Below are 50,637 nucleotides of genomic sequence, written 5' to 3'. Positions count from 1 at the left end.
TACCAGATGTTTTCCGCTCCGTTTCCGGCGCTTCGTTCATCCAACTCGCTGGTGTCTTCTGCGGCTTGATGCCCCGTCCGACGTTTCAAACTCTATCCGATCCCTGCTCCGAAAAGCGAATCGGCCGCAATCCAATAAAACGAACACACCGATATACACACCGAGTCTTGCCCGCACATGGCAAGCCGACCCGGCCCGAACCGGGACGTGGTGTTTCGAAAGGATTGGCCGCCCCGGGACCGTCCGCGCCGATGCGTGTCCGGTGCTCCCTGCCGAGCGACTGGCTGACAGTACCCCTCCTCGGCGCCCGAAACAAATGCCCGGCCCGGGGCGCGTGCCCGCCGAGGTCTCGCACGGAACAACGGAACAGACGTGCTCGACCTCGGCGGACGCAACCCCTACGAACGCGACGCGCAGGCTCAGCCGACGGCGCCGAGGATCGGCGCCCATGCGGCACCGGTGAGTGCGGCCACCGCCTGCGGCTCGGAGAGCGGAGGAGCGGGACGGGTCGGCTTCGGCGTCTCGGCGCCGGTGCCGCCGCCGGTGCTGTTCCACTGCACCATCTGAAGCTGCGCGCCGGTCGACTTCAGGGTCACCGTCACCGTCCAGCGGCGGGCGGTGTCGGGACGGACCGGGTGCGCGGCCGCGTTCTGCTGGAACATCACCAGGGCCCCGCCGGGAATCTCGGCGCTGCTCGGCAGCTCGCTCATCTTGCAGGTGTCACCGTCCTTCTTGGGCTGCCACTCGCAGCTCAGCCCGTCGCCGTCCTTGAGCGGCAGCTGGAGCCGCACGGCCGAGACACCGACGAAGGCGGCGCCGTGCCCGTCGTCGAGGACCAGTCCGCCGTTGGCGACGCGCCCGTTGGACGGGTCCGAGGGGTTGTTGCTCTGCCCGCTCTCCGCGCTGAACCGGCCCCCGGGGAACGTCGCCTCCAGGGCCTGGATCATCTGGGTGTCGGTGATCGCGGAACGCGGCATCGCCATCGCCACGATCCCGATGTCGGATCCTTCGGAGTGCATCCCGGTGAGCACGTCGGGGATCACCACGCCGGCTGCCGCGATCACGGCGCAGGCGCCGACCCCGGCGATGACGCCCGCCGTACGCCGACGCCGGCGGCTCCGCCCGCGCTGGACGGTTCCGCTCAGGAGCGCGGTGAGGTCTGGTTCGAGGGAGTCGGTCGTGCGGTCCAGGGCGTGTGCGAGGTCTGCTTCGAACGGCATGCTGGCGTCACCTTTTCTGTCGCTGATGCTGATGGGGGCTTTGCGGCGGTGGACCTGGTCGCGCACCGGTGCTCAGTGCGCGACCAGGTCGGACAGGCTGTCGCCGAGCAACGCACGCAGCTTGCCGAGTGCCCGGGTGCCCTGGGAGCGGACCGCGCTGCTGCTCAGCCTGAGCATCCGGGCGGTCTCCTCGATGCTGCGGTCCTCCCAGTAGCGCAGCAGCAGCACCGCCCGGTCGCGGGGCGGCAGTTGGCCGAGCGCGTCCAGCAGGGTGAGCCGCAGCGCGGTGTCCGGGCCCGCCGCCGCGCTGTCGGGCATGGTCCCGATGGGGCGCTCGCCGCTGCTCCGCCGACGCCGCAGGCTGAGGAAGGTGCGGACCAGGACCGTCTGGGCGTAGGCGGCCGGGTTGTCCGCCTTGGCCACCCGCTTCCAGTGCACGTACACCCGGCTGAGGGCTTCCTGGACCAGGTCCTCCGCCAGATACGTGTCGCCTGCGGCGAGGACGTACGCGGATCGGTACAGCGCCTTCGCCCTCGCGGCCGCGAACTCCAGGTACTCATCCTCCTGTGCTGACTTCACTCGGTTCCCGCCTGTTCCCTTGTCCTGTGATCCCCGTGCATACCCCTCATGACTACGTAAGGCGTCAGCATGTCGCGCGGGCGAGGCACCTTCTTTTTTTCACCGGCCTTTTTTCACCGGTGCCGCGTCGACAGCCCTCCACGGACACCCGCGTCTCCCCGTGGCCGACCCGTGGCCGACCCCTGGACGGCCCCCGAACGGCCCCGGCCAGGGGTGATGCGGTCGGTATCATGCGCCCGGGGGTTCATTGCAGGCAGAGGGGAACGGTCGGTGGGTGGGTTGCGGTTCACGGTGCTGGGACCGATACGGGGGTGGCGGGACGGCGGCGAGCTCGCGCTCGGGTCGCCGCAGCAGCGGAACCTGCTGCTCTCGCTGCTGCTGAGGGCCAACCACCCCGTGTCGACCGGCCAGCTCGTCGACGACCTGTGGGGCGAGGAGCCGCCCGCCAAGCCCATGGCCGTGATCCGGACGTACGTCCACCGGCTGCGCCGCATCCTCGGGCCTGCCCCGCTGACCTCGCTCAGCGGGGGCTACCTGCTCACCGTGGATCCGGGGGAGCTGGACATCCACCGCTGCGAGGAGCTCGTCGCCACGGCGAAGGAGCTCAGCGGCGCCGGGGAGCACGCCCGCGCCGCCGCCGCGCTGCGCCTGGCGCTGGCCCTCTGGCAGGGCGAGCCGATGTCCGGGCTCTCCGGCCCCTACGCCGAGCGGCAGCGCGGCGAGTGGACCGAACGCCGGGTGACCGTCCTGGAGTCGTGTCTGGAGGCCGAGGTCGAGGCCGGACCGTCCGGCGAGGCCGTCGCCGAACTGACCGCAGTGGCGGCCGAGCACCCGCTCAGGGAGCGGTTCTCCGAGCTGCTGATGCTCTCCCTCTACCGGTCCGGGCGGCAGGCCGAGGCCCTGAGCGTGTACCGCGAGACGGACCGGCGGCTGCGGGCGCAGCTCGGCGTCGCCGCCGGGCCCGGTCTGCGCGAGTTGCAGCGCCGGATCCTGGTGGCCGACACCGCCCTCGTGGCGCCCGCGCCGCCCCGGCCCGACATCACCACCACCACGGCCCGCCCGCCGTACCACGCGCCGATCCGGCCGACCCAGGTACCGGCCGACCTCGCCGACTTCACCGGCCGCGAGGCGCAGACCGAGGCGGTGCGGGCCGTCCTGCTCGCCCCCCGCACCGTGCCCGTGGCGACCGTGTCGGGCCTGGGCGGCATGGGCAAGACGGCCCTGGCCGTCCATGTCGCGCACGGGCTGGCCGCCGACTTCCCCGACGGCCAGCTCTACGTCGACCTGCACGGGGCCGACGGCCGCCCGACCCCGCCCGAGGAGGTGCTGGGCGCCTTCCTCCGCGCCCTCGGCGTGCCGGCGGAGGCGCTGCCCGCCGGGCTCGCCGAACGCTCCGCCCAGTTCCGCTCGCTGCTCTCCGGCCGACGCGTGCTGATGGTCCTCGACAACGCCCGGGACGCCGAGCAGATCAGGCCGCTGCTGCCCGGCCGGCCCGGTTGCGCCGTGCTCGTCACCAGCCGGGCCAGGCTCGGTTCACTTCCCAACGCGCACGTCGTCGAGCTGCCGGCCTTCGCCCCGGAGGAGGCCCTCGACCTGCTCGGCCAGGTGGTCGGCGGGCAGCGGCTGCGGGCCGAGGCGGACACGGCCAGGGAGCTCGTGCGGCTCTGCGGCCACCTCCCGTTGGCCGTACGCATCCTCGCCGCGCGCCTCTCCTGCCGGCCGGGCTGGACCATGGCCCGGCTGCTCGACAAGCTGTCCGAGAATCGTCGCCGGCTGGACGTGCTGCGCACCGAGGACCTCGCCGTCGAGTCGGCGTTCCGCTTCGGCTACGACCAGCTGACGCCCGACCAGGCCCGTGCGTTCTGTCTGTTGGCGGTGCCGGACGTGCCCGACCTGTCGCCGGGCGCGGTCGCGGCGGTGCTCGACCTGCCCGAGCACGAGGCCGAGGAGCTGGCCGAGTCGCTGGTCGACTGCTCGATGCTGGAGACCGCGCCGCCGGACCGCTACCGGTACCACGACCTGCTGCGCGCCTTCGCCCAGCGGCTCACCCCGGACACAGCTGATACACCGGATACAGCTGATACAGCAGCCGACGTCGAGGCCGGCGCGGGCTCGGCTCCGGAGGCGGACCGCCCGGCCGCCGTCCTCACCCGTCTGGTGATCCGCCAGCACACCGAGACCGTCGCGGCCCTCGGCCCGGCCGCCACCCGCGCGGCCCTGGCCGGCGCCGGGGCACCGTACGCTCCCGACTGCCGCGCGGTGGCCCGCGGTCGCGGCGAGTACCAGGGCATCGGCGCTCTGGTCGGCCAGTACGCCGGGCTCCCCCGGCCGCCCCGGCTCGATCTGGTGGCCGAACTGCTGCTCGGGGGCAGCCTGTTGTGCGAAACCGGCCAGGCCGCCCGGCCGCTGGGGCACGCGGCCAAGGTCCTGCTCCAGGCCGCCGTCCGGCAGGGCGACCGGACGGCCGAGGTCAGGGCCCGGCTGGTGCTCGGCCGGCTGCTGACCGAGGTCGGCTCCGAGCCCGCGGCCCTCGGCGAGCTGCTCAGGTCCCGCGACCTGTGCATCGCCCACAACCTGCCGGGGCCGCTGCTCGCCCTGGCCCACGCCTCGCTGGCCGCCCTGTTCGTCCAGGTCGGCCGGGCGGGCGACGCGGTCGACGGCTTCGCGGCGGCGATCGCGGTCTGGGAGCGGCTCGGCGACCGGCGCTCGGTGGCGGGCGAACTGCTCAACCTCGCCGGTGCGTTCACCGAGCTCGGCCGGCCCGAGGCGGCGGTCCGCGTCGTCGACCAGTCCCTGCTGATCTGCCACCAGCTCGCCGACCACGAGCTCCAGGCGCTCGCCCTCGACTCGTTGGGGACGATCGCCCACGATCGCGGCGAGTTCGAGCAGGCCCTGCGCCACCACCGCGGCGCCCTCGCCCTGCTGCGGCCGGACGACCGGCGCCGGACGGGCCGTACGCTCCTGCGGCTCACCGAGTCGCTGCGAGCCGTCGGCCGCGGCGACGAGGCGGTGGAGGCGGCCGACCGGGCGGTCGAGGTGCTGACGCTCGACGGCGACCGCCGGGGGCGGGGGCTGGCCCTGGCGGCGCTCGGTGACGCGCTCGCCGACCGCGGCGGCGCCGAGGACGCGGCCCGGACGTGCCGGTCGGAGGCCTACGACATCCTGGCCTCCATCGGCTCCCCCGAAGCCGACCGGCTGCGCGCCCTGATCGGCCTCGGCGGGGCCGCCGACCGTCCCCGCCGGCAGTGGCCGTCCTGGCTGCCGGCGTGATCCTCCCCTCACCCCGGGGGTGTTCGGCTGCCGGTCGGACGGCTCAGGACAGCGCCCACACCTGGTTCTCCGCGTTCGAGCAGGCCGCCACCCTGACGTAGTAAGCGACTCCGTCGGACGTCAGGCAGCCCTTGGTGGTGCCGTTGACGATCTGGTAGCCGCCCCGAACCGGCACGAAGGACCAGAGCTGGTTGTCGTTGTACGGCGGGCTCGTCCAGATCTGCACGCGCCCGTCGCCCGTGTCCAGGTCCAGCACCTTGGTGTAGTTGCTGGAGGCGTTGCGCAGGAAGTACTTCCCCTCGGAGACCTTTTCCAGCCGCCACACCTGGGCCGGCGTGCCGTTGACGTTGAAGGTGCCGACCTGGTTGCCGTCCCGATCCATGGAGTAGGAGTTGTCCAGCGCGCCGTTGACGCCGGTGATCTTTGTCTGGGAGGGCAGCTGCGGCTGCGGTTTCGGCTCCGGTGTGGGCGGCGTGGGCGGCGTCGACGTCGCGGACGGCGTGGGCGTGGGCGGTTCGTGGGAGGCGGGCTGAGACGGGACGGCGGAGGTCGGCGCGGGCGAGGCGGGGTTCTGGCTGGCGGTGGGCGCGGCGGAGGCCGAAGGGGACGCGGCGGGGGCCGGGTTGGGCGTACCGGGCCGGACGGGCGCGGTGGGGGTCTGGCCGCCGGTGGCCGTGGCGGAGGTGGGAGGGGACGCGACGGTGCCCCGGGTGGGCGTACCGGGCCGGACGGGCACAGCGAGGTCCTGGCCGGCGACCGGCGCGGGTCCGGCGCCGGGCGTGGGGCTCCCGCCCGCTTCCGGTCCGGCCGACGGCACCGGGGTCGTCGGCTGGGCGGGTTGCTGTCCGGCGGGTTGGAGGTCGGCTGCCACCGCCGCGGGAACGGCCGGGCCCGAGAGGCCGGCCACCGGGCCCGCGACGGCGGCGGCGTCCGGAGCGTCGTCCTCGTCGGACCGGATCACCGTCGCTCCGGAGGCCCCGACCACGCAGAGCAGCGACAGCGCCGTCACCCCGATCAGCCCGCGCAGGCGGAACCTGGCCCACGGTGTGCGTCCGGCGACCGGCCGGGGCCCGACCGGAGCCGGCGGCGCCGTCTCCTCGGCCGGTGCGAGGGCGTCCCGTACCGCCGCGGCCATCGCCGCCGCGTCGGGCCAGCGCTCGCCGGGCTCCTTGGCCATCGCCCGCTCGACCAGCGCCCACACCGGCGCGGGCACGTCCTCGGGAAGCGGCGGCACGGGCTCCGTCAGGTGCTTGAGGATCAGTTCGAGGGCGGTCTCCCCGTCGAAGGGGAGCTTGCCGGCGAGGCATTCGTAGAGGACGACGCCGAGTGCGTAGAGGTCCGCCGAGGCGGTGACCGTCCCGGTGGAGGCCTGTTCCGGCGCCTGGTAGGCGGCGGTGCCGAGCACCATGCCCGGTACGGTCAGCCGGGCGTCGCAGCCGGGCCGGGCGATGCCGAAGTCCGCGATCACCGTCCGGTCGCCGCGGACCATCAGGTTGGCCGGTTTGATGTCCCGGTGGACCACCCCGGACTCGTGCGCGGCCTCCAACCCCTCCAGCACCTGGAGCGCCATCCGGAGGGTCTCCTCCACCGGCAGCGCGCCTCGGCGTTCCAGCACGGCGCTCAGCGGTTCCCCGTCGATCAGCTCCATGACGAGGTAACCGACCGAGGGCCGTCCGTCCACGGCGCTGTGCCCGTAGTCGTACACGCCGACGATGCCCGGGTGGCGCAGCTGCGCCATGACGCGGGCCTCGGCGTGGAAGCGTTCGGCGAAGCCGGATTCGTCCAGCAGGGCCGGCTTCACCACCTTGACCGCGACCCGGCGGCCCAGGACCTCGTCCTCGGCGAGCCACACGTCGCCCATCGACCCGCCGCCCAGCAGGTCTACCAGCCGGTAGCGGTCGGCGAGCACGGTGCCGCGCATGATACTCCCTGAATCAAGCCCGAGGACCGGAGCGAATCCGGAGACCGGCCCGGTTCCATGGGCGCACCTTGGTCCGGGGCGCCCTCCGAGGATCATGACACCGGCAAAACAACTACTGGCTTTCCATCATATGAAGCACGGTCGACTCAAGCCATTCCCGCCCCATACCCCGCCCCACGCCCCCGCGTCTCGACGCCCGTCTCGACGCCCGCGTTGACGGCCGGGTGGGTCGCCGCAGCCGGCCGGGTGGGGTGGCAGGCGCCCTCCCCCAGCCGCGACCGGCCACCGGTCACCGGTCCACTCGAACGAACGCCGCCGTCGAGCCTCGCGGAGGCCGTCGGCGGGGAGGCGGCTCATCCTCGCCCCCGGACAGCCGCGGAGCAGGCCGTCCAGGGCACCCGAAGCGCCGGGCCGACTTCTCGCGCTTCTCGCGTCAAAGGTTCGTAGCAAAATTACCTGTCACTGGAATGCAGGTCACCGGGCCTTTTCGCATCGCGCCCCCGCACCGGCCGACCTAGCGTGGTTCGCGGCGCTCCTCCCCGACATTCCTCGCCGCACGCGAGCCATGGGACCGAGCCGCGGATCCGCCCGAGCACAGCTTCAGCGGCACACGAACAGATGAATTCAGAAAGGCTCAACCATGGGCTTCAACCATGTCGACGCGGTGATGGCCGTACCCGACAAGCCGAACCAGTTCTGGGTGTTCTCCAACACCGACTACCGGCGCGTCGAAATCACCGTGACGAGCAGCCACCCGTACCCGGACAAGCTCATCCTCAAGGGCACCATCCGCGAGGACTGGCCCAGCCTGTCGGACTTCGCGAAGATCGACGCCGTCATGAAGGTCCCGGACGGCAGCAACGAGTACTGGGTCTTCTCCGGCGACCGGTTCGTGCGGATCAACGTCGCCAACGGGGAGCCGCACAAGGACACGAAGACCTACGGTCCGGCGCCGCTGAGCGAGTGGGAAGGCCTCACCAAGGGCTGACGGCCGCCTCGGGTGCCCGGACCGCACCTGGCCCGCCGCACCCAGCACTGGACGCCCGGCCGGGCCGACCCCGGCCGGGCGTCTCACGTACCCGTACGTGCCCCGAGCCGTCGATCCCTTCGTCGGCCCCATCTCCCCGCTCATGTACACCTGCTCCGATCGGAGACCTGCCCATGGGTCAGTTCGTCACAGACGTCAACGTCCTGGTCGCCTACGACGACCCGGTGCGAAGTCCGTTCCACACGCCCACCGGGTGGGAGTGGATCGACGTCGATCTGAACAAAGGCGCACGCGGCGCCTATCTGTACCTCGTCTTCGAACGGTCCGCCGAGGGCCGGCCCGTCACCGGCATCCGCGTCCTCCAGGACGACGAGAAGCCGCCCGCCGGCTACCAGAAGCTGCCGGTCGACCTCAACAGGGGAACCCCCGTGCACGACAAGGCCCTGTTCCTGGCCGCCACCCGCCAGGAAGGGGCAGGCCGGCCCATCGTCGACCTCACCGTCGCGCACTGGAAGGTCGGATCGCAGGAGACCCCTCCCAAGACGGGCTACACCCGCGTCGACACGGATCTCAACAAGGGCGCCAAGGGCGACTTCATCTACCTCGACTACCTCCGGGCCACCGAGAACGCACCCTCCGGTTCGCCCGCCACGCCGGACCAGGAGAACGCGTGAACACTCCCCACTCCCCGCAGAGCGCTCCGTCGCTGCCGAAATCGCTGCTGGAGGCCCTCAAGCGCAAACCCCGCCCCGGCGGTCTGAAGGCTGTCCGACACGTGGTCTTCCTGATGCAGGAGAACCGTTCCTTCGACCACTACTTCGGCAGCAACTTCCGAGGAGTGCGCGGGTACGAGGACCGCAACCTCGTCACGTTCCCCGGGTCCGGCGGCCGCACCGTCCTCGACCAGCCCGACCCGGACCACCCCTCCAAGCCCCAGAGGCCCTACCAGCTCGGACCGGACCAGGCTACGACCGAACCTGCGTCCCACAACTGGCCCACCGGCCACCAGGCGTGGAACAACGGCCGCTACGACCAGTGGATCAAGGCCAAGGGAACCGTCACGATGGGCTACTTCGACCAGCCGGAGGTCGTCGGAACCTACCGGGCACTGGCCGAGAAGTTCACCGTGTGCGACGCCTACCACTGCTCGGTGATGAGCGAGACCACCTCGAACCGCAACTACCTCTTCAGCGGATTCGGCGGCTGGGAGCCCGACGGGTCGCGGGTCACCGGGTCGGCCGCGCACGACCGCGAGAATCCCGATGCGACCTACGCGGGGGACCGGGCGCTCGGGTACAACTGGTCCAGCTACCCCGAGATCCTGGAGGTCAACAACGACCCCTTCGGATCCGACAGGATCAGCTGGCGCGTCTACCAGGGCTGGGACAACTACTACGACAACAACCTGGACTTCCACGCCGAGTTCAAGCGGGTCTTCCAGACCGTGCTGAAGAGCGCCGAGCTCGACTACCTGAGCCTGTACGACTTCTACAAGGATCCGAAGCGCGTGCGCCCGGAGGACGTGGAGGCACTCGCCAAAGCCGTCGCCGACCTGCCGCCGGCCGACCGGAGCCTCTACGACCGCGGGCTCTTCCGCTGCCCGCCCCCGCCGGACTCGAAGCAGAACCCGAAGAACTACCGTGACTTCGTCTACGCGTTCGCCCAGGACGTGGCGGCGAAGAGGGTCCCCCGGGTCTCGTACCTGGTGCCCTCGGACGCGGACTCGGAGCACCCGGGCGACGGCGGTTCGGCCCCCATGACCGGCGAGGAGGTCGTCTGCCAGGTCCTGGACGTCATCGCCTCCGACGAGGACCTGTGGAACTCCACCGTGCTGTTCATCAGCTACGACGAGAACGACGGCTTCTTCGACCACGTGCCGCCGCCGGTGCCCCCGCAGGGCGTCGACGACGAGTACGTCGGCGACCAGCCCATCGGTCTGGGCATGCGCGTGCCGATGATCGTGGTCTCCCCGTGGACCGTGGGCGGCTACGTCAACTCCCAGGTCTTCGACCACACCTCACAGGTCCGGTTCCTGGAGGAGTGGTTGGGCGTACGGCAGCCCGCCATCAGCCGCTGGCGACGCACCGTGGCCGGCAACCTCACCTCGGTCTTCGACTTCGACCGCACCGGCGACCCGCCACCGCAACCCACCGACCCCACCCGGCGCCTGGCCCGCCCGCTGCCGTACCAGCCGGACGCCCACGGCGCCCTGGACCAGCAGCAGGGCGCGTTCGTCCTCCAGCCGATCAACACCGGCGCCGCCTCCGTACACCTGACCCTGTACGACAACGTCGGCGCGTCCGGCGCCTACGACGCACCTCGGCACTTCGACGTGCTCGGCACCACCGCGCCCGCCACCAAGGTGCCGGTGCGCGAGGGAAGTTACGACTTCTACCTCACCGGCCCCAACGGATTCCGCCGCGAGTTCGCGGGGACGGCCGCCGGGGCCGCAGCCGATACCTCCGTGGCCACCGCCATCGCCGCCACCCCGAAGCGCACCCTCACCCTGACGATCACGTCGCCGAGCGCCACGCCGCAGGCCGTCACCCTGGCACCCCGGCACTACAGCACCGCGAAGGCGCTGACCGGGACCGTCGTCACGGGCAAACCCCTCGTCCTCGTCTGGGACACCGAGGACGCCGACGGCTGGTACGACCTGGACCTCGCGATCGCCGAGGACACGTCCTTCCGCCGCCGTCTCATGGGCCACGTCGAGAACGGCCACCCGAGCATCAGCGGCTGAGCGCCGACGAGGCCGGCGCCTGGGTGCGGCGCCGGCCTCCTCGGGTGTGGGGTGTCCTACCGGCGGCCGCGGGCCGGTGCGGGGTTGAGCTTGGCGCTGAGCACCGACAGGAAGGTCGGGAGCCTGTCCACCGCGGTCTTGGGGACGGGGGTGACCTGGACGGTGTCCCGGACCACGTCCTGCACGACGAGCTTGTAGGTGCCGCCCTCCTCGACGAGTTCGGCGGCGTAGAGCAGCGTTTCTTCCACCAGGGGTCCCTCCGGTTGTCTGTCGTACGGCGGGTCAGGAGCCGTTGAGCCAGGCGTTCCACGCCTTGGTCGCCTGCTCCTCGTCCGCTCCCTCGGCGAACAGGTGGTGGCCCAGCCAGATCGGCCAGTTCCAGGAGCTGCCGTTGTAGAACCGGTACAGCGCGTCCGGGCCGCGCAGGCCGATGAAGTCGGCGCTCAGGTAGTCCACGACCACCTCGTCCGGGCCGCCGTCCGCGCCCGGGCGGTCGAGGGACAGCCGATCGCCGACGGCCGCGTCGTCGGCCAGGCCGAGACGCCGGCGCAGCGTGGCGAAGTCGGCGGGGTCGGCGGTCGGTCCGGGCCGGGCGGCCTTGACGTAGACGGCGGTGCGGTCGGCGAAGTGCGTCAGGTACTGGGCGAGGCTGTGCTGGTAGAGGTCGACGTGCTTCTCGGCCGCGTCCGCCCTGGTGTCCCAGCCGTCGTCGACGACGCCCTCGTGCACCCAGTGGATCCCCATCCGCAGGTGGCTCGACGTGCCGTCGGCCGCCTCGATGTGGTAGCTGAGGGTGTTCGAGAAGCCGCCGTCCCTGGTCGCCCGGACGGCGAAGTGGTGCGGCGGTTCCCAGGCCACGACGGTGCCGCCGCCGCGGGAGACCGTCCCGCCGACGTGCGGCTCGACCTCCATGGGGTACAGCCAGCTGAGGTTGCCGGCGCCGGTGGCGATCGCCTGCCAGACCTTGTCCGGTGCGGCGGGCAGGTCCTGTTCCCGGCGCACCTGGAACTCTCGGGCCATGGTCGGTTCTCCTTCGCAGTCGATGGGGTTGTCGTTCGGTGGGGTTGTCACTCGATGGGCTTGTCGTTCAGTAGGTGAGCGGCAGTGCGCACAGCCGCCGTTGCAGCGGGTTGGGCCGCCAGTCGAGGACCGTCTCGTCGGCGAGCCCGAGACGGGGGAGCCTGCGGACCAAGGTGCCGACCGCCAGTTCGGTCTGGAGCTTGGCGAGCGGTCCGCCGAGGCAGAAGTGCGGGCCCGTGCCGAAGGTCAGGTGCCGGTTGCGGGTGCGCGTCAGGTCGAGTCGGTCGGGGTCCTCGAAACGGTACTGGTCGCGGTTGGCGGCGCCGAGGAACAGGTACACCAGCTCGCCCTCGCGCAGCGTCCGCCCGCCGATCTCGACATCCTGCGCGACGACCCGGACGATCGCCTGGGTCGGCGTGTCGTAGCGGGCCAGCTCCTCGACGGCGGTGCGGATCAGTGCCGGGTCCTCGCGCAGCCGGGCCAGTTGGTCGGGGTGGCGCAGCAGGGCGAGGGTACCGTTGCCGATCAGGTTGGCGGTGGTCTCGTCCCCGGCGGTGATGAGGACGAAGCAGGTGGACAGCAGTTCGGAGTCGGTGAGCCGGTCGTCCGTGGCCTGGGTGGTGACCAGGGCGCTGATCAGGTCGTCGCCCGGGTTGTCGCGGCGCTGCCGGATGAGCCGGGACAGGTACTCCTCGTACTGGTCGACGGCGGCCTCGGCCTGCTCGATGTCGGCGGTCAGGTTGCCGAGCCGGCGGAACCAGGTCTTGACCTGGGGGCGGTCCTCGGGCGGGATGCCGAACAACTCGCAGGCGACGGCCAGGGGCAGCGGGGAGGCGACCGCCTCGATGAAGTCCATGGCGGGCCCCTGGGCCACAGCTCGGTCGATCAGGTCGTCGACGACCGTCTGGATGCCGTCCCGCAGGGCCTCGACCCGCCGGGCGGTGAACGCCCGGTTGACCAGCTTGCGCAGCCGGGCGTGGTCCGGCGGGTCGGTGTTGGTCATCACCCGGCCGAGCCGGTCGGTGAGCCGGCTCAGGGCCTTCAGGTTGCCGCCCAGGCCGCCGAGGGCCCGGGTCATCCGGTCCCGGTCGTTCGACAGGCGCAGGTCGCTCAGGGCGGCGTCGACGTGGGCGTACCGGGTGAGGTACCAGATGCCCTGGTCGCTGCGGTGGACCGGGCTCTCGTGCCGCATGCGGGCGTAGTAGGGGTACGGGTCGCGGCGGGCCTCGGGCGTGTACAGGGCCGCGGCGAGGTCGCCGGGCCCGGCCGGGCCCGCGGTGGCGCGGGCCTCGGCCGGGGTGTCGGACGGGGTGTCGGCTCCGAGGGTTTCGGTGGAGGTCACGTCGGCCGCGCTACTTCCGGGCGTCCATGGCGTCGGCGAGGCTCCTGGGCCGCATGTCGGTCCAGGACTGCTCGACGTACTCCAGGCAGGCGGTGTGGCTGTCGGGGCCGTGGGCGACGGTCCAGCCCTCGGGGACGTCGGCGAACTGCGGCCACAGCGAGTGCTGGTTCTCCTGGTTGACGAGCACGAGGAAGGTGGCGTCCTGGTCGTCGAACGGGTTGGTCATGGGTCAGTCCTCCTGGTGGGAAAGGGCGGTGTCGCCGGTGACCTCGGCGAGGCGGGCGGCCACGATCGGTCCGATCTGGGCCAGCGAGCCCGGCTGGGTCATCCGGTCGTGGCGGGTGGTGATGTCGTGCGAGTCGATCCGACCGGTGACGTACGGGCGCCAGGTGCCGGCGCCGGCCGAGTCCTCGGTGCGGTCGATCGTGGAGTTGAACAGCAGCAGGTCCCCCTCGAACCGGCCGGGGGCGTGGGCGACCGCCAGCTCGGCATTGTTGATCATGATCCGGACGACGGCCTCGATGCGCCGTTCGTCCAGGTGCGCCAGGGCGCTGCCCCGACGGCGGAGGATCTCGGCGACCTCGGTGTAGGACAGCGGCCCCTCGCCCAGTTCGGCGGGGTCGCAGTCGAGGATGCCGACGAGCACGTCCCGCTCGGTGGGCACGGCGGAGTCGTCGAGCACCACGTCCTTGACCGGGTAGGCGTCGAGGGCCGCCAGCAGTTCGGTGCGCTCGCCGCGGGCCTGGAGCTCGCAGGCGATCGCGTGGGCGATCAGCCCGCCGGCGGACCAGCCGAGCAGCCGGTACGGGCCGTCGGCCTGGACCTTGCGGATCTGGTCGGCGTAGTCGGCCGCCATCTCCTCGTACGACGTCGGCAGGGCCTCTGCGTGCGCGAGACCACGTGCCTGGATCGCGTACACCGGGTACTCCGGGCCGATGTGGTTCAGCAGACCGGAGTAGGACCAGCTGATGCCGCCGCCGGGGTGGATGCAGAACAGCGGCGGGCGGGTGCCGGTGGACCGCAGGGGCAGCAGCACGTCGAAGGCGTCCTCGGCGTCGTCCATGGCCAGCCGGCTGGTCAGACCGGCCACGGTGGGGGCCTCGAACAGGGTGCGCAGGCCCACCGGGACGCCCAGCGTCTCGCGGATGCGCGAGACCAGGCGGGCGGCCAGCAGCGAGTGCCCCCCGAGATCGAAGAAGCTGTCGTCGAGGTGGACCTGCTCCCGGCCGAGGATCTCGGCGAACAGGGAGCACAGCAGCTGCTCCTGCGGGGTGCGCGGGCCTCGGCCGGCGCCCGTCGCCTCGGACTCGGGTGCGGGCAGCGCGGCCCGGTCCAGCTTGCCGTTGGCGGTCAGCGGCAGCGCGTCGAGGGTGACGAAGGCCGACGGCACCATGTACTCGGGCAGTTCGCGGCCGAGCCGGCGGGCGAGGCCGTCCGGCGCGGGCGCGCCCTCGGCGGCGGGCACCAGGTAGGCGACCAGGCGCTTGTCGCCCGGCCGGTCCTCGCGGGCGACGACGGCCGCCTGGGCCACGCCCGGGCAGGCGGCGAGGAGGGCCTCGACCTCGCCGGGCTCGATCCGGAACCCGCGCAGCTTGACCTGCTCGTCGGCGCGGCCGACGAACTCCAGGACACCGCCGGGCAGCCACCGGACGAGGTCCCCGGTGCGGTACATGCGCTGCCCTTCGGGCCCGTACGGGTTCGCGACGAACCGCTCCGCGGTCAGGCCGGGCCGGGCCGGGTAGCCCCGGGCCACGCCCGCCCCGGCGAGGTACAGCTCGCCGGCCACGCCCGGCGGCACCGGTCGCAGCCCCGCGTCGAGCACGTAGACCCGCATGTTCGCCATCGGCCGGCCGAGCGGAAGGGCGCGGGCGAGGTCGGGCGGTGTGCTCAAGGGTTGGGACATCGCGAAGGTGGTGGTCTCGGTCGGCCCGTAGACGTGGACCACCGCGGTCCCCGGGCACGCCCCCATCACCCTGGCGACCGCGGCCGGCGACACCACGTCGCCGCCCGTCCACACCTCGCGCACCCCCGTGAAGCAGTCCGGCTGCTGCTCGGCCACCAGCTGGAACAGCCCGACCGTCAGGAACAGCCCCGTGACGTCGTGCCGGCTGATGGTCCGCGCCAGCGTGCCGACCTCCAGCTGGCCGGCCGGCGCGACGACGACCCGACCGCCACCGAGCAGCGGCGTCCACATCTCGTAGGTCGAGGCGTCGAAGGCGGTCGGGGAGTGCATCAGGACGCGCCGATGACTGCCGTTCGCCCAGCACGGGTCCAACGCCAAGCTCGCGACGTCCCGGTGGGTCACCCCGATGCCCTTCGGCCGGCCGGTCGAGCCGGAGGTGTACATCACGTACGCCAACTGCCGTGGATCGCACGGGATCTGCGGGTCGGATCCGTCGGGCTCGGCCTGGCTCAGCGCGGTCAGCACGTCCTCGGTGAGCACCAGGGCCGCGCCGGTCTCCCGGAGGATCAGGTCGATCCGGGAGGACGGGAACCGCGGATCGAGCGGGACGTACGCGCCGCCGGCCTTGACGATCGCCAGGATCGCGACGACGAGGTCCGCCGAGCGCTCCAGCAGCACCGCGACCGGGGTCTCCGGCCGCACGCCCTGGCCGATCAGGGCCCGGGCCAGGCGGTTGGCCCGCCCGTCGAGCTCCCGGTAGGTCAGTTCGGCGCCGTCCGCGACGACCGCGACCGCGTCCGGCGTGGCCCGCACCCGGCGGGCGAACAGCTCCGGCAGGGCGGCCTCGGGCAGTTCGGCGTCGGTCCGGTTGAACTCGACCAGCAGTTCGCGGCGTTCCTCGCCGGACAGCAGGTCGAGCCGGCCGATCGGCTGGTCCGGCTCGGCGGCGGCCGCGCGCAGCAGCCGCACCCAGCGGGCGAACAGCAGCTCCACGGTGGCCGGGTCGAACAGGTCGGTCGCGTACTCGACCGCGCCGAGCACGCCGGCCGGGCTGCCGTCCGGGCCGTACTGCTCGGCCAGGCTGACGGTCAGGTCGACGCGGGCGGTGCCGGTGGGGGCCTCCAGGTGGGCGGTCTCCAGGCCCGGCAGGGTGAACTCCCCCGCCGGGGCGTTCTGCAGGCCGAGCATGACCTGGAACAGCGGGTGGTGGGCCAGCGACCGGGTGGGGTTGACGGCCTCGACCAGGTACTCGAACGGCACGTCCTGGTGGGCGTAGGCGGCCAGCGCCTTCTGCCGCACCCGGCCGACGAGTTCGGCGAAGCCCGGGTCGCCTGCGGTATCGGTGCGCAGCACCAGCGTGTTGACGAAGAACCCGACGAGATCGTCCAGCGCCTGGTCGGTGCGTCCGGCGATGGGGCTGCCGATCGGGATGTCGGTGCCGGCGCCGAGCCGGGTGAGCAGGGCGGCGAGGCCGGCCTGGAGCACCATGAACATGCTGGCGCCGTGCGCGGTGGCGAGGGCCCGCAGGTCCTGGTGCAGGTCCTCGTCGAGCCGGACCTCGATCCGGCCGCCGCGCTGGGAGGCCTCGGCCGGCCGGGGCCGGTCCGCGGGCAGCCGCACCTGGTCCGGCAGGCCCGCCAGCTCCTCCTTCCAGTAGCCGAGCTGCCGGGTGAACAGGCTGCCCCGGTCGGCGGCCTCGCCGAGCAGGTCGCGCTGCCACAGGGTGTAGTCGGCGTACTGGACCGACAGCGGGGACCACTGCGGTGCCCCGCCCTGGCAGCGGGCCGCGTAGGCGGTGGCCAGGTCCCTGGAGAGCGGGCCCATCGACCAGCCGTCGGCGGCGATGTGGTGCACCACGACGAGCAGGACGTGCCGCCCGGGGGCGAGCGCGTAGAGCTCCGCCCGGATCGGCGGCTCGGCGGCCAGGTCGAAGCCGCGCCGGGCCGCCTCGGCGAGCCGGTCGGCCAGCCGGCTCTCGTCGAGCTCGACCACCGGCAGCGGCGGGTGCGCCTCGTCCGCGCCCAGCACCTGCTGGTGGGGCGCCCCGTCCGTCTCCCGCAGGACGGTGCGCAGGCTCTCGTGCCGGGCGACCACGTCCGCCAGCGCTGCGGCCAGCGCCTCCCGGTCGAGGTCGCCGGTCAGCCGCAGGGCGAGCGGCATGTTGTAGGTGGCGCTCGGCCCGTCCATGCGGTGCAGGAACCACAGGCGGCGCTGGGCGAAGGACAGCGGGAGCCGGTCGGGGCGCGGGCGGGCGGTCAACGCGGGCCGCTCGGTGACGGACCCGTCGAGGCGGCCCGCCAGGGCGGCCACGGTCGGGTGCTCGAACAGCGTCCGGATCTCCAGTTCGGCGCCGAGGACGGCCCGGACCCGGGAGGCCAGGCGGGTCGCCAGCAGCGAGTGGCCGCCGAGGTCGAAGAAGCTGTCCTCGACGCCGACGTGGGGCAGGCCGAGCACGTCGGCGAAGAGTTCGGCGAGCAGCTGCTCCTGCGGGGTGCGCGGCGCCCGGCCGCCGGCGGCCGCCCCGAGGTCGGGGGCGGGCAGCGCGCGGCGGTCGAGCTTGCCGTTGGCGGTCAGCGGCAGCGCGTCCAGCACCACGAACGCCGACGGCACCAGGTAGTCGGGCAGCCGGGCGCCCAGCCAGCCCCGGAGTTCGGCGGCGAGGGCCGGGGCGCCGCGCTTTCCGGCCGGGCGGTTGGTGAGCGCGGACAGCGCCGCGCCCGCGCCCCGGGTGGGCCGGTACGCCTCGGCCGGGGCGTCGCCGGGTGTGCGGTCGGGTGCGCCGTCGGGTGCGCCGCCGAAGAGCACGTCCAGGGCGTCCGGGCCGGTGGCCGACCAGGTGACGGACACCCGGCGGCCGAGCGCGTCCCCGAGGGTGTGGAAGTCCTCGGGATCGGGCGCCGCGTCCTCCTGCGGGGCGCGCAGCCGCTCCAGCAGCGGCCCGAGCGGGAGGTCCTCCTCCTGCACGGCCCGGGCCAGGGCCGCCTCGCGGACCACGCGGCGGTTGGGTGCCCCGGTGATCCGGACCCGGCGGCCGTCGTGCCGTCCGAGGAGCTCGCACAGCTCCGGCAGGGCGGCCACGTCCCGGCCCCAGCGGAGTTCGACCGGCTCGTCGCCCTCCGCCGGGGCGGCGGGCCGCTTGCGCAGGGTGACGTCGTAGCGGTAGCGGGTCAGCTCGTTGTGGTGGCGGCCCCGCTTGACCTCCACGGCCACCGCGCCGACGTCCGCGCCGTTCTCCCGCAGGACGGTGAAGAAGTCCGGGTCGACCAGGAGCTCCTTCTCCACCAGCAGGGACTGCTCCACCGCGCGCCGCACGGCGGGCAGGTCGGCGCCGTCGGCGGCCCGGTGGAGTTGGACGGCGGTGGCCAGCGGGCGCAGCAGCCGCAGGTTGCGGACGTCGCCGACGAAGAGCGCGCCGCCGGGGGCGAGCAGCCCCATCAGCTTCCGGATCACGTCGGCGAGGTAGTCGGCGGACGGGAAGTACTGCACCACCGAGTTGATGACGATGGTGTCGAACTGCCCGACGGGCAGGCCGTCGGTGTCGTGCGCCGGGCGGGTGTGCAGCACGACGCGTCCGGCCAGCTGTTCCTGCCGGGCGACCTGGGTGGCCAGCGCGTCGATCGCGGTGGCGGAGAAGTCGGTCGCCCAGTAGGTCTCGCAGTGCGGCGCGATCTGCGAGAGCAGCAGACCGGTGCCGACGCCGACCTCCAGCACCCGGCGGGGGCGCAGGGCCAGGATGCGGGAGACGGTCGCGTCCCGCCATTCCCGCATCTGCTCGACGGGGATCGGGCTCGCGTCGTAACTGCTGTTCCAGCCGACGAAGTTCTGGCCGAAGGCGGTTTCCTCGGGGGTGATCGGCAGGGCGTCGTAGATGTCCCGCCACTCGCCCACGTGGTCGGCTTCGCGGCTGCCGTCGCGGCCGGTGTCCCGGCGCGGGACGACGTAGCCGATGAGCCGGTCGTCCTGGGCGAGGACGGCGGCCCGGGCGACGGCGGGGTGCTCGGCCAACGCCGACTCGATCTCTCCGGGCTCGACCCGGAAGCCGCGCACCTTCACCTGGTCGTCGGCGCGGCCGACGTACTCCAGCTGACCGTCGCCCAGCCAGCGCACCACGTCTCCGGTGCGGTACATCCGGCTGCCCGCCTCGAACGGGCAGGCGACGAAGCGGCCCGCCGTCAGGGACGGGCGGTTCAGGTAGCCGCGCGCCAGGCCCGCGCCGGCGACGTACAGCTCGCCGGGCACGCCGGGCGGCACCGGCCGCAGCCGCTCGTCCAGCACGTACACCCGCGCGTTGGCGATCGGCCGCCCGATCGGCGGCACGCCCGCCCCCGGGGACAGCGGGTCGCTCATCGTCGCGCACACCGTCGTCTCCGTCGGGCCGTACGCGTTGACCATCCGGCGCCCGGGCGCCCAGCGCGCCACCAGCTCCGGCGGGCACGCCTCGCCCGCCACCACCAGGGTCGACACCGTCACCGCGCCCTCCGGCACGGCCGCCAGGACCGACGGCGGCACGGTCACGTGGGTGACCGCGAGCCCCGGATCGGTCAGCGCGGCAACCGGCTCCGCCGCCGACGGCAGCACCAGGGCCGCGCCGCACAGCAGCGCGGTGAAGATCTCCGACACCGAGGCGTCGAAGCTGGGCGAAGCGAACTGAAGCACCCGGCTGTCGGGTTCGATCGCGAACCGCTCGATCTGGGCGGCGACCAGACTGGCCACACCGCCGTGGGAGACCACAACGCCCTTGGGGCGGCCGGTCGAACCCGAGGTGTAGATCACGTAGGCCGGGTGCCGGACATCGAGAGCGACCACGGGATCCGTGTCCGGCCACTCGGAGGCCTCGGCGGCCTCGGAGGCCTTGGCGACCAGCGCCGGATCGTCGACCACCAGCGCCGGGCGGGCGTCCTCCAGCATGTACGCGATCCGCGCCGCCGGGTACGACGGGTCCACCGGCAGGTACGCGGCACCGGCCTTCAGGACACCCAGGACGGCCACCACCGACTCCACCGAACGCGGCAGCGCCACCGCCACGACCTGCTCCGGCCCGACCCCACGGGCGATCAGCGCATGCGCGAACCGGTTCGCCCGGGAGTTCAGCTCGCGGTACGTCAACTCGGCACCACCGGACACCAGGGCGAGCGCGTCCGGCGTCGCCGCCACCTGTACCGCGAAGGCCTGCGGCACCGGCACGGCGGCCACCTCGCGGGCGGTCGCGTTGCCGCGCTCCAGCAGCCGGTTCCGCTCGTCGGAGTCGAGGAGGTCGATCCCCCCGATCGTCCGGTCCGGATCGGCGGTGACCGTCTCCAGCAGGAGCGTCCAGCGCCGGGCGAGGGCGGCGACCGTGTCCCGGTCGAACAGGTCGGTGGCGTACTCGACCACGCCGACGATCCCGTCCGGGCTGCCGTCGGGGCCGAACCGCTCGCTCAGGTTGAAGCCGAGGTCGAACTTGGCCGTCCCGGTCGGCACGGCGAAGGCGGACACCTGGAGGCCGGGCAGCGTGAACTCGCCCATCGGCGCGTTCTGCACGGCGAGGATCGTCTGGAACAGCGGGTGGTGCGCGAGCGAGCGGGACGGGTTCAGCACCTCCACCAGGTGCTCGAACGGCACGTCCTGGTGGGCGTAGGCGGCGAGCGCGGTCTCCCGCACCCGCTCCAGCAGTTCGCCGAAGGTCGGGTCGCCGCTCGTGTCGGTGCGCAGCACCAGCGTGTTGACGAAGAACCCGACCAGGTCGTCCAGCGCCTCGTCGGTGCGGCCCGCGATCGGGCTGCCGATCGGGATGTCCGTCCCCGCGCCGAGCCGCGTGTACAACGCCGCCAGCGCCGCCTGCAGCACCATGAACAGGCTGCTCCCGGACCGCCGGGCCAACTCGGCCAGCCCCGCGTGCAGTTCGGGGGTCAGCTCAAGGCCGAAGGCGGCGCCCCGGTAGCCGGCGACGGCCGGCCGGGACCGGTCGGCGGGCAGCGGGATCCGCTCCGGAAGGCGGTCCAACTGCTCGGTCCAGTAGCGGAGTTGTCCGGCGAACCGGCTGTCCGGGTCCTCCGGGTCTCCGAGCAGCTCGCGCTGCCAGAGCGTGTAGTCGGCGTACTGCACCGGCAGGGCGTCGCGGTCCGCCGCGCGGCCCTGGCACCGGGCGGCGTAGGCCTCGGCGAGGTCGCGGGCGAGCGGGCCGGTGGACCAGCCGTCACCGGCGATGTGGTGCATGACCAGCAGTAGCACGTGCTCGTCGGTCTTCTCCGCGAGCGCGAACAGTTCGGCGCGCAGCGGCGGTTCCGCCGCGAGGTCGAAGGGGAGCCGTGCCGCGTGGGCGAGCCGTTGCGGCAGCTCGTCCTCCCGGGCTTCGGTCACCCGCACCCGGGGCCGGGCCGCTCCGGGGTCGAGGACCCGCTGGCACGGCACGGCGTCGAGCTCCGGGAAGACCGTCCGCAGGCTCTCGTGCCGGGCGACGACCTCGGCCAGCGCGTCCTCCAGCGCCTTGCGGTCCAGCGTTCCGGTCAGCCGCAGCGCCAGCGGGATGTGGTAGGCCGCGGCGGCTCCGTCCATCCGGTGCAGGAACCACAGGCGGCGCTGCGCGAACGACAGCGGTACCGTCTGCGGCCGCTCGTACGGCGCCAGTGCGGGCCGCGCCCGGTCGGCCTCGGTGAGCCGTGCCGCCAGGCCGGCCACCGTCGGCGCCTCGAAGAGCGCGCGCAGCCCGACCTCGGCCCCCAGGGCCGAACGGACGCGGGAGACCAGTCGGGTGGCCAGCAGCGAGTGCCCGCCCAGGTCGAAGAAGTCGTCGTCGACACCGACCTGGCCCCGGCCGAGCACCTCCGCGAACAGCTCGCACAGGATCTGCTCCTGCGGCGTCCGCGCCGCCCGACCGACCCCGACCGCACCCGCCTCCGGCGCAGGGACAGGCGCCGGCAGCGCCGCCCGGTCCAACTTCCCGTTCGGCGTCAGCGGCAGCCCCGCCAACACCACGAACACCGACGGCACCAGGTAGTCGGGCAGCCGCTCCCGCAGGTACGACGCCAGTACCGCCGGGCGAGCGTCGGCGCCGGGGCGCTGGGCCACGTAGCCGACGAGCCGGTCGCCGTCGGCGAGGACCGCGGCCTGGGCGACGGCGGGGTGCGCAGCCAGGGCCGCCTCGATCTCGCCGGGCTCGACCCGGAAGCCGCGCACCTTCACCTGCTGGTCCGCCCGGCCGACGTACTCCAACTCGCCGTCGGTCCGGCGGCGCACCACGTCCCCGGTGCGGTACATCCGGCTGCCCGCCTCGAACGGGCAGGCGACGAACCGACCCGCCGTCAGGCCCGGCCGGTTCAGGTAGCCGCGCGCCAGCCCCGGCCCCGCGACGTACAGCTCCCCCGCGACGCCCGGCGGCACCAGGCCCAGCCGCTCGTCCAGCACGTACACCCGGAAGCCCGCGACCGGCCGGCCGATCGGCGGCACGCCGGTGCCCGCCGCCAGCGGGTCGCTCATCGTCGCGCACACCGTCGTCTCCGTCGGGCCGTACGCATTGACCATCCGGCGCCCCGGGGCCCAGCGCGCCACCAGCTCCGGCGGGCAGGCCTCGCCCGCGACCACCAGGGTGGCGGCCGCGAGGTCGGCGCCGTCCAGCGCGGCCAGGGCCGAGGGCGGCAGGGTCACATGGGTGACGTCGAGCCGGCGGTCCGTCAGGGCCTCCAGCGGGGCCTCGGACGGGGCGAGCACGAGGGCGGCGCCCGTCAGCAGGGCGCTGCACAGGTCCCAGAACGACGCGTCGAAGCTGGGCGAGGCGAACTGGAGCACCCGGCTGCCCGCCGCCAGGCCGAGCCGCTCGACCTGCGCCGCCACCAGACCCGACACACCGCCGTGGGAGACCACAACGCCCTTGGGGCGGCCGGTCGAACCCGAGGTGTAGATCACGTAGGCCGGGTGCCGGACGTCGAGCGCGACCACCGGATCGGTGTCCGGCCAGGCGGACGCCTCGCACACCTCGCACACCTCGGCGACCAGCGCCGGATCGTCGACCACCAGTACCGGGCGGGCGTCCTCCAGCATGTACGCGATCCGCGCCGCCGGGTACGACGGGTCCACCGGCAGGTACGCGGCACCGGCCTTCAGGACACCCAGCACGGCCACCACCGACTCCACCGAACGCGGCAACGCCACCGCCACGACCTGCTCCGGACCGACCCCGCGGGCGATCAGCGCATGCGCGAACTGGCCTGCCCAGACATCAAGTTGACGATACGTCAGCTCTACTGTCCCGTCGGTCAGCGCGAGCGCGTCCGGCGTCGCCGCCACCTGCGCCGCGAACGCCTCCGGCAGGCTCACCCCGGCCACCCCGGGCTCGGCGGCGGGCAGGAGTTCCCCGCGCTCCCGCTCGTCCAGCAGGTCGATCGCACCGATCGGCCGGTCCGGATCGGCGGCGACCGCCGCCAGCAGCCTGGTCCAGCGGGCGACCAGGGCCTCGACCGTCCCCCGGTCGAAGAGGTCGGTGCTGTACTCGACCGCACCGGTCAGCCCGGCCGGCGTGCCGTCGGGCCCGCGGTTCTCCGCGAGGCCGAAGGTCAGGTCGACCCGCGAGGTCCCGGTCGGCACCGGCACCCCGGAGACCGTCAGCCCGGGCAGCTCGAAGTCGCCCATCGGCGCGTTCTGCAGGGCCAGTACGGTCTGGAAGAGCGGGTGGAGCGACATCGACCGCGCCGGGTTCAGCGCCTCCACCAGGTGCTCGAACGGCACGTCCTGGTGCGCGAAGGCCGACAGCGTCGTCTCCCGCACCCGGCCCAGCAGTTCGAGGAAGCTCGGGTCGCCGCTCGTGTCGGTGCGCAGCACCAGCGCGTTGACGAAGAACCCGACCAGCTCGTCCAGCGCCTCGTCGGTCCGGCCCGCGATCGGGCTGCCGATCGGGATGTCCGTCCCCGCACCGAGCCGGGTGAACAGCGCCGCCAGGCCCGCCTGGAGCACCATGAACAGACTGCTCCCGGACCGCCGGGCCAACTCGGCCAGCCCCGCGTGCAGTTCGGCGGGCAGCCGGATGTCCAGCAGGTCGCCGCCGTAGGTCATGACCGCCGGCCGGGGCCGGTCGACGGGCAGCGCGAGCTGCTCGGGAAGCCCGGCGAGCGCTTGGCTCCAGTAGCCGACCTGGCGGGCGAACGCGCTGTCCGCGTCGGACTCCTCGCCGAGGATCTCGTGCTGCCACACGGTGTAGTCCGCGTAGCTCACCGGCAGCGGCGCCCAGCCCGGGGCGTCGCCGCGCCGGCGGGCGGTGTACGCGGTCGCGAGGTCGCGGGAGAGCGGGCTCATCGACCAGCCGTCGCCGGCGATGTGGTGCAGGACGACGAGCAGGACGTGCTCGTCGGGGGCGAGCGTGAACAGCTGCGCCCGGACGGGCAGGTCCGCCGTCAGGTCGAAGGCGCGCACCGCCGCCTCGCTCAGCAGCCCCGGCAGCTCCGACTCGCCGGCCCGGCGCACCGGGATCCGGATGGTGGCCTCCGCGGCGCTCAGCACGCGCTGGCGCGGGACGCCCTCGGTGTGCGGGAACACCGTGCGCAGGCTCTCGTGCCGCGCCACCACGTCCGTCAGCGCTGCTCCCAGCGCCTCCTGGTCGAGGTCGCCGGTCAGCCGCAGCGCCAGCGGCATGTGGTAGGTCGCGCTGGGCGCCCCGAACTGGTGCAGGAACCACAGGCGGCGTTGCGCGAAGGACAGCGGGAGCGGTTCCCGGCGCGGCCGGGGCACCAGCGCCTGCCGTGCGGTGGCGGCGTCGTGCAGGCCGGCCGCGAGCCCGGCCGGTGTCGGCGTCCGGAACAGGCGGCGCAGCTCCAGCTCGACCCCGAGGGTCGCCCGGACCCGGGAGACCAGTCGGGTGGCCAGCAGCGAGTGCCCGCCCAGGTCGAAGAAGTCGTCGTCGACACCGACCTGGCCCCGGCCCAGCACCTCCGCGAACAGCTCGCACAGGATCTGCTCCTGCGGCGTCCGCGCCGCCCGACCGACCCCGACCGACCCCGCCTCCGGCGCCGGCAGCGCCGCCCGGTCCAACTTCCCGTTCGGCGTCAACGGCAGCGCCGCCAACACCACGAACACCGACGGCACCAGGTAGTCCGGGAGCCGCTCGCGCAGGTACGACGCCAGCACCGGCGCCGTGGTCCCGGTCTCGGCCGCGGGTACGACGTAGGCGACGATCCTGGTGTCGCCCGGCCGGTCCTCGCGGGCGAGCACCGCGACCTGGGCCACGCCGGGGTGGGCGGCCAGGGCCGCCTCGATCTCGCCGGGCTCGACCCGGAAGCCGCGCACCTTCACCTGGTGGTCCGCCCGGCCGGCGAACTCCAGCTCGCCGTCGGCGCGCCAGCGCACCAGGTCCCCGGTGCGGTACATCCGGTCGCCATCCGCCCCGAACGGGCAGGCGACGAACCGACCCGCCGTCAGGGACGGCCGGTTCAGGTAGCCGCGCGCCAGCCCGGCCCCGGCCAGGTACAGCTCGCCCGTGACGCCGGGGGCGACCGGCCGCAGGGCCGCATCCAGCACGTACGCCCGGCTGTTGGCGATCGGGCGGCCGATCGGCACCGGCAGCGGGCAGTCGGCGGGGTCGGCCGGCAGCGGGAAGGCGGTGATCACGTGGGTCTCGGCGGGGCCGTAGTGATTGTGCAGCACCCGGCCGGGCCCGCGGGCCTGGAGGCGCCGCAGGCCGCCGCCGAGGCGCATCGCCTCGCCGGCCTGCGCGATCAGCCGCAGGTCCGGCAGGTCCCGCCCGTGTTCCTCGGCCGCCTCCGCCAGTGCCTCGATCACCAGGTTGGGGGCGAAGAGCTCCGCCACCCGGTGGTGCTCCAGCCACCGGGCGAGGAGTTCGGCACTGCGGCGCTGCTCGTCGGTCGGCACCACCAGGGTCTTGCCGAACAGCAGCGCGGAGAGCATCTCCTGCACCGAGACGTCGAAGCTGAGCGCGGTGAACTGCGCGGTGCGCGTGCCCGTCCCGCCGCCGACGGCGCGGTGGTGCCAGTGCAGCAGGTTCGTCAGGGCGCCGGAGGGCATCACCACGCCCTTGGGCCGGCCGGTCGAGCCGGACGTGTAGATGACGTACGCCGGGTGCCGGGCGTCCGGTGCGACCAGCGGGTCGGTGTCCGGGTACGCCTCGGGCGCGTCGACGGCCGCGAGGTCGTCGAGCACCACGGCCGGCCGGGCGTCCTCCAGCATGTACGCGATGCGGGCCGCCGGGTAGTCCGGGTCGACCGGCAGGTACGCGGCGCCGGTCTTGAGCACCGCGAGGACGGCCACCACCAGCTCGGCCGAGCGCGGCAGCCGCAGAGCGACGATCTGCTCCGGCCCCACCCCGCGCCCGATGAGCGCGTGGGCCAGCCGGTTGGCGCGGGCGTTCAGCTCCCGGTAGGTGAGCACGGTGTCCTCGAACACCACCGCCTCGGCCGCCGGGGTGGCCCTGGCCTGCGCCTCGAACAGCGCGGCCGGGCCGGTGCCGGGATACGGGCACCCGGTGTCGTTGCGCCCGGCCAGCAGTTCGTGCCGTTCCTCGGCGGTGAGGACGTCGATCCGGCTCAGCGGCCGGTCCGGCTCGGCCGCCGCCACCGCGAGCAGCCGCAGCCAGCGGGCGAGCAGAGCCTCCACCGTGGCCCGGTCGAACAGGTCGGTGGCGTACTCGACGTGGCCGATGATGCCCTCCGGCGCCCCGCCGGTGCCGCCGCGCTCCAGCAGGTGGAAGGAGAGGTCGAACATCGCGGTGGGCGACTGCACCAGCACGATCTCGGTGGCCAGGCCGGGCAGTTCGAAGGCGGAGCGCGGCGCGTTCTGCAGCGCGAGCAGCGTCTGGAACAGCGGCTGACGGGCGAGCGAGCGGGCCGGGTTGAGGGCCTCGACCAGGTGCTCGAACGGCAGCTCCTGGTGGGCGTACGCGGCCAGCGCGGTGTCCCGGACGCGGCCGAGCAGCTCGGCGAAGGTCGGGTCCCCGCTCGTGTCGGTGCGCAGCACCAGCGTGTTGACGAAGAACCCGATCAGCTCGTCCAGCGCCTGGTCCGTCCGGCCCGCGATCAGGCTCCCGATGGGGATGTCCTCACCCGCACCCAGCTTGCCGAGCAGGGCCGAGAGCCCCGCCTGGAGCACCATGAACACGCTCGCGCCGCGCTCGCGGCCCAGGCGGACCAGCGCCTCGTGCAGTTCGGCGTCCAGCTCGACGGCGAGGTGTCCGCCCCGGCTGGAGAGCGCCGTGGGGCGGGGCCGGTCAGCGGGCAGCCGGATCTGCTCCGGCAGGCCGGCCAGCTGCCCGGTCCAGTAGTCCGCCTGCCGGGCGAACAGGCTCTCCGGGTCGGTGCGGTCCCCGAGCAGCCGGTCGTGCCACAGGGTGTAGTCGGCGTACTGCACCGGCAGGTCCGCCCAGGCCGGTTCCTCGCCGCGCAGCCGCGCCGCGTACGCGGTGGACAGGTCGGCGGACACCAGGCCCAGCGACCAGGCATCGCCCGCGATGTGGTGGATCACCACGAGCAGCACGTACGCGTCCGCCGCCAGTTCGAACAGTTCGGCGCGCACGGGCGGTTCGGCCGCCAGGTCGAATCCGCGGCCCACGGCCTCGGTCAGCGCCTGGGGCAGGCCCGCCTCGTCGGTCAAGGTGGCGGCCAGGTGCGGCCGGGCCGTCTCGGCGTCCAGGACCTGCTGGTACGGCACGCCGTCGGTCTGGGGGAAGGCCGTGCGCAGGCTCTCGTGGCGGGCGACGACGTCCCCGAGCGCCGCCCGCAGCGCGTCCTGGTCCAGGTCGCCGGTCAGGCGCCAGGCCAGCGGGATGTGGTACATCGCGCTGGCGCCCTCCAGCTGGTCGACGAACCACAGCCGCCGCTGCGCGTACGACAGCGGCACGCGGTCGGGCCGCTCCGCGCGGCCCAGGGCGAGCCGTGCCCGGCCGGCCCCGCCCAGGCCGGCGGCCAGCCCGGCCACCGTCGGGGTCTCGAACAGGCTGCGCAGCTCCAGCTCCACGCCCAGGGTCGCGCGCACGCGGGCCACCAGCCGGGTGGCGAGCAGGGAGTGCCCGCCGAGGGCGAAGAAGTCGTCGTCGGCGCCGACCTGGGACACCCCCAGCACCTCCGCGAACAGTCCGGCGAGGACGTGTTCCTGCGGGGTGTGCGGAGCCCGGCCGGCCGGGGCGCCGGTGGTGTCGGGCTCGGGCAGGGCGCGCCGGTCGAGCTTGCCGTTGCCGGTCAGCGGCAGGGCGTCGAGGGCGACGTACGCGGCCGGCACCATGTGGTCCGGCAGCCGCTCGCGCAGGTGGGCGCGGAGCTCGTCCGGCTCGGCGGCCGCCCCGGCCACGGGCACCAGGTAGGCGACCAGCCGGGTGTCGTCGGCGCGGTCCTGCCGGGCGACCACCGCGACCTGGCGGATCTGCGGGTGCTCCGCCAGGGCCGCCTCGATCTCGCCGAGCTCGATCCGGAAGCCGCGCACCTTCACCTGGTCGTCCGCCCGGCCCGCGTACTCCAGCGCGCTGTCCGCGCGTCGGCGCACGAGGTCCCCGCTGCGGTACATCCGGCTGCCCGCCGGCCCGTACGGGTCGGCGACGAAGCGGCCCGCCGTCAGGCCCGGCCGGTTCAGGTAGCCGCGCGCCAGACCGGCGCCCGCCACGTACAGCTCGCCGACGACCCCGGGGGGCACCGGCTGGAGGTACGCGTCGAGCACGTGGGCGCGCAGGTCGGGGATCGCGGTGCCGATGACGCTCGCCTGGCCGGAGGTGTGCGCGCCGTCCAGTTCCGCGTAGGTGACGTGCACGGTGGTCTCGGTGATGCCGTACATGTTGACCAGTCGCGGCGCGCCGTCCGGGTGCCGCTCGAACCAGGGCGCCAGGCGGGCGGGTTCCAGGGCCTCGCCGCCGAACACCACCGTGCGCAGGACGAGTTCGCGCGGGTGCTCGGCGTCGGCCTGCATCAGCTGGTAGAAGGCGGACGGCGTCTGGTTGAGCACTGTCACCCGCTCGCGGGCGAGGAGCTCCAGGAACCGCTCCGGTGCGCGGGTGACGTCGAACGGCACCACGACCAGTCGGCCGCCGTGCAGCAGCGGGCCCCAGATCTCCCACACCGAGAAGTCGAAGGCGTAGGAGTGGAAGAGCGTCCAGACGTCCTCGGCGGAGAAGCCGAACCAGTGCCGGGTGGCGTCGAACAGCCGCACCACGTTGCGGTGCGGGACCACCACGCCCTTGGGCTTCCCGGTGGATCCGGAGGTGTAGATGACGTAGGCGGCGCTGTCGGGCGCGACGGCGACCGCGGGGTCCGTGTCCGGCAGGCCGTCCAGATCGGCGGTGTCCAGCAGGAGCCGGTCGACCCCGTCCGCGCCCGGCAGGTCGCCGCTGCGGCGGTCCGTCAGGAGCAGCACGGGCCGGGCGTCGTCGAGCAGGTGGGCGATGCGGGCGGCCGGGTAGTCCGGGTCTACCGGGAGGTACGCGGCGCCGGTCTTGAGCACGGCGAGGACGGCGACCACCAGCTCGGCCGAGCGCGGCAGGGCCAGTGCCACCAGTTGCTCCGGCCCCACACCCCGGCCGATGAGCGCGTGCGCGAGCCGGTTGGCCCGGGCGTTCAGCTCCCGGTAGGTCAGGGTGTGGTCACCGCTCACCACGGCGACCGCGTCCGGCCGCTCCCGCGTCCTGGCCTCGAACAGCGCGGGCAGCCCGGTGGGCTCGGCCGTCTCCGCAGGTACCGGGCCCGGCAGCAGTGTGCGCCGCTCCTCGGCGGAGAGCAGGTCGAGCCGGCTGAGCCGTCGCCGGGGGTCGGCGACCGCCGCCGTGAGCAGGCGCACCCACCGCGCGATCACCGTCTCGACGGTCGCCCGGTCGTACAGGTCGCAGGCGTACTCGACGAATCCGTCGATCCCCTCGGGGGCGCCGTCCTCGGAGTGCCGCTCGGACATCGAGAAGATCAGGTCGAGCTTGGAGGTGGTCGTGGTCAGTTTGACCTCGCCGGTCTCCAGTCCGGGCGGGGCGAAGTCGGCCCTCGGGGCGTTCTGGAGCACCAGCATGACCTGGAACAGCGGGTGGTGGGACAGCGACCGGGCCGGGTTGAGGGCCTCGACCAGGTACTCGAACGGCAGCTCCTGGTGGGCGTAGCCGGCCAGCGCGGTGTCCCGGACGCGGCCGAGCAGCTCGGCGAAGGTCGGGTCCCCGCTCGTGTCGGTGCGCAGCACCAGCGTGTTGACGAAGAACCCGACCAGCTCGTCCAGCGCCTGGTCCGTCCGGCCCGCGATCAGACTGCCGACGGGGATGTCCTCGCCCGCGCCCAGCTTGCTGAGCAGGGCCGAGAGCCCCGCCTGGAGCACCATGAAGAGGCTGGTGCCGTGCGCGCGGGCGAGCTCGCGCAGGCCCTGGTGCAGCTGCGCGTCCAGTCCGGTGCGCACGAAGTCGCCCCGGTGCGAGGCCAGTGCGGGGCGGGGCCGGTCGGTGGGCAGCTGGAGCTGCTCCGGCAGGCCGGCGAGCTGCCCGGTCCAGTAGTCCGCCTGCCGGGCGAACAGGCTGTCCCGGTCGGCGGCGTCGCCCAGCAGCTCGTGCTGCCACAGCGTGTAGTCGGCGTACTGGACGGCCAGCGCCTCCCAGGACGGCTCCTCGCCTCGGCGGCGCGCCGCGTAGGCGGCGGTGAGGTTCTGCGCCAGCGGGCCGAGCGACCAGCCGTCGCCCGCGATGTGGTGGACCACCAGCAGCAGGACGTGCTCGTCCGGCGCCAGTTCGAACAGCTCGGTGTGCAGCGGCAGGTCCGTCCCCAGGTCGAACCGGCAGGCCAGCGCCGTGGCCAGGGCCGCGTCCAGCTCCGCTTCGGTGGTGCGGCGCAGGTGCAGCCGGGGGCGGGCCGCCACGACGTCCAGCACCTGCTGGTACGGCACGCCGTCCACGGCCGGGAAGAGCGTGCGCAGGCTCTCGTGCCGGGCCACCACGTCCGCCAGCGCCGCTGTGAGCGCCTCGCGGTCGAGCGGTCCGGTCAGCCGCCAGGCCAGCGGGACGTTGTAGTTGGCGCTGGCGCCCTCCAGCTGGTGCAGGAACCACAGCCGGCGCTGGGCGAACGACAGCGGGGTCTGCTCCGGGCGCGGGTAGGGCGCCAGGGCCAGCTGGGCGCGGCGGGCGCCGACGAGGGCGGCGGCCAGCGCGGCCGGGGTCGGGGATTCGAACAGGGTGCGCAGCTCCAGCTCGACCCCGAGGGTCGCGCGGACCCGGGCGGCCAGCCGGGTGGCGAGCAGGGAGTGCCCGCCGAGGTCGAAGAAGCTGTCCTCGACGCCGGCCTCGGCCACCCCGAGGACCTCGGCGAACAGCTCGCAGAGGATCTGCTCCTGCGGGGTGCGCGGTGCGCGGCCGGCTCCCGCTCCCGCCGAGACGAGTTCCGGTGCGGGCAGCGCCCGACGGTCGAGTTTGCCGTTGGTGGTCAGCGGCAGCGCGTCCAACTCGACGAACGCCGAGGGCACCATGTACTCCGGCAGCCGCTCGCGCAGGTACGCGCGCAGCTCGGCCGAGCGCGGGGCCGTGTCGGCGGCGGGCACCAGGTAGCCGACCAGGCGGGTGTCGTCGGCGCGGTCCTGCCGGGCGAGGACGGCGGCCTGGGCGACGCCGGGGTGCGCGGCCAGGGCCGCCTCGATCTCGCCGAGCTCGATCCGGAAGCCGCGGACCTTCACCTGCTGGTCGGCCCGGCCGACGAAGCTCAGGCTGCCTTCCGTGGTCCGGCGCACCACGTCGCCGCTGCGGTACATCCGGCTGCCCGCCGGCCCGTACGGGTCGGCGACGAACCGCCCGGCGGTCAGGCCCGGCCGGTTCAGGTAGCCGCGCGCCAGCCCGGCGCCCGCCACGTACAGCTCGCCCGCCACGCCCGGGGCCACCGGCCGCAGGTGGGGGTCCAGCACGTAGGCGCGCAGGTCGGGGATGGCGGCGCCGACCACGCTGGCCGCCCCCGCGGTCGCGGCCGAGCGGTCGAGCGCGGCGTAGGTGACGTGCACGGTGGTCTCGGTGATGCCGTACATGTTGACCAGCCGCGGCGCGTCGTCCGGGTGCCGTTCGTACCAGGGCGCCAGGCGGGCGGGTTCCAGGGCCTCGCCGCCGAACACGACGGTCCGCAGGGCGAGTTCGCGCGGGTTCTCGGCGTCGGCCTGCATCAGCTGGTAGAAGGCGGACGGCGTCTGGTTGAGCACCGTCACCCGCTCGCGGGCGAGGAGCTCCAGGAACCGGCCGGGCGAGCGGCTGGTCTCGTAGTCCACGACCACCAGCCGGCCGCCGTACAGCAGCGGGCCCCACAGTTCCCAGACCGAGAAGTCGAAGGCGTAGGAGTGGAAGAGCGTCCAGACGTCCTCGGCGGAGAAGTCGAACAGCGCCCGCGTGGTGCCGAACAGCCGCACCACGTTGCGGTGCGGGACCACCACGCCCTTGGGGTTGCCGGTGGAGCCCGAGGTGTAGATGACGTACGCCGGGTGGCCCGGGTCGACGGCGACGGCGGGGTCCGTGTCCGGCAGGCCGTCCAGGTCGGCGGTGTCCAGCAGGAGCCGGTCCACGGACTCCGCGCCGGGCAGGTCGCCGATCTGACGAGTCGTCAACAGCAGTGCGGGGCAGGCGTCCTGGAGCAGGTAGGAGATCCGGGCCGCCGGGTACTGCGGGTCCACCGGCAGGTACGCGGCGCCGGCCTTGAGGACGGCCAGGACGGCCACCACCAGCTCGGCCGAGCGCGGCAGCGCCAGGGCGACGAGCTGCTCCGGCCCCACACCCCGCTCGATCAGCGCGTGCGCGAGCCGGTTGGCCCGGGCGTTCAGCTCGCCGTACGTCAGCGCGGCCTCGCCGCACACCACCGCGACCGCCGCCGGGTCGGCCCGCACCCGCTCCTCGACGAGCGCGGTGATGGTGCTCTGCGGAGTGTCGTCCTCGGCACCCGCCGAGGACGGCAGCAGTTCGCGCAGCTCGTCCGGCGACAGCACGTCGATCCGGCCGATCCGGCGGCCCGGGTCGGCGGCCACGGCCCGCAGCAGACGCAGCCAGCGTTCGACGAGGTCCGCCGCGGTGGCCGCGTCGAAGAGGTCGGTGCTGTACTCCAGCACGCCCGACAGGCCGTCCTCGCCGGGCCGTTCGGTCAGGATGAAGGTCAGGTCGCACTTGGCGGTTCCGGTGGCGACCAGTTCGCTGGTCACCTGGAGCTCAGGCAGGTCGAAGGTGCCCGTGGGCGCGTTCTGCAGGGCGAGCATGGTCTGGAAGAGCGGGTGGTGGGCGAGCGACCTGGTCGGGTTCACCGCCTCCACCAGCTGCTCGAACGGCAGGTCCTGGTGGGCGTACGCGGCCAGCGCGCCGGCCCGGACCCGGCCCAGCAGTTCGGCGAAGGTCGGGTCGCCGGTCAGGTCGGTGCGCAGCACCAGGGTGTTGACGAAGAACCCGACCAGCTCGTCCACGGCCTCGTCGGTGCGCCCGGCGATCGGGGTGCCGATCGGTACGTCGGTGCCGGCGCCGAGCTTGCCGAGCAGGGCGGCCAGCCCGGCCTGGAGCACCATGAACAGGCTGGCGCCGCCGCCCCGGGCGAGCTCGCGCAGGCCCTGGTGCAGGTCGGCGTCGAGCCGGACCGGCAGTTGCGCTCCCCGGAAGGACATCGCGGCCGGCCGGGGCCGGTCGAAGGGCAGCTCGGTCTGTTCCGGCAGCCCCGCGAGCCGCTGCGACCAGGAGGCGAGCTGCCGGCTCTGGAGGCTGTCCGGGTCGCTCTCCGCGCCGAGCAGCTCCCGCTGCCACAGGGTGTAGTCGGCGTACTGGACGGGCAGTCGGGCCCACTCGGGCTTCCCGCCCGCCGCCCGTGCGGCGTACGCGGCGGTCAGGTCCCGCGCCAGCGGGCCCATCGACCAGCCGTCGCCCGCGATGTGGTGCACCACCAGCAGCAGCGCGTGCTCGTCCGCGCCCAGCTCGAACAGCTCGGTGCGCAGCGGGGGTTCGGCCGCCAGGTCGAAGCCGTGCCGGGCCGCCTCCGCCAGCCGCTGCGGCAGGTCGCCCGCGGCGACCGCGGTGACGCGCAGCCGGGGCCGGGCGGCGTCGGGGTCCAGCACCCGCTGGCACGGCTCGCCGTCGACCACCGGGAAGACGGTGCGCAGGCTCTCGTGCCGCTCGACGACGTCGGCCAGTGCGGCTTCCAGGGCCCGCCGGTCGAGGTGCCCGGACAGCCGCAGGGCCAGCGGCACGTTGTAGGTGGCGCCGGGCCCCTCCATGCTGTGCAGGAACCACAGCCGGCGCTGCGCGAAGGACAGCGGCACCGTGGCGGGCCGCTCGCGTCGCGACAGCGCGGGCCGCGCCCGGCCGGCCCGGTCCACGGCCGCCGCCAGGCCCGCGACGGTCGGCGCGTCGAACAGGTCGGCCAGGGCCAGCTCCACGCCGAGCACCGAGCGGGCCCGGGCGATCAGCCGGGTGGCCAGCAGTGAGTGCCCGCCGAGGTCGAAGAAGCTGTCGTCCGCCCCGACCCCGGACACGCCGAGGACGTCGGCGAAGAGGCCGGCGAGCACCTGCTCGGCCGCGCTGCGCGGGGCCCGTCCGGCGGTGGCCGGCGCCGGGCCGGGGGCCGGGAGCGCCCGGCGGTCGAGCTTGCCGGTGGGCGTCAGCGGGAGCCCGTCCAGCAGCACGAACGCGCCGGGCACCAGGTACTCCGGCAGCCGTTCGCGCAGGTGGGCGCGGAGCCCGTCCGGCTCGACCCGCTCCCCTGCGGTCGGGACGACGTAGGCGACCAGCCGGACTTCGTCCTCGGTCCGGGCCACCACGGCGCTCTGCGCGACCCGGGGGTGGGTGGCGAGCGCGGCCTCGACCTCGCCCGGCTCGACCCGGAAGCCCCGGATCTTCACCTGGTCGTCCGCCCGGCCGAGGAACTCCAGGTGGGCGTCCGCGCCCCACCGCACCCGGTCGCCGGTGCGGTACATGCGGGCGCCCGCCGGACCGTACGGGTCGGCGACGAACCGCCCGGCGGTCAGACCGGGCCGGTCGAGGTAGCCGCGGGCGAGGCCCGCACCGGCGATGTACAGCTCGCCCGGCACCCCGGTGGGCACCGGCCGCAGCGCGGTGTCCAGCACGTACAGCCGGGCGCCCGCGACGGGGCGGCCGATCACCGGGCGCGGGCTCGACGCCACCGGCGCGACGGCCGCGTCGACGGTGCACTCGGACGGCCCGTAGAAGTTGAAGCAGGCCACGCCGTCGGCGTCCCGCAGCTGCGCCCACAGCTGGTCGGGGACGGCCTCGCCGCCCGCCACGAGCACCGCCGGGCGGTGCTGCGCGTTGCTCAGCAGGCCGTGCGAGAGCAGGAGGTGCAGATAGGACGGGGTGGCGTTGACGAAGTCGATCCGGTGCCGCACGGCGTAGTCGACGAAGGCGTCCGGGTCCGCCCAGGTGTCCAGGCCGGGGAGGTGCAGCTGGTGTCCGGCGAAGAGGCCGAAGAGCTGGTCCCAGGAGGCGTCGAACGCCGCCGAGGTGGTCAGGGCCACCCGGGCACCGTCCCCGAGCAGCGGCTGGAACAGTTCCCGCCACTGGTGGACGAAGAGGTGCGCCAGGGCGCCGTGTGTCGACGCCACGCCCTTGGGCCGCCCGGTGGAGCCGGAGGTGTAGACGAGCTGGGCGGGGTGGCGCGGGTCGACGGCCACCGCGGGGTCCGCCGCCGGGCCGTCGGCGAGCCGGGCGGCGGTGGCCGGGTCGTCGAGCACCAGCCGCTCGGCGGGGCCGGATCCGGGCAGCCGGCCGGCGGTGCGGGCGTCGGTCACCAGCAGCACCGGCCGGGCGTCGTCGAGCAGGTACGTGATCCGGGCGGCCGGGTGCTCCGGATCCACCGGGAGGTAGGCCGCCCCGGTCTTCAGCACGGCCAGGATCGCCACCACCAGCGCGGCCGAGCGCGGCAGGGCCAGCGCCACCGACCGCTCGGGCCCGGCGCCCCGGGCGATCAGGGCGTGCGCCAGGCGGTTGGCGCGGGCGTCGAGTTCGGCGTACGTCAGCGTTTCCTCGCCGGACACCACGGCGACGGCGCCCGGCGTCTCGCGCACCCGGGCCCGGAAGTGCTCGGGCAGCAGGGCCGCGGGGGCTTCCGTCATGATGCCGGTGTCGGAACCGGAACCGTTGCTGGTGCCGAGGGCCAGCAGTTCACGCTGCTCGTCGGCCCCGACCAGGCCGATGCGGCCGAGCGGCTGCTGCGGGTCGCAGTCCGCGAGGGTGTCCAGCAGGGCGAGCAACCGCCGCTGGTGGGCGAGGAGTTCGTCCTCCGTGCACACCTGCGCGTAGGCCCCGAGCTCGATCCTCGGACCGTGCTCGTCGCGCCCGCCCACGGCCCAGACCGCCAAGTCGTTGGCGGAGGTGCCCAGGGGCGCGTACACCGTGGCGGGGTGCCCGGCGAAGCTCGGTTCGGAGTCGAAGGACATGATGTTGACGATCAGCGGGAACGCCGTCTCGATCGTGCCGGCCTGCCCGAGGTCCCGGAGCAGGTCCTCGCTGCGGTACCGCTGGTGCGCCAGCGCGGCGGCGACTTCCCGGTCCACCTGCTCGACCAGTTCCGACCACGGCAGGTCAGGCCGCACCGACAGACGCAGCGGCACGAGGTTCGACACCACGCCGGGCGTCGCCGCCAGCACCGGGTCGCCCACCCGGCCGGTGACGGGCAGGCCGAGCAGCACGTCCCGGTCCCCGGTCAGCCGGTGTGCGTACAGCGCGGTCGCCGCGAGCACGACCCGGGACCAGCGGACGCCCGTCCGCTGTGCCGCGGCGCGCAGCGCCTCGGGGCGCAACGCTCCGGCCGGCGGGGTGCGCCGGAACCGGGCGGACGGGCCGCCCGGCAGGCGGTCCGACAGCCGGGTCGGCGCGGGCCGGTCGGCGAACCGTCCGGTCCAGTAGGCACGGTCGGCGAGGTACTGCTCCGAGTCGCGGTAGGCCGCGTCACTGGCGACCAGCTCGTCCAGCGAGCCGAACGGGGACGGCGGCACCGGCCGCCCCTCGGCGAGCGCCGTGTACACCTGCGCCACCCGCCGGCCCACGGCGGAGTACCCGAACCCGTCCATCACCAGGTGGTGGTAGCTCTGGTAGAAGACGGACCGGTCCGGTGCCAGGGTGATCAGCGCGTAGCGGAACAGCGGGTCCCGGGCGAGGTCCAGCGGCCGGAGCCGGTCCCGGTCCATCCACTCCCGGGCCGCCGCGAGCGGCGCGGCCTCCCCGCTGACGTCGACCCGCGCGGGCTTCCACCGCGTGTGCGCGCGGACGACCTGGTGCGGGCCCTCGGCGCCGTCGACGAAGCGCACGTGCAGGGCGTCGACCTCGTCGACGACGCGGCGCAGCGCGGTCGCGAACAGGTCCGGGTCGACCGGCCCGTGGATCTCCAGGTACTCGCCGATGCGGTAGGCCGGAATCGCCGTGCGGGCCCGTTGTTCGGCCAGCCAGATCTCGCGCTGGGCCGCTGTCAGGGGAAGGGTGTCGCCGTCGCGACGGGACATGGGGGTACCTCCAGGAATGTGGGCAGGCGTGAGGGCGCGCCGGGGCGCGCCGACCGCGGTGGCGTCACGCGGTCGGCGGGCGGGTGGCGGGTGGCGCGGCTGCTGCGGTCAGGCGGCGAGTTCGCCGGCCTGGAGCTGCCAGAGGGATGCGTAGAGTCCGTGCCGGGCGAGGAGTTCGTCGTGGGTGCCCTGTTCGGCCACCACGCCGCCCTTGTCCATGACGTAGATCCGGTCGGCGTGGCGGACGGTGGAGAGCCGGTGGGCGATGACGACCATCGTCCGGTCGACCGCGAAGCCGCGGAGCGTGCGCTGGATGGCGGCCTCGGTCTCGTTGTCCACGGCGGAGGTGGCCTCGTCGAGGATCACGACCGGCGCGTCCTTGAGGATCGCGCGGGCCAGGGCGATCCGCTGCCGCTGGCCGCCCGAGAGCGCGGCGCCGCGTTCGCCGATCACCGTGTCGTAGCCGTCCGGCAGCGTCGCGATGAAGGTGTGCGCCTCGGCCGTCGCGGCCGCTTCGACGACGGCCTCGTCGGAGGCGGCGAAGCTGCCGTAGCGGATGTTGTCGGCGATGCTGCCGTCGAAGAGGAACGGGTCCTGGGCGACGAACCCGATGGCGTCGCGCAGGTCGCGGCGCGGCACGTCGGACACGTCCCGCCCGTCGAGCAGCACGGCGCCGCACTCCGCGTCCTGGAAGCGCATCAGCAGCTTGGCGATGGTCGTCTTGCCGGAGCCGGTGGCGCCGACGAGGGCGGTGACCTGCCCGGCGGGGATGGTCAGCGAGAGGTTCTCCAGCGCCGGCGGCCGGCCGGGGTAGGCGAAGGTCACGTCGTCGAGGACGATCTCACCCTTCACCGTCTCGACGTCGAGCGGCCCGCCGGTGCCTTCGGCCTCCACGGGGAGGGCGCGCAGCCGCTGGACCCGGTCGTAGGCGGCCAGGGTGCGCTGGTACTGGTCGACGATGCCGCCGAGCCGGCTCATCCGGAACAGCACCATCTGGGGCAGCCCGATCAACGGGCTGAACACCTCGAAGCGCAGCGTGCCGTTGAGCACCGCGCGGCCGCCGACCAGCAGGGTGCCGGCCATCGAGGCGGTCGTGCAGGCCCGGACGGTCTCGGCGTGGCGGATCGTGCTCCGGTCGGTCTGGTGCCGGCTGTCCTGGGCGACCGCGCTCAACCCGTCGATGCGTTCGGCCTCGTAGTCCTCGGTGCAGAAGCTCTTGACGGTGGCACCGGCCTCCAGCGTGTTGACCAGCTGGCTGTGCAACCGGGCCCGGTGCTCACCGGAGACGGCGTAGTCGGCCGCGACCTTCTCCTGGTAACGGAAGGAGAGCCAGGCGATGACCGGGATGGGCAGGAACGCGATCCAGGCGATCTGCGGCGCCATCAGCAGGAACACCGGCACCAGGATGGCCAGACTGGTGCCCAGGTGCAGCACGTCGTTGGCCGAGGTCGCGAAGAACGCGCCCAGCTGACCGACGTCCTCGGTGAGCGCACCGGCCACCCGGCTGGTCCGCTCGCCCTCCAGATGCCGCAGTTCGAGGTGCTGCACGTGGGCGTACGTCCGGCTGCGCCAGTCGTGCTCGATGTCCTGGCCGAGCGCGCGCCACTGGAGGTTCGACGCGTACGACAGGCCCGCCACGGCGGCGCAGGCGGCCGCCACCAGCCCTGCCAGACCCCAGAGTTGGGCGGACGCGGTGGCCAGGCCGAGGCTGACCAGCGGCGCGGCCTCGCCCTTGATGAGCACCAGTCCCGTCCAGCCGAGGAAGGTGCCCAGCGCCATCTCCGAGACCTGGCAGGCGACCGACAGCGCGCAGGCGCGGCGCAGCCGTCGGCGGTGCGGTCCGACGATCTCCAGCAGGGGGTGGCGTTCGGCTCCGGCCCCGGACAGCTCCCGGGTCGTGTCGACCGTCCGGCGCCAGGCCTTCCGGGCGACGGCCGCGGTCGCCGCCGCCACGCCGCCCAGCGCGACCAGCTGCCTGCTCAGCGCCGACCCGCGGATCAGCGCGACGCCGGCCGCCACGCCGCCCCCGACGGCGAGCACGGGGCGCACGACGACGCCGCGGTCCACCCGCGGAGCCGGTTGGGCGCCGGGCCGCTCCGGCGCCCGGTGTCCCGCGCCGGCCGGGCCCTGCGCGACCAGGGTGACGGCTCTGCGGACGATCCGGCCGACGTCCGTGGCACTCACCCGCGCGTCGTGCCGGACGAGGACCCCACCGGTGACCGAGCTGGCCTGCGCCTCGCTGATCCCGGGGACGCGCCGCAGGGCCGCGGCGAGGACTTCGGCCGCCCGGGGGCGCCCGATGACCAGCTTGACGTCCCAGCGCTGCCGGCCCGGAATGACCGAGCGCGGGCGCACGTCCACGTCCACGGAGCGGTATCCGGCTGCGGCACCCAGCAGAGAGGGCATGTGTACGATCACCTGTTTGCGGAGGTCGCGAGGAAACCGTCACGGGCAGGACGGGATCGCTGCGACGAAGTGGGAATTCTTGAGGGGAAACTGCTGCTACCGAAAGGCCCGCAGCCGACCGCCGCGCGGGAGCCTCATTCCGAATCGACCGGAATGTGCGCTCACGCGGCGGCCGGGTCGCCGGGCGGGCCTTCAGCTCACCTTGCCCGCGCCGGCGCCCACGCGGATCTTCGGGCTCCTCGCCTCGGCTTCGGCCCGGGCGGCGGCCTCGTCCTTCCCGCTGCTCGGGGCGGCGCCCTCGGCGGCGCGCTGGCCGTCACCCGAGGGCGCTGCGCCGTCGCCGGCGGAGACCTGCGCCGCCACCACCTCGGCGGCCACCTCGGCCGCGAGGTCGTGGATGTTCTCTCCGGCCTCGTGGGCCGCCTTCTTCACCTCAAGGACGAGGCCGACGGACGTCTTGACGACGCCTCGCACCAGCGGCTTGAGGAGACGCTTGGCCAGTGGCGCGACGATGAGGCCGACCAGGAAGGGCGGTACTAGGGGCGGCATGATGCTCCATCCTCTCTACGCGGACGTATGACAGGGACCCCGGGCGACTGCGGACGCACCGGAGTACCGCACGACTAGGCGGACGGAAGCATCCGACTGTGGAATTCGACGTTCCCTGCCGGATTTCCCGCCGGGATGAATTCCGCACTCGATGGATCAACCGCCCGCTCTTGCTTCACCGTAGTCGAGCCGGGTCCATCGAAGCCAAACCTTCTCATCCGGTTTCACTCGTGCGAGTGTTCTCGGCCCGTTTTTGTAGCTCGGATTAACGAACAAATGCCCACCCGACAATCCGTTCATATTCTTTTTTCACTCATCGGGGCCTGCCGAGTTCACGTGCCACCCGCCGCCGGAGGGCGGGAAACGGCAGCCCGCCGCCGCCCAGGACCGCCTCGTGGAAGGCCCGCACCTCGAACCCGCCGCCCGGACCGGCCTCGGCCCGGACCCCGGGACCGGCCTCGGCCCACTCCCGCAGCCGGGCGAACTCCAGATACCCCGCACGGTAGGACAGCGCCTGCCCGGGCAGGTCCGTCGAGTACCGCAGCAGGTCCGAGGCAATCTGGGCGTCCGCCTCGGTGGAGTTGGCGCGCATGAAGTCCCGCGCCTGCTCCAGTCCCATGGTGCCGAGGTTGAGCCCGGTGTCGACGACGAGGCGCTGCGCGGTGAACCGCTCCTGCGCGAGGCGCCCGTACGCGTCCCACGGGTCGTCGTAGAGGCCCATCTCCCAGCCCAGACCGGCCGCGTACTCGGCCCAGCCCTCGTTGAACGCGCCGAACCCGGCCACTTCACGGCGCAGCCGGGGCAGCGCCCGGTTCTCCGCCTGGCGGGCCAGGTGGAAGTGGTGGCCCGGAGCCAGCTCGTGGTAGATCAGCGAGGCCGCGCCCAGCAGCGACCGCCCTTCCAGCCCCGCCCCGTTGTAGCGGTAGCGCCCGACCGGGTCCGCCGCCGTGGGCTGCTGGTAGTACCCGAACGTCAGCCCCGCCTCCAGCGCCGGATCCAACCGGGCCAGCCCGTACGGGGCGCCCGGCAGCGCGGCGAACCACCGCGGCAGCAGCGGGGCCAGCCGGTCGAGGTAGCGGCGGTAGCGGGCCTCGACCTCCTCCGGCGTGCGGGCGTACAGCCGGGGCTCGCTCCGCAGCCGCTCGTGGAACTCCTCCTCGGGGCCCGGGAATCCGAGGGCGGTACGGACCTCCCGCATCCGCTCGGCCAGTTCGCGGCACTGCTCGCGGCCGAGCTCGTGCAGCCGCTCGGGCCGCGTCCCACCGCCCGTGTACGTCCGGACGAACTCCCGGTACGCCTCCTCACCGCCTTCGTAGCGCGCCCAGCCCACGGCCTGCGGCGCCTCGCGCAGCTGGTCCGGACCGTCGACGACGGCGAGCAGGCCGTCGAAGGCCGGCAGCAGCTCGGCTTCCACCAGCCGCCGCACGCCGTCTCGGACGCGTCCGCGCTCGGCCGGCCCCAGCCCGCCGAGCCGGCCCTCGTCCACCTCCACGCGCTCCGCCACCGACGCCCGCAGGCCCGCCAGGGTGGCGCGCACCCCGGGCAGGGCCGGGGCGGGCACCCGGAAGCCGCGCACGGCCTGCCCCGCCGCCTTGTCGCCGATCGAACCGACCACCCGGGCCAGCTCGCGCACCAGCACCAAGTACCTTTCGGCGTCCGACGGTTGGTCGAAGCGGTGGGGCCGCAGGGCGGCATCGACGTACTGCGACAACGGGAACAGCCGGTACGGCGTGACGGCGGGCGTCAGCCAGTAGCAGCGGTGGGCCCGCAGCTCCTGCTCGGCCGACCCGACGAGGAAGGCGGCCGTATCGGCATCGGCGCCGCAGAGCTCCGCGCCGTCGAGCGCCCGGACCCCCTCCACGACCACCCGGACCCGCTCCACGACGCCCGCGGCGAATCGCGCCCGCTCCTCGGCCTCGGCCGGCGACTCCCTCGGCAGCGACTCGACCGGGAGCCCCTGCCGGGCCCGCAGCAGCGGGTCGCGCTCCAACAGGAACTCCCAGTAGCGGTCCGCCAGCCGACCGATCTCCCGGCCCGGTTCATTCGTCCTCATCCGGCCATCCTGCCGAGGACGCGCCGCCCGGCCACCCCGGTCCGCGGACAACCGGCCACGGCATCCCCCTAACGGGTGAACCGGATCGGCCCCCGCCACCCGTACCCCCTTCCGCCCGCCAAGGCGGCACACGGCCCAGGCCTTTCGAACAGGCTTGCCGTACAGGTGAGTTGACTCGCCAGCGTCAGCACTCGGTGGCACCATGACGCCATGCCCCGTCGCCCCCTGCCGGTCCCGCTGGCGGCTGCCCTGACCACCGCGGCCGTCACGGCCGGCGCACTCACCGGCTGCGGCAGCGTCGCCCCCTCCTCCACGACCGGTCCCCTCGTGGACCGCGGGACCGTACGGATCGCGGCCGCCAGCGAGACGCCCAGCTTCAACCCGTACACGGCCTTCGGCGCCGGCCCGGCCCGCTACGCCTACGACTCGCTGGTCAACGTCTCCGCCGACGCCACCCTGGTCTCCGGCCTGGCCTCCTCCTGGGAGGCCACCACCACCACGGCCGCCTTCACCCTCCGCCCGGGAATCACCTGCTCCGACGGCACCCCCCTCACCGCCACGGCCGTCGCCCGCGCACTCACCTACGCCGGCGACCCGGCCCACCAGCTCGCCGGCGCCCAGACCGTCCTGCCCACCGTCCCGTACACCGCGAGCGCCGACGACTCGACCGGCACCGTGACGGCGACCACCACCGCCCCCTTCCCGTTCCTCACCCGCACGCTCGGACTGCTGCCGATCGTCTGCCCCGCCGGCCTCGACCGGCCCCAGTCGCTGGACCGCTCCACCCACGGCACCGGACCGTACGTGCTGACCCACTACACCCCGGGCGGGCCGTACGAGTTCACCGTGCGCGAGGGCTACACCTGGGGCCCCGCCGGGGCGACCACCGCGGCCGACGGCCTCCCCGCCCACATCGTCATCTCCGTGCTGCCCCAGGCCTCCACCGCCGCCAACCTGCTGCTCACCGGCGGCATCGACATCGCGAGCGTCAACGGACCCGACCGCGCCCGGCTCACCGACCACGGCCTGGCCACCGCCGACGTGGCGACCGTCATCGGGCTGACCTTCTTCAACCAGCGCCCCGGCCGCCCCCTCGCCGACCCGGCCCTGCGCCGGGCCCTGGTGTCCGCACTCGACCGCCAGGGGCTCGCCAACGTCGCCGTCGGCGGCACCGGCACACCCGCCACCGACTTCGGCGCGCAAGGCGCCGTCTGCCACGCCGACCTCGCCGCCGCCAACCTGCCCGCACAGGACGCCACCGAGGCACTGCGCGCCGCCGGCTGGACCCGCGCCGCCGACGCCCGACTGACGAAGGACGGCCGACCGCTCCGGCTGCGCCTGATCACCAGCCCCGACCTCGGCCCGACACTGGCACCCGTCGCCGAGCTGATGGCCCGCTCCTGGACGGCCCTGGGCGCGGACGTCAAGCTGGTCACCGAGAGCCTGCCCGCCCTCGTCAACGCCATGTACCAGACCGGCGACTTCGACGTCGTCGTCGGCACCTCCCCCGGCTTCGCCCTGCCCGTCGGCTTCATCCCGTTCTTCTCCGGTCCGACGCCCGCCCAGGGCCTCAACTTCGCGGGCGTGGCCAATCCCGCATACGACGCCCTGGTCGCCCAGGCCCTTCGGGAGCCGGACACCGCAGGCTGCGCCACCTGGAACCGGGCCGCCGCCGCGCTCCTCCGCTCCGCCGACGCCCTGCCGATCGCCGACGGCCGCAGCACCGTGTACGGGCGCAGCACCACCTTCGCCACGACCTTCGGCGGCCAGGTCATCCCCACCAGCATCCGCCTGCACCGATGACCGGGGGATCCCGCGTGACCGCACCCCGTCGTTCGCCGCCTCTGCCGCGTCTCCCGCGTCTGCCGTGGAAGCTCATGCCGCGTCTCCTGCGGCACCCGTGGACGGTGTTCCTCGGCCGGCGCACCGCCCGGCTGCTCCTCTCACTCGGGGTCGTGCTCACCGCCTCGTTCGCGATGATCCGCCTGGTGCCCGGAGACCCGGTCCGCGCGGCGCTCGGCGTCGACGCCTCCCCCGCCCTCGTGGCCGCACGCCGGCATCAACTCGGGCTCGACGAACCCTTCCTGGCCCAGTACCGGCACTATGTCGACGGCCTCGTGCACGGCGACCTCGGCACCTCGCTGGTCACCTCGACACCGGTCGCGGAGCTCGTCCGCACCCGGCTGCCGGCCACCCTCGAAATCGCCGGCCTGGCCTTCCTCGTCACCCTCGCCGTCGCCCTGCCCTGCGGTCTGCTCGCCGCCGTCCGCACCCGGGACGGCCGGCACCCGCGCAGCGAACTGGCGTTCACCACGCTCACCGCCGGCCTGGCCGGGATCCCCGACTTCGTCCTGGCCGCCGGGCTCACCGCGCTGCTGGCCGTCGGCCTCCAACTGCTGCCGGTGGCCGGCACGGCGGGCGCCGGCTCCTTCGTCCTGCCGGTCCTCGCACTCTCCGTGGCGCCCACCGCCGTCCTGGTGCGCATCGTCCGGGTGGAGGCGCTGAAAGTGCTGTCCGAGGACTACCTGCGCACCGCCCGCGGAAAGCGGCTGTCACCGCTACGCCGCTACCTGCGGCACGCGGCGCCGAACATGGCCACCGCCGCGCTCACCGTCGCCGGAGGCCTGCTGCCCGCCCTGATCGCCGGCACCGTGCTGGTGGAGAAGGTCTTCGCCTGGCCCGGCATCGGTTCGGCCCTGGCGCAGTCCGTGAGCTCGCAGGACTACCCGGTGATCCAGGCGATGGTCCTGATCCTGGGCACGACCGTCCTGCTCGCCGCGCTCCTGGTCGACGTGCTGCTGGCGCTGCTCGACCCGCGCTCGACGATCCGGGAGAGCTGAGGCACCGATGTCCCTTCCCACCAGGTACCTCCGCTCGCCCATGGCCTGGGCCACCACCGCCATGCTGTCCTCTCTGATCGTGCTCGCGCTGGCGGGCCCGCTCCTCTGGGGCGCGGCGGCGGACCTCCCCGACCCCTCAGCGGTGCTGCAAGGCCCCTCCACCGCCCACCCCTTCGGCACCGACAACCTCGGACGGGACCTGCTCGCCCGGGTCCTGACCGCCACCCGGCCCTCCCTGCTGCTCGCGCTGGCCGCGACCACGATCGGCGCGAGCACCGGCATCCTCCTCGGCGCGTCCACCGCCGTCGTCGGCCCCCGCGCCCGCCGCCTGCTCGCGGCAGTGATCAACCTCCTGCTCGCCTTCCCCGCACTCCTGGTCGCGCTCTTCCTCGCGGTCGTGTTCGGCGCGGGCGCGGCCGGGGCGATGCTCGCCCTCGCCGTCGCCGGTGTACCCGGCTTCGCCCGGCTCGCCCAGACCCTCGCCGCCGCCGTCGCGGGCACCGACCACCTGGCCTCGGCCCGGGTCCTCGGCCTGCGCCGGCACCGGCTGCTGTGGCGGCACGTCCTACCCAATATCGCCGAACCGCTGCTGCTGAGCGCGACCACGGCGGCGGGCACCTCCCTTGTCGCGCTCTCCGGCCTGAGCTTCCTCGGCCTGGGCGTCCAACCGCCCGGCTACGACTGGGGGCAACTGCTCAACCAGGGGCTCGACCGGATCTACGCCCAGCCGCTGCCCGCCCTCGCCCCCGGCCTGGCCATCCTCTACGCGGCGGTGACGTTCCAACTGCTCGGCGAGGTCCTGGCAGGAGGCGCCGCCCGGCGCAACCCGGCGGCCCGCGCGGACCGTACGCCCCGGCGACCGATCGCGCCGAGTGGGCCGAGCGGGCCGAGCGGGCCCGCCGAGGACGGCCTCGTACTCCAGGTCGAGGACCTGAGCGTCGAACTCCCCACCCCCGACGGCGTGATCCGGCCCGTCCGCGGCGTGAGCCTCTCCCTGCGGCCGGGCGAGATCGTCGGGCTCGTCGGCGAGTCCGGCTCCGGCAAGTCGCTCACCGCGCTCGCGATCGCCGACCTGCTCCCCGAGCGCGCCCGGGTCTCCCATCGCACCCTCCGGCTGCTCGGCGCCGACCTGGACGCCATGACGCCGAAACAGCGCGACCGGCACCTCGCGACCGGCCTGGCCATGGTCTTCCAGAACCCGGCCACGGCACTCAACCCGTCACTCCGGATCGCCACCCAGCTCACCGAGGCACCCCGTACCCACCTCGGCACGAGCCGCACCCAGGCCCTGCGGGACGCCGAGGACGCCCTGCACCGGGTGGCCCTTCCCCCCGCCCTGCTACGGGCCCGCCCCCACCAGCTCTCCGGCGGCCAGCGCCAGCGCGTGATGATCGCCGCCGGCCTGATGATGCGGCCCGGCCTGATCATCGCCGACGAGCCGACGACCGCCCTCGACACCACCGTGCAGCGACAGATCACCGACCTGCTCTCCGACCTGCGACGGGACACCTCCGCCGCCGTCCTGTTCATCAGCCACGACATCGCGCTCGTGAGCGGATTCTGCGAACGCGTCCTGGTGATGTACGCGGGCTCCGTCGTCGAGGCCCTCCCCGCCGACCGGCTCGCCACCGCCGCCCGGCACCCCTACACCCGGGCCCTGGTCGCCTCGGTGCCGGACCTCACCGCGGACCGCGACCGGCCGCTGCCCACCGTGGCGGGCACGCCGCCCGACCCGATCGCCCCCGCCCCGGGCTGCCCGTTCGAGCCCCGCTGCCCGTACCGGCTGGACCGCTGCGCCCGGGAGGCTCCGCGGCTGGACGACGTCGACGCGCTCCAGCAGGTCGCCTGCTGGAACCCCCCGCCGGTGGAGGCAGAAGCAGACCAGGCGACGTCAGAGCAGGCTTCAGAACAGGCGACGGAACATCAGGTGGAGGCGGACCCGTCATGACCAGCCTGCGGCTCTGCGACCTCACCGTCCGCCACCACGGCCCGCGCGGCCCGGTCACCGCCGTGGACCGCGTCTCACTGGAGGTCCCGGCCGGCACCACGCTCGGGCTCGTCGGCGAATCCGGCTCGGGGAAGTCGACCCTGGCCCGCGCGATCGTCGGGCTCGCCCCCGTGCACGGGGGCCGGGTCCTCGTCGACGGCCAGGACGTCCGGGTCCGTACCGTCCGCGCCCGGCGCCGGCTCGGCCGCCTGGTCCAGATCGTCCTCCAGGACCCGGACACCGCGCTCGACCCCCGGATGACCGTCCGCCAGACCCTCGTCGAGGCCGCCACCGTCTTCCACCGGCTCGACCGGCACGCCCGTACCGAGCGCGTCGCCGAGCTGCTCGACCTCGTCGGACTGGACCCCCGGCTCGCCGGCCGCCTGCCCCGGCAACTGTCCGGCGGCCAGCGCCAACGGGTCGCCGTCGCCCGCGCCCTGGCCGTCGGACCCGGACTCCTGATCGCCGACGAGATCACCTCGGCCCTCGACGTCTCGGTGCAGGCGTCCGTCCTCAACACGATCCGCGAACTCCGGCAACGGCTCGGCCTGTCCATGCTGTTCATCGGCCACAACCTGCCCGCGGTCTGCTACGTCTCCGATACGGTGGCGGTGATGCAGCGCGGTCGGATCGTCGAAACGGGCCCCACCGACGCCCTCCTGCGCGACCCGCAGCACCCCTACACGCGGGAGCTCCTCGCCTCCGTCCCCCGCCTGTCCGGCCCACCGCCCTCCCGGAGGTCCCGATGACCCTCGACCGACCCGACGCGGTGGTGGTCGGAGCCGGGGTGATCGGCACCGCCATCGCCCTCGAACTCGCCCGCACCGGACGGCAGGTGGTCGTCGTGGACAAGGCCGGCGCGGCCGGCCACGGATCGACCGGCGCCTCCAGCGCGATCGTCCGGTTCAACTACTCCACCTTCGACGGCGTCGCCACGGCCTGGGAGTCCCTCCACCTGTGGGCGTCCTGGCCCGAGCACCTCGGGCTCACCACCGACCGCCGCCCGCTCGCGGCCTTCCGCCGCACCGGCGCCGTGCTGCTCGACCCGCCCTTCCCCGAACCCGCCGACACCGCGGCCCTGTTCGACCTGGCCGGCGTCCCGTACGAACGGTGGGACACCGCCGCCCTACGCGGGCGCCTGCCCGGGATCGACGCCGGGCGGTACTGGCCGCCGAAGCCCGTGGACGACGACGCCTTCTTCGACGGCCCGGCCGGTGAGCTCGGTGCCCTGTTCACCCCGGACGCCGGGTTCGTCGACGACCCGCAGCTCGCGGCCCAGAACCTCGCCGATGCGGCGGGCGAGCTGGGTGCGCGCTTCCTGTTCCACCGCACCGTGGTGGCCGTCGACCGGCGCGCGGACCGCGTGGCGGGCCTCCGCCTGGCCGACGAGGCCCGGATCGCCGCGCCGGTCGTGGTCAACGCCGCCGGCCCGTGGTCGGGAGGCCTCAACCGGCTGGCGGGTGTCGGCAGCGACTTCACCATCGGAGTACGTCCCCTGCGCGAGGAGGTCCACCAGATCGCCGCGCCCGACAACTCCACCACCGACCCCGCCACCGACCCCACCGCCGACTCCGCCACCGGCTCCGGGCCGCTTCCGGTCGTCGCCGACGTCGACCTCGGCACCTACCTGCGCCCGGCCGCCGGGGGCCGCCTGCTCATCGGCGGCACCCAGCCGGCCTGCGACCCAGCGGAGTGGATCGACGACCCGGACGAGGCCGACCCGCGCCCCACCGCCCACCGCTTCCGCACCCAGGTGACCCGCGCGGCCCGCCGCTTCCCCGGGCTCACCGTCCCCAGCCGGCCCGTCGGCGTCGCGGGCGTGTACGACGTCGCCGACGACTGGACCCCGATCTACGACCGCACCGCCCTCGACGGCTACTACGTCGCCATGGGTACGAGCGGCAACCAGTTCAAGAACGCCCCGCTCGTGGGCCGCTACCTCGCGACCCTGATCGACCTGGTCGAAGCCGGCCACGACCACGACGGCGACCCGGTCCGCTACCGCTGCGAGCACACCGGCAACGTCGTCGACCTGGGCGCCTTCTCCCGCCGCCGCCCCGTCCGGACCGGCTCCGCCCGCACGGTCATGGGCTGAGGGTGCGCAGTTCGCTCACCAGATCCGCGACCACCCCGACCACGAACCCGGGCTCCTCGGTCGGGAAGTCATGGCCGGTGCCCGTCGGCGTGTGCACCACCCGGGACGCGGTCGACGCCGCCAGGTAGCGGGTCCGGGCCCCGAGGTAGAACCGGCCGATCCGCTCGGCCTCCGCGGCGTCCCCGGCGGCCGCCAGCACCGTCTCCCCGCCCGTGAGGTCGCGGGGTATGACCAGCACCAGCGGCAGGTCGCCGAGGTCCCCGTCGTAGACCACGGTCTCCCAGCCCACCTCCGCCAGGCCGGCGGGCGAGAGCTCCGCGAAGATCGACGCGGCTGCGCAGTAGTGGCCGGTCCGACCGCCACGGCCACGGCCCCGGTGAGCACCGAACAAGTGCCGCACCGCCGTCAGCAGGAACTCCCGGCGCATGCCCGCGACCAGCCGGTTGGGCGGCGCGAAGGCGATGACCTCCAGGGGCGTCGGATCCAGCAGCACGAGTCCGGCCACCAGATCCGGCCGCCGCCTGGCGGCATTCGCGACCAGCAGCCCGCCGAAGGAATGGCCGACGAACACGTACGGGGCCCGCTCCCCCGCCGCCTCCAGCGCGGCCACCAGCTCCTCCGCCTCGGCCGCCGTCGTCCTCGGGAAGGGCCCGACGTCACTCCAGCCCGAGCCGAACCGGTCGACCAGCACCGAGCGGGTCCGGGCCGCCATCATCGTGTGCAGCTGCCCGAACTCCTCGCCCGGCGCGTGCCCGCCCGGCATCCAGACCACCGTCGGCCCGTCCCCGGCAGCCCCCTCGGCGAGGACGTGCATCCGGCGCCCGCCCACCCCGACCAGCCGCCCCGGCGCCCTGCCCGCCTCCACTGCCCGGCCCACCAGCAGCAGATGCCGCACCGCGCCGACCGCCAGCACCACACCCGCAGCCACCACTAAGCACCCGAGCGCCACCGCCCACCCCGCGCCGCCCCCGACCAGCCCGACCCCCACGCCCACCACCAGCACCGCGACCGGCACTCCCAGCCAGTCCCGGCTCAGCAACGCGAGCAGGGCATCCGCCACCCGTCCGTTCCGGCGCATCGGTCCTCCACGGCATCCGAGAGGCGACCTCTCCCCCTGTTCTTCCCGCATCCACCCGTGCCGACGCGCCCCCACGAACACGCATTCGACACACCGGGGCCTGTCCGTCCCGCGCCCCGCCGCCGTGTCGCTGCCCATCGGAGAGGAGCCGGCCACCAGGCTGCATCTCCATCTCCGGAAATGCAAAGAACCCCCATCCGGTTTCCCGGATGGGGGTTCTCTGTGAATGATTGTTCGGCGGCGTCCTACTCTCCCACAGGGTCCCCCCT

Annotated in this window: 21 protein-coding genes; 9 read left to right on the top strand and 12 right to left on the bottom strand. The window is 74.1% G+C overall.

Annotated elements, in window-relative coordinates; translation table 11 throughout:
* Nucleotides 1-419 precede the first annotated feature (419 nt).
* A complete protein-coding gene (locus AB0R04_RS33180) occupies nucleotides 420-1,220 on the bottom strand; it encodes a hypothetical protein (protein WP_363377320.1) in 801 nt (266 codons plus the stop codon).
* A 72-nt stretch (nucleotides 1,221-1,292) separates the two neighbouring features.
* Complete coding sequence (locus AB0R04_RS33175) at nucleotides 1,293-1,799, bottom strand: SigE family RNA polymerase sigma factor (RefSeq protein WP_363377319.1); 507 nt, start codon at nucleotides 1,797-1,799, stop codon at nucleotides 1,293-1,295.
* A gap of 291 nt (nucleotides 1,800-2,090) precedes the next feature.
* Between AB0R04_RS33175 and AB0R04_RS33170 the strand changes: the two genes are divergently transcribed.
* Nucleotides 2,091-5,069, top strand: a complete 2,979-nt coding sequence (locus AB0R04_RS33170; RefSeq protein ID WP_363377318.1) for a BTAD domain-containing putative transcriptional regulator — start codon at nucleotides 2,091-2,093, stop codon at nucleotides 5,067-5,069.
* 43 nt (nucleotides 5,070-5,112) lie between these two features.
* Here AB0R04_RS33170 and AB0R04_RS33165 read toward each other — a convergent pair whose 3' ends face one another.
* Nucleotides 5,113-6,990, bottom strand: coding sequence for a protein kinase (locus tag AB0R04_RS33165; protein WP_363377317.1), 1,878 nt, complete (start codon nucleotides 6,988-6,990; stop codon nucleotides 5,113-5,115).
* Nucleotides 6,991-7,630: 640 nt separating this feature from the next.
* Between AB0R04_RS33165 and AB0R04_RS33160 the strand changes: the two genes are divergently transcribed.
* The 3 genes from AB0R04_RS33160 (at nucleotide 7,631) to AB0R04_RS33150 (ending at nucleotide 10,721) form a co-directional block, all read left to right on the top strand.
* Nucleotides 7,631-7,978 (top strand): hypothetical protein, encoded by a 348-nt coding sequence (locus AB0R04_RS33160; RefSeq protein WP_363377316.1) that lies wholly within the window; start codon nucleotides 7,631-7,633, stop codon nucleotides 7,976-7,978.
* Nucleotides 7,979-8,151: 173 nt separating this feature from the next.
* Nucleotides 8,152-8,652, top strand: a complete 501-nt coding sequence (locus tag AB0R04_RS33155; protein WP_363377315.1) for a hypothetical protein — start codon at nucleotides 8,152-8,154, stop codon at nucleotides 8,650-8,652.
* Nucleotides 8,649-10,721: an alkaline phosphatase family protein gene (locus AB0R04_RS33150; RefSeq protein WP_363377313.1), complete on the top strand. Its 2,073-nt coding sequence runs from the start codon at nucleotides 8,649-8,651 to the stop codon at nucleotides 10,719-10,721. Before AB0R04_RS33155 ends, AB0R04_RS33150 begins: the two co-directional genes overlap by 4 nt.
* Before the next feature lie 56 nt (nucleotides 10,722-10,777).
* Here the strand turns inward: AB0R04_RS33150 and AB0R04_RS33145 are convergent, their stop codons facing one another.
* The 8 genes from AB0R04_RS33145 to AB0R04_RS33110 all read right to left on the bottom strand — a co-directional run bounded on the left by AB0R04_RS33145 (nucleotide 10,778) and on the right by AB0R04_RS33110 (nucleotide 42,368).
* On the bottom strand, nucleotides 10,778-10,969 hold the full coding sequence (locus tag AB0R04_RS33145; RefSeq protein WP_244293816.1) for a hypothetical protein: 192 nt from the start codon (nucleotides 10,967-10,969) through the stop codon (nucleotides 10,778-10,780).
* Nucleotides 10,970-11,003: 34 nt separating this feature from the next.
* Nucleotides 11,004-11,741 carry an SRPBCC domain-containing protein gene (locus AB0R04_RS33140; protein WP_363377312.1) on the bottom strand — a complete coding sequence of 246 codons (738 nt, stop codon included), beginning with the start codon at nucleotides 11,739-11,741 and terminating at the stop codon, nucleotides 11,004-11,006.
* 67 nt (nucleotides 11,742-11,808) lie between these two features.
* Entirely contained in the window at nucleotides 11,809-13,083 is a 1,275-nt protein-coding gene (locus AB0R04_RS33135; RefSeq protein WP_363377311.1) for a cytochrome P450, read from the bottom strand.
* A gap of 10 nt (nucleotides 13,084-13,093) precedes the next feature.
* A complete protein-coding gene (locus AB0R04_RS33130; RefSeq protein WP_363377310.1) occupies nucleotides 13,094-13,309 on the bottom strand; it encodes an MbtH family protein in 216 nt (71 codons plus the stop codon).
* A 3-nt stretch (nucleotides 13,310-13,312) separates the two neighbouring features.
* Nucleotides 13,313-37,360 (bottom strand): non-ribosomal peptide synthase/polyketide synthase, encoded by a 24,048-nt coding sequence (locus AB0R04_RS33125; RefSeq protein WP_363377309.1) that lies wholly within the window; start codon nucleotides 37,358-37,360, stop codon nucleotides 13,313-13,315.
* Nucleotides 37,361-37,468: 108 nt separating this feature from the next.
* The gene (locus tag AB0R04_RS33120; protein ID WP_363377308.1) at nucleotides 37,469-39,766 is read right to left on the bottom strand and encodes an ATP-binding cassette domain-containing protein; all 2,298 of its coding nucleotides are present in this window, start codon (nucleotides 39,764-39,766) and stop codon (nucleotides 37,469-37,471) included.
* A 192-nt stretch (nucleotides 39,767-39,958) separates the two neighbouring features.
* Nucleotides 39,959-40,315, bottom strand: a complete 357-nt coding sequence (locus AB0R04_RS33115; protein WP_363377307.1) for a DUF5132 domain-containing protein — start codon at nucleotides 40,313-40,315, stop codon at nucleotides 39,959-39,961.
* A 313-nt stretch (nucleotides 40,316-40,628) separates the two neighbouring features.
* Nucleotides 40,629-42,368, bottom strand: coding sequence for a DUF885 domain-containing protein (locus AB0R04_RS33110; protein WP_363377306.1), 1,740 nt, complete (start codon nucleotides 42,366-42,368; stop codon nucleotides 40,629-40,631).
* Nucleotides 42,369-42,578: 210 nt separating this feature from the next.
* Between AB0R04_RS33110 and AB0R04_RS33105 the strand changes: the two genes are divergently transcribed.
* From AB0R04_RS33105 to AB0R04_RS33085, 5 genes are all read left to right on the top strand, one after another.
* Nucleotides 42,579-44,171 carry an ABC transporter substrate-binding protein gene (locus AB0R04_RS33105; protein WP_363377305.1) on the top strand — a complete coding sequence of 531 codons (1,593 nt, stop codon included), beginning with the start codon at nucleotides 42,579-42,581 and terminating at the stop codon, nucleotides 44,169-44,171.
* 74 nt (nucleotides 44,172-44,245) lie between these two features.
* Nucleotides 44,246-45,208 carry an ABC transporter permease gene (locus AB0R04_RS33100; RefSeq protein WP_363377303.1) on the top strand — a complete coding sequence of 321 codons (963 nt, stop codon included), beginning with the start codon at nucleotides 44,246-44,248 and terminating at the stop codon, nucleotides 45,206-45,208.
* Nucleotides 45,209-45,215: 7 nt separating this feature from the next.
* Complete coding sequence (locus AB0R04_RS33095) at nucleotides 45,216-47,156, top strand: dipeptide/oligopeptide/nickel ABC transporter permease/ATP-binding protein (protein WP_363377302.1); 1,941 nt, start codon at nucleotides 45,216-45,218, stop codon at nucleotides 47,154-47,156.
* Complete coding sequence (locus tag AB0R04_RS33090) at nucleotides 47,153-47,944, top strand: ATP-binding cassette domain-containing protein (RefSeq protein ID WP_363377301.1); 792 nt, start codon at nucleotides 47,153-47,155, stop codon at nucleotides 47,942-47,944. The genes AB0R04_RS33095 and AB0R04_RS33090 overlap by 4 nt, the downstream gene beginning before the upstream one ends.
* Nucleotides 47,941-49,290 carry an FAD-dependent oxidoreductase gene (locus tag AB0R04_RS33085; RefSeq protein ID WP_363377300.1) on the top strand — a complete coding sequence of 450 codons (1,350 nt, stop codon included), beginning with the start codon at nucleotides 47,941-47,943 and terminating at the stop codon, nucleotides 49,288-49,290. Before AB0R04_RS33090 ends, AB0R04_RS33085 begins: the two co-directional genes overlap by 4 nt.
* On the opposite strand, the gene AB0R04_RS33080 is transcribed toward AB0R04_RS33085, so the two are convergent.
* Nucleotides 49,280-50,368 (bottom strand): alpha/beta hydrolase, encoded by a 1,089-nt coding sequence (locus tag AB0R04_RS33080; RefSeq protein ID WP_363377299.1) that lies wholly within the window; start codon nucleotides 50,366-50,368, stop codon nucleotides 49,280-49,282. The two genes, AB0R04_RS33085 and AB0R04_RS33080, sit on opposite strands and share 11 nt — an antisense overlap.
* Between the last annotated feature and the right edge of the window lie 269 nt (nucleotides 50,369-50,637).

This window comes from Kitasatospora sp. NPDC056731 (genome assembly GCF_040687675.1).
Lineage (GTDB): Bacteria > Actinomycetota > Actinomycetes > Streptomycetales > Streptomycetaceae > Kitasatospora.
This window is presented reverse-complemented; position numbering and strand designations above follow the sequence as displayed.

What these genes read in the sequence shown, in the direction of transcription:
- AB0R04_RS33180 (WP_363377320.1), bottom strand. Translation starts at nt 1,220, where the DNA reads ATGCCGTTCGAAGCAGACCTCGCACACGCCCTGGACCGCACGACCGAC.
- AB0R04_RS33165 (WP_363377317.1), bottom strand. Translation starts at nt 6,990, where the DNA reads ATGCGCGGCACCGTGCTCGCCGACCGCTACCGGCTGGTAGACCTGCTG.
- AB0R04_RS33160 (WP_363377316.1), top strand. Translation starts at nt 7,631, where the DNA reads ATGGGCTTCAACCATGTCGACGCGGTGATGGCCGTACCCGACAAGCCG.
- AB0R04_RS33155 (WP_363377315.1), top strand. Translation starts at nt 8,152, where the DNA reads ATGGGTCAGTTCGTCACAGACGTCAACGTCCTGGTCGCCTACGACGAC.
- AB0R04_RS33140 (WP_363377312.1), bottom strand. Translation starts at nt 11,741, where the DNA reads ATGGCCCGAGAGTTCCAGGTGCGCCGGGAACAGGACCTGCCCGCCGCA.
- AB0R04_RS33130 (WP_363377310.1), bottom strand. Translation starts at nt 13,309, where the DNA reads ATGACCAACCCGTTCGACGACCAGGACGCCACCTTCCTCGTGCTCGTC.
- AB0R04_RS33125 (WP_363377309.1), bottom strand. Translation starts at nt 37,360, where the DNA reads ATGTCCCGTCGCGACGGCGACACCCTTCCCCTGACAGCGGCCCAGCGC.
- AB0R04_RS33120 (WP_363377308.1), bottom strand. Translation starts at nt 39,766, where the DNA reads ATGCCCTCTCTGCTGGGTGCCGCAGCCGGATACCGCTCCGTGGACGTG.
- AB0R04_RS33115 (WP_363377307.1), bottom strand. Translation starts at nt 40,315, where the DNA reads ATGCCGCCCCTAGTACCGCCCTTCCTGGTCGGCCTCATCGTCGCGCCA.
- AB0R04_RS33110 (WP_363377306.1), bottom strand. Translation starts at nt 42,368, where the DNA reads ATGAGGACGAATGAACCGGGCCGGGAGATCGGTCGGCTGGCGGACCGC.
- AB0R04_RS33105 (WP_363377305.1), top strand. Translation starts at nt 42,579, where the DNA reads ATGCCCCGTCGCCCCCTGCCGGTCCCGCTGGCGGCTGCCCTGACCACC.
- AB0R04_RS33100 (WP_363377303.1), top strand. Translation starts at nt 44,246, where the DNA reads ATGCCGCGTCTCCTGCGGCACCCGTGGACGGTGTTCCTCGGCCGGCGC.
- AB0R04_RS33095 (WP_363377302.1), top strand. Translation starts at nt 45,216, where the DNA reads ATGTCCCTTCCCACCAGGTACCTCCGCTCGCCCATGGCCTGGGCCACC.
- AB0R04_RS33090 (WP_363377301.1), top strand. Translation starts at nt 47,153, where the DNA reads ATGACCAGCCTGCGGCTCTGCGACCTCACCGTCCGCCACCACGGCCCG.
- AB0R04_RS33085 (WP_363377300.1), top strand. Translation starts at nt 47,941, where the DNA reads ATGACCCTCGACCGACCCGACGCGGTGGTGGTCGGAGCCGGGGTGATC.
- AB0R04_RS33080 (WP_363377299.1), bottom strand. Translation starts at nt 50,368, where the DNA reads ATGCGCCGGAACGGACGGGTGGCGGATGCCCTGCTCGCGTTGCTGAGC.